Annotated in this window: 59 protein-coding genes, 1 pseudogene and 1 other annotated feature (2 of these 61 running past the window's edge); of the genes and pseudogenes, 53 read left to right on the top strand and 7 right to left on the bottom strand. The window is 43.2% G+C overall.

Going from position 1 to position 57,671, the window contains the following annotated elements; all coding sequences use genetic code 11:
• From AC58U0_RS04670 to AC58U0_RS04570, 21 genes are all read left to right on the top strand, one after another.
• Positions 1-327: the end of a deoxyribonuclease IV gene (locus AC58U0_RS04670; RefSeq protein ID WP_497378245.1), read on the top strand. 501 nt of this gene lie to the left of the window's left edge; 327 of the gene's 828 nt are visible here — the last part of the coding sequence; its start codon lies beyond the left edge, outside the window; its stop codon occupies positions 325-327.
• Positions 328-369: 42 nt separating this feature from the next.
• A complete protein-coding gene (locus AC58U0_RS04665) occupies positions 370-723 on the top strand; it encodes a cyclic-phosphate processing receiver domain-containing protein (RefSeq protein WP_063860249.1) in 354 nt (117 codons plus the stop codon).
• Positions 724-744: 21 nt separating this feature from the next.
• Positions 745-1,518, top strand: a complete 774-nt coding sequence (locus AC58U0_RS04660) for an ABC transporter ATP-binding protein (protein ID WP_057302372.1) — start codon at positions 745-747, stop codon at positions 1,516-1,518.
• 23 nt (positions 1,519-1,541) lie between these two features.
• Complete coding sequence (locus AC58U0_RS04655; protein WP_497377871.1) at positions 1,542-2,579, top strand: SAM-dependent methyltransferase; 1,038 nt, start codon at positions 1,542-1,544, stop codon at positions 2,577-2,579.
• Positions 2,580-2,665: 86 nt separating this feature from the next.
• Positions 2,666-4,306 (top strand): serine/threonine protein kinase, encoded by a 1,641-nt coding sequence (locus AC58U0_RS04650; protein WP_497377870.1) that lies wholly within the window; start codon positions 2,666-2,668, stop codon positions 4,304-4,306.
• 107 nt (positions 4,307-4,413) lie between these two features.
• Entirely contained in the window at positions 4,414-4,926 is a 513-nt protein-coding gene (locus AC58U0_RS04645; RefSeq protein ID WP_497377869.1) for an acyl-CoA thioesterase, read from the top strand.
• Between the two features lie 261 nt (positions 4,927-5,187).
• On the top strand, positions 5,188-6,303 hold the full coding sequence (locus AC58U0_RS04640) for a nucleotide-binding protein (protein WP_497377868.1): 1,116 nt from the start codon (positions 5,188-5,190) through the stop codon (positions 6,301-6,303).
• Entirely contained in the window at positions 6,300-7,562 is a 1,263-nt protein-coding gene (locus AC58U0_RS04635; RefSeq protein ID WP_497377867.1) for a TadA family conjugal transfer-associated ATPase, read from the top strand. Before AC58U0_RS04640 ends, AC58U0_RS04635 begins: the two co-directional genes overlap by 4 nt.
• Positions 7,559-8,431, top strand: a complete 873-nt coding sequence (locus tag AC58U0_RS04630; protein WP_497377866.1) for a type II secretion system F family protein — start codon at positions 7,559-7,561, stop codon at positions 8,429-8,431. The genes AC58U0_RS04635 and AC58U0_RS04630 overlap by 4 nt, the downstream gene beginning before the upstream one ends.
• 1 nt (position 8,432) lies before the next feature.
• A complete protein-coding gene (locus AC58U0_RS04625) occupies positions 8,433-9,302 on the top strand; it encodes a type II secretion system F family protein (RefSeq protein WP_497377865.1) in 870 nt (289 codons plus the stop codon).
• Between the two features lie 15 nt (positions 9,303-9,317).
• The gene (locus AC58U0_RS04620; protein ID WP_057302380.1) at positions 9,318-9,545 is read left to right on the top strand and encodes a Flp1 family type IVb pilin; all 228 of its coding nucleotides are present in this window, start codon (positions 9,318-9,320) and stop codon (positions 9,543-9,545) included.
• Complete coding sequence (locus AC58U0_RS04615; RefSeq protein WP_497377864.1) at positions 9,511-10,539, top strand: TadE family protein; 1,029 nt, start codon at positions 9,511-9,513, stop codon at positions 10,537-10,539. Before AC58U0_RS04620 ends, AC58U0_RS04615 begins: the two co-directional genes overlap by 35 nt.
• A gap of 14 nt (positions 10,540-10,553) precedes the next feature.
• Positions 10,554-12,839, top strand: a complete 2,286-nt coding sequence (locus AC58U0_RS04610) for a TadE/TadG family type IV pilus assembly protein (protein ID WP_497377863.1) — start codon at positions 10,554-10,556, stop codon at positions 12,837-12,839.
• A gap of 17 nt (positions 12,840-12,856) precedes the next feature.
• Positions 12,857-13,522 carry a TadE/TadG family type IV pilus assembly protein gene (locus tag AC58U0_RS04605; RefSeq protein WP_497377862.1) on the top strand — a complete coding sequence of 222 codons (666 nt, stop codon included), beginning with the start codon at positions 12,857-12,859 and terminating at the stop codon, positions 13,520-13,522.
• A 36-nt stretch (positions 13,523-13,558) separates the two neighbouring features.
• On the top strand, positions 13,559-14,068 hold the full coding sequence (locus AC58U0_RS04600; protein WP_497377861.1) for an A24 family peptidase: 510 nt from the start codon (positions 13,559-13,561) through the stop codon (positions 14,066-14,068).
• 13 nt (positions 14,069-14,081) lie between these two features.
• Positions 14,082-15,575: a DUF6382 domain-containing protein gene (locus AC58U0_RS04595; RefSeq protein ID WP_497377860.1), complete on the top strand. Its 1,494-nt coding sequence runs from the start codon at positions 14,082-14,084 to the stop codon at positions 15,573-15,575.
• Positions 15,576-15,775: 200 nt separating this feature from the next.
• The gene (locus tag AC58U0_RS04590) at positions 15,776-17,332 is read left to right on the top strand and encodes an ABC-F family ATP-binding cassette domain-containing protein (RefSeq protein ID WP_497377859.1); all 1,557 of its coding nucleotides are present in this window, start codon (positions 15,776-15,778) and stop codon (positions 17,330-17,332) included.
• A gap of 13 nt (positions 17,333-17,345) precedes the next feature.
• Positions 17,346-17,636 carry a Dabb family protein gene (locus AC58U0_RS04585; protein ID WP_261300954.1) on the top strand — a complete coding sequence of 97 codons (291 nt, stop codon included), beginning with the start codon at positions 17,346-17,348 and terminating at the stop codon, positions 17,634-17,636.
• A 491-nt stretch (positions 17,637-18,127) separates the two neighbouring features.
• Positions 18,128-19,177 (top strand): M42 family metallopeptidase, encoded by a 1,050-nt coding sequence (locus tag AC58U0_RS04580; protein ID WP_497377858.1) that lies wholly within the window; start codon positions 18,128-18,130, stop codon positions 19,175-19,177.
• Entirely contained in the window at positions 19,174-21,147 is a 1,974-nt protein-coding gene (locus AC58U0_RS04575; protein WP_497377857.1) for an ABC-F family ATP-binding cassette domain-containing protein, read from the top strand. The genes AC58U0_RS04580 and AC58U0_RS04575 overlap by 4 nt, the downstream gene beginning before the upstream one ends.
• Before the next feature lie 187 nt (positions 21,148-21,334).
• The gene (locus AC58U0_RS04570) at positions 21,335-22,948 is read left to right on the top strand and encodes an ABC-F family ATP-binding cassette domain-containing protein (protein ID WP_497377856.1); all 1,614 of its coding nucleotides are present in this window, start codon (positions 21,335-21,337) and stop codon (positions 22,946-22,948) included.
• Positions 22,949-23,011: 63 nt separating this feature from the next.
• On the opposite strand, the gene AC58U0_RS04565 is transcribed toward AC58U0_RS04570, so the two are convergent.
• Positions 23,012-23,224 (bottom strand): hypothetical protein, encoded by a 213-nt coding sequence (locus tag AC58U0_RS04565; protein ID WP_051253490.1) that lies wholly within the window; start codon positions 23,222-23,224, stop codon positions 23,012-23,014.
• Between the two features lie 72 nt (positions 23,225-23,296).
• On the opposite strand from AC58U0_RS04565, the gene AC58U0_RS04560 reads away from it, so the two are divergent.
• The 3 genes from AC58U0_RS04560 to kapB are packed head-to-tail and all read left to right on the top strand — an operon-like array spanning position 23,297 to position 24,554.
• On the top strand, positions 23,297-23,815 hold the full coding sequence (locus AC58U0_RS04560; protein WP_497377855.1) for a hypothetical protein: 519 nt from the start codon (positions 23,297-23,299) through the stop codon (positions 23,813-23,815).
• A gap of 1 nt (position 23,816) precedes the next feature.
• Positions 23,817-24,137 carry a thioredoxin family protein gene (locus AC58U0_RS04555; protein WP_497377854.1) on the top strand — a complete coding sequence of 107 codons (321 nt, stop codon included), beginning with the start codon at positions 23,817-23,819 and terminating at the stop codon, positions 24,135-24,137.
• Between the two features lie 27 nt (positions 24,138-24,164).
• Positions 24,165-24,554 carry a kinase-associated lipoprotein KapB gene (gene kapB / locus AC58U0_RS04550; RefSeq protein ID WP_497377853.1) on the top strand — a complete coding sequence of 130 codons (390 nt, stop codon included), beginning with the start codon at positions 24,165-24,167 and terminating at the stop codon, positions 24,552-24,554.
• Here the strand turns inward: kapB and AC58U0_RS04545 are convergent.
• A complete protein-coding gene (locus AC58U0_RS04545; protein ID WP_497319963.1) occupies positions 24,551-24,772 on the bottom strand; it encodes a hypothetical protein in 222 nt (73 codons plus the stop codon). The genes kapB and AC58U0_RS04545 overlap by 4 nt on opposite strands.
• Positions 24,773-25,086: 314 nt before the next feature.
• Here AC58U0_RS04545 and AC58U0_RS04540 point away from each other — a divergent pair, with 314 nt between their 5' ends.
• The 17 genes and pseudogenes from AC58U0_RS04540 (at position 25,087) to AC58U0_RS04460 (ending at position 40,471) form a co-directional block, all read left to right on the top strand.
• The gene (locus AC58U0_RS04540) at positions 25,087-26,163 is read left to right on the top strand and encodes a Gfo/Idh/MocA family protein (protein ID WP_057302394.1); all 1,077 of its coding nucleotides are present in this window, start codon (positions 25,087-25,089) and stop codon (positions 26,161-26,163) included.
• Positions 26,164-26,179: 16 nt separating this feature from the next.
• Positions 26,180-26,815, top strand: coding sequence for a trimeric intracellular cation channel family protein (locus AC58U0_RS04535; protein WP_497377852.1), 636 nt, complete (start codon positions 26,180-26,182; stop codon positions 26,813-26,815).
• A 38-nt stretch (positions 26,816-26,853) separates the two neighbouring features.
• Entirely contained in the window at positions 26,854-27,333 is a 480-nt protein-coding gene (locus AC58U0_RS04530) for a hypothetical protein (RefSeq protein WP_497377851.1), read from the top strand.
• Between the two features lie 753 nt (positions 27,334-28,086).
• Positions 28,087-28,242: a hypothetical protein gene (locus tag AC58U0_RS04525; RefSeq protein WP_156389908.1), complete on the top strand. Its 156-nt coding sequence runs from the start codon at positions 28,087-28,089 to the stop codon at positions 28,240-28,242.
• Between the two features lie 28 nt (positions 28,243-28,270).
• Positions 28,271-28,975, top strand: a complete 705-nt coding sequence (locus tag AC58U0_RS04520; protein ID WP_497377850.1) for a hypothetical protein — start codon at positions 28,271-28,273, stop codon at positions 28,973-28,975.
• Positions 28,976-29,445: 470 nt separating this feature from the next.
• Positions 29,446-30,333, top strand: coding sequence for an ATP-binding protein (locus tag AC58U0_RS04515; RefSeq protein WP_497377849.1), 888 nt, complete (start codon positions 29,446-29,448; stop codon positions 30,331-30,333).
• Positions 30,334-30,382: 49 nt separating this feature from the next.
• Positions 30,383-32,260 (top strand): nitric oxide reductase activation protein NorD, encoded by a 1,878-nt coding sequence (locus AC58U0_RS04510; protein ID WP_497377848.1) that lies wholly within the window; start codon positions 30,383-30,385, stop codon positions 32,258-32,260.
• Positions 32,261-32,408: 148 nt separating this feature from the next.
• Positions 32,409-33,587 (top strand): formate-dependent phosphoribosylglycinamide formyltransferase, encoded by a 1,179-nt coding sequence (purT, locus tag AC58U0_RS04505; protein ID WP_497377847.1) that lies wholly within the window; start codon positions 32,409-32,411, stop codon positions 33,585-33,587.
• A 45-nt stretch (positions 33,588-33,632) separates the two neighbouring features.
• Positions 33,633-34,115 carry an acyl-CoA thioesterase gene (locus tag AC58U0_RS04500; protein WP_029195928.1) on the top strand — a complete coding sequence of 161 codons (483 nt, stop codon included), beginning with the start codon at positions 33,633-33,635 and terminating at the stop codon, positions 34,113-34,115.
• A 152-nt stretch (positions 34,116-34,267) separates the two neighbouring features.
• Positions 34,268-34,756 (top strand): DinB family protein, encoded by a 489-nt coding sequence (locus AC58U0_RS04495; RefSeq protein ID WP_497377846.1) that lies wholly within the window; start codon positions 34,268-34,270, stop codon positions 34,754-34,756.
• Between the two features lie 256 nt (positions 34,757-35,012).
• Positions 35,013-35,688 (top strand): annotated as a pseudogene (locus AC58U0_RS04490) (class I SAM-dependent methyltransferase).
• Between the two features lie 7 nt (positions 35,689-35,695).
• On the top strand, positions 35,696-36,142 hold the full coding sequence (locus AC58U0_RS04485; protein ID WP_497377845.1) for an NUDIX hydrolase: 447 nt from the start codon (positions 35,696-35,698) through the stop codon (positions 36,140-36,142).
• Positions 36,143-36,230: 88 nt separating this feature from the next.
• Complete coding sequence (locus AC58U0_RS04480) at positions 36,231-36,677, top strand: GNAT family N-acetyltransferase (protein ID WP_497378243.1); 447 nt, start codon at positions 36,231-36,233, stop codon at positions 36,675-36,677.
• Between the two features lie 211 nt (positions 36,678-36,888).
• Complete coding sequence (locus AC58U0_RS04475) at positions 36,889-37,767, top strand: methyltransferase domain-containing protein (RefSeq protein ID WP_497377844.1); 879 nt, start codon at positions 36,889-36,891, stop codon at positions 37,765-37,767.
• A gap of 43 nt (positions 37,768-37,810) precedes the next feature.
• Positions 37,811-38,671 (top strand): aminoglycoside phosphotransferase family protein, encoded by an 861-nt coding sequence (locus tag AC58U0_RS04470; protein WP_497377843.1) that lies wholly within the window; start codon positions 37,811-37,813, stop codon positions 38,669-38,671.
• Positions 38,672-39,106: 435 nt separating this feature from the next.
• Entirely contained in the window at positions 39,107-39,658 is a 552-nt protein-coding gene (locus AC58U0_RS04465) for an HAD family hydrolase (RefSeq protein ID WP_497377842.1), read from the top strand.
• 282 nt (positions 39,659-39,940) lie between these two features.
• Positions 39,941-40,471, top strand: a complete 531-nt coding sequence (locus AC58U0_RS04460) for a hypothetical protein (RefSeq protein WP_497377841.1) — start codon at positions 39,941-39,943, stop codon at positions 40,469-40,471.
• A 482-nt stretch (positions 40,472-40,953) separates the two neighbouring features.
• Here the strand turns inward: AC58U0_RS04460 and AC58U0_RS04455 are convergent, their stop codons facing one another.
• Positions 40,954-41,916, bottom strand: a complete 963-nt coding sequence (locus AC58U0_RS04455; protein ID WP_497377840.1) for an L-lactate dehydrogenase — start codon at positions 41,914-41,916, stop codon at positions 40,954-40,956.
• 294 nt (positions 41,917-42,210) lie between these two features.
• Between AC58U0_RS04455 and AC58U0_RS04450 the strand changes: the two genes are divergently transcribed.
• From AC58U0_RS04450 to AC58U0_RS04425, 6 genes are all read left to right on the top strand, one after another.
• Complete coding sequence (locus AC58U0_RS04450) at positions 42,211-42,660, top strand: YdcF family protein (protein WP_497377839.1); 450 nt, start codon at positions 42,211-42,213, stop codon at positions 42,658-42,660.
• A 769-nt stretch (positions 42,661-43,429) separates the two neighbouring features.
• Complete coding sequence (locus AC58U0_RS04445; protein WP_497377838.1) at positions 43,430-44,716, top strand: IS110 family RNA-guided transposase; 1,287 nt, start codon at positions 43,430-43,432, stop codon at positions 44,714-44,716.
• Between the two features lie 486 nt (positions 44,717-45,202).
• Positions 45,203-45,461 (top strand) — a binding site (T-box leader).
• Positions 45,462-45,618: 157 nt separating this feature from the next.
• Complete coding sequence (locus AC58U0_RS04440; protein ID WP_497377837.1) at positions 45,619-45,984, top strand: DUF5662 family protein; 366 nt, start codon at positions 45,619-45,621, stop codon at positions 45,982-45,984.
• A 464-nt stretch (positions 45,985-46,448) separates the two neighbouring features.
• On the top strand, positions 46,449-46,760 hold the full coding sequence (locus AC58U0_RS04435; protein ID WP_497377836.1) for an NUDIX hydrolase: 312 nt from the start codon (positions 46,449-46,451) through the stop codon (positions 46,758-46,760).
• A 70-nt stretch (positions 46,761-46,830) separates the two neighbouring features.
• Positions 46,831-47,613 (top strand): sugar phosphate isomerase/epimerase family protein, encoded by a 783-nt coding sequence (locus tag AC58U0_RS04430; RefSeq protein WP_497377835.1) that lies wholly within the window; start codon positions 46,831-46,833, stop codon positions 47,611-47,613.
• 108 nt (positions 47,614-47,721) lie between these two features.
• Positions 47,722-48,516 (top strand): TIGR00266 family protein, encoded by a 795-nt coding sequence (locus AC58U0_RS04425; RefSeq protein WP_497377834.1) that lies wholly within the window; start codon positions 47,722-47,724, stop codon positions 48,514-48,516.
• Positions 48,517-48,594: 78 nt separating this feature from the next.
• Here AC58U0_RS04425 and AC58U0_RS04420 read toward each other — a convergent pair whose 3' ends face one another.
• From AC58U0_RS04420 to cysT, 4 genes are read right to left on the bottom strand one after another with little or no spacing between them, the layout of a single operon-like run.
• Positions 48,595-49,707 (bottom strand): sulfate ABC transporter substrate-binding protein, encoded by a 1,113-nt coding sequence (locus AC58U0_RS04420; protein ID WP_497377833.1) that lies wholly within the window; start codon positions 49,705-49,707, stop codon positions 48,595-48,597.
• Positions 49,708-49,742: 35 nt separating this feature from the next.
• Positions 49,743-50,828 (bottom strand): ABC transporter ATP-binding protein, encoded by a 1,086-nt coding sequence (locus AC58U0_RS04415; protein WP_497377832.1) that lies wholly within the window; start codon positions 50,826-50,828, stop codon positions 49,743-49,745.
• Between the two features lie 14 nt (positions 50,829-50,842).
• On the bottom strand, positions 50,843-51,649 hold the full coding sequence (locus AC58U0_RS04410; protein ID WP_497377831.1) for a sulfate ABC transporter permease subunit: 807 nt from the start codon (positions 51,647-51,649) through the stop codon (positions 50,843-50,845).
• The gene (cysT, locus tag AC58U0_RS04405; protein WP_497377830.1) at positions 51,646-52,452 is read right to left on the bottom strand and encodes a sulfate ABC transporter permease subunit CysT; all 807 of its coding nucleotides are present in this window, start codon (positions 52,450-52,452) and stop codon (positions 51,646-51,648) included. Before cysT ends, AC58U0_RS04410 begins: the two co-directional genes overlap by 4 nt.
• A 503-nt stretch (positions 52,453-52,955) precedes the next feature.
• Between cysT and AC58U0_RS04400 the strand changes: the two genes are divergently transcribed.
• The 6 genes in view from AC58U0_RS04400 to AC58U0_RS04375 are tightly spaced (at most 46 nt apart) and all read left to right on the top strand, a layout consistent with a single transcriptional unit that may run on beyond the window.
• On the top strand, positions 52,956-53,747 hold the full coding sequence (locus AC58U0_RS04400) for an ABC transporter permease subunit (protein ID WP_497377829.1): 792 nt from the start codon (positions 52,956-52,958) through the stop codon (positions 53,745-53,747).
• Between the two features lie 16 nt (positions 53,748-53,763).
• Positions 53,764-54,534 carry an ATP-binding cassette domain-containing protein gene (locus tag AC58U0_RS04395; protein WP_497377828.1) on the top strand — a complete coding sequence of 257 codons (771 nt, stop codon included), beginning with the start codon at positions 53,764-53,766 and terminating at the stop codon, positions 54,532-54,534.
• Between the two features lie 36 nt (positions 54,535-54,570).
• On the top strand, positions 54,571-56,181 hold the full coding sequence (locus AC58U0_RS04390) for an FAD-dependent oxidoreductase (RefSeq protein WP_497377827.1): 1,611 nt from the start codon (positions 54,571-54,573) through the stop codon (positions 56,179-56,181).
• Complete coding sequence (locus AC58U0_RS04385) at positions 56,181-56,519, top strand: 4Fe-4S binding protein (protein WP_497377826.1); 339 nt, start codon at positions 56,181-56,183, stop codon at positions 56,517-56,519. Before AC58U0_RS04390 ends, AC58U0_RS04385 begins: the two co-directional genes overlap by 1 nt.
• Before the next feature lie 46 nt (positions 56,520-56,565).
• Complete coding sequence (locus AC58U0_RS04380) at positions 56,566-57,588, top strand: ABC transporter substrate-binding protein (RefSeq protein WP_497377825.1); 1,023 nt, start codon at positions 56,566-56,568, stop codon at positions 57,586-57,588.
• 22 nt (positions 57,589-57,610) lie between these two features.
• A protein-coding gene (locus tag AC58U0_RS04375) for a DUF4395 domain-containing protein (protein ID WP_497377824.1) crosses the window boundary here: on the top strand, positions 57,611-57,671 show its 5' portion. It continues 347 nt past the right edge of the window; the window shows 61 of its 408 coding nt (coding positions 1-61); the start codon lies at positions 57,611-57,613; its stop codon lies beyond the right edge, outside the window.

Here is a 57,671-nt window from a genome sequence, read left to right as displayed (position 1 = left end):
AAGATTGGATTTTGCTTGGATACGTGTCATGCATTTGCAAGTGGTTTATGGCAGGGGCATAATTGGTTAGAGCTTGAGACCAAGGGGAGACAGCTTGACTATTTTCCGCATCTGAAGGCCGTTCATTTGAATGACTCAGTCCATCCATATGGTTCACGCCGAGACCGCCATGCAAATATTGGGGCTGGTTATATTGGCCGAGAGAATTTACAGCAGATGCTAAGCTCTTCCTTTTTGAAGCAAATTCCTATCGTTCTTGAAACAGGTTCAGGTAGTGACGGTACACATGCTCAGGAAATTGCACTGGTGAAATCTTTGGTTTACTAGTCCTTCATTCATTCCATCATGAATAGGAAAGGAAATCCGATCATGATTCATGTATACTTAGATGACTTGCGCCCTTGTCCCCAAGGATTTACTTTAGCCAAAGATGTCAAAGAATGCATTTTACTTCTCCAGGAATTTGATGTTGATATTTTGTCGTTAGATCATGATTTGGGTTGGTCTACGATGGAGACTGGCATGGACGTCGTCATTTGGTTGACGCAACAGCGTAAATTTCCCAAAACAATTTATATTCATACTTCCAGTCCCTCGGCTTGCACGGCCATGTATCAAACGCTCTACACGGCCAAACCCGAAGGGATGAGTCTATACCCTCACCGAATTCCTGACGATTTGCTCATGCAGATTGCACAAGGGACTTATAAGAGTGAGCCGTAGTCAGAAAGGAATCGACCGCAAATGATCCATTTATCCGGTATTCATTTTATTAGAGAAGAACGTCATATTTTACAGGATGTGAATGTACACATTCAGCCAGGTGAACACTGGGTATTGTTAGGCCGTAATGGTTCAGGTAAGACAACATTGCTTGAAATGATGAATGGATACGAGTTCCCGAGTCGGGGAACGGTAGACGTGCTGGGCAATCGATATGGTCAATGTGATGTGAGGGAAGTTCGCAAAAAAATCGGCTATATTTCACAGTCTTTATTCGAAAAATTGAATCTGAGTGACCCTGTCCTCGAGGTTGTCGCTACGGGTGAATATGCCTATTTACGGTTTTATCAGGAAATACCCCAAGAGGTGAAAGATCGTGCTCTAGTCATGTTGGAGCGTGTTCGCATTCCTCATTTGGCTCATCAGCCTTTAGGAAGTCTTTCGCAAGGAGAACGTAAAAAAGTCATGCTTGCCAGATCGCTGATGATGAAGCCTTCCATTCTCATTATGGACGAACCAGCGGCTGGTCTAGATTTATACGAGAGAGAACGTTTTCTAACAGATGTCAATGACCTCAGCAAGCAAAACATTACGGTCGTATATGTGACGCATCATATCGAAGAAATAATCCCTTTATTTACACATGTTGCTATCATTGAACAAGGTGAAATCATTGCTGCAGGGCGCAAAGAAGAGGTACTGACTCCGGAACATATTCATCGAGCTTTTGGGATCGAAATCACGTTGGAATGGTTCCAAGAACGTCCATGGATTAAGGTTATTGAATCAAGATAGTAGATTACATAAAGGATGCGGCTATGACACACTTAACGACATACATTGGTACCTCGAATCACGGGTTCGCTCAATATGCACAAGATGAAATTCGTAAGTTATTTCCCTTAACTAAGTTTACTTTGTTGGTGCCGACAGAGGTGTTTATATTCGAAGTGCCCGAGGGTACAGATGATATGATCACAACGCTTAAAGAGCAGGAGCCTATGTTTCTTAGGCATGTTCAGCCTGTGAGTCAAGACTGGGACTTGAGCCGTACGGATGCGGATATCGAACATCTCAAGGCTTGGCTAAGAGATGCCATTTCTTCAGGGCTTATTGGTTCAGGCGAGAAAATAGCCACCCAAGTGCGCAAAGAAGAGCGGGCGGATGTACCTTACGCGCCTTTCACCGTCAAGGCAGCTTTAGATGAAATATTGGTTTCGGAGATTCAGGCTGAACCCGTAGTTCGATATGCGGATCAAATCATTTCCGTGTATATTAGCGCTAAGAAGTTATTCGTGGGGCTATCTAAGCCTGCCGACAATTTGTCAGATTGGTCAGGCGGTGCGATCCGGTTCATGAAGGAAGAGGATCAAATCTCGCGTGCTAAATTCAAGCTTTTGGAAGCGGAACAGCGATTCGGTATTGATTTCGGCGTCGCTCGTACGGCACTAGATATTGGTGCGGCCCCTGGTGGATGGACATCGTTACTTTTGGAGCGCGGCTTGCGTGTTACGGCTATTGACCCTGCTTCCATGAGTCCCAGACTTCAAGGCAACCGACTTCTCACGATTCTTAAGAAAAATGCGGGTGAAGTAAAGCTGAGGGAAAATGAGTTTGATTTGCTCGTCTGCGATATGAGCTGGGACCCACGTCAAATGGGTCGTTTAGTCGCTGATTTACTCTATTCCTTACAAAGTGGGGGAACGGCAATCATTACGGTCAAACTCATGCATAAAAAACCGTTTCAAACGGTTCGTGATGTTTTGAAGATTTTGGAGCCGTCTCTCTTCCTGCTTAAAGCCAAGCAATTGTTTCACAATCGGGAAGAATTGACACTTTATTTGCAAAAGACGTAGAATGTGGAAAAAAATGTAGATTTTTAAAGAAGGCCCTCTTATAATCAAGGTAAATCTTACCTGATAAGGGGGCCATTTATTTATTGATGAATAAACAAAGTTGGATCGGAACATGTATTGGGGGAAGATATCGAATTGAAGCCTTGCTCGGTCAAGGTGGTATGAGTCACGTTTATTTAGCAGAAGATTTGAAGCTGAAAGGGAAGAAATGGGCAGTGAAAGAATGTTTGCCTTTTGAAGCCGATGATATGACATTCTTTCTAGAAGAAGCGGAAATGCTCGCTAGGCTCCAACACCCGCAGCTGCCGCAGTTAGTTGATTATTTTACAACTGAAGATGGAAAAGGCTTCTTGGTTATGGATTATATTCAAGGGCCAACCTTACAAGATTTATTCGAAGAAAAGGGTCGCGAGTTACCCGTTGCGAAAATTATTCATATGGCCTTTCAGCTGTGCGATTTACTTCACTATTTGCACACGTTTCAGCCTCGTCCGATTATTTACCGCGATCTCAAGCCTTCCAATGTGATGTTAAATGAGCAGAACCAAGTCCGATTAATCGATTTTGGCGTTGCCCGACACTTCAAAAACGGTAAACCATCCGACACCATCCAAATGGGTACGATTGGCTTTGCTGCTCCCGAACAATTCCTAGGCTTACAAACGGATGCGCGATCTGATTTATTTACACTCGGCGCTATGCTGTATTATTTATTATCAGGCGGCCAGTATGCGTATATAACCCAAAAATCGTTGGAACTGATACGTCCAGATTTACCTGAAGCTTTAACCTCCACCGTGCGATTACTCCTGCAAGAGCACCCGCAAAAAAGATGTCAATCTGCCATGGAAGTAAAAATGAGACTTCGTTCCATCTATTCCGAATCAACTATGACCCCAGAAACGTTGACTCAACACACACCAATCATCCCTTCAACACCAGATAAATTAATTGTTATTGGCGGTTTATTTGCTGGTGTAGGTGCAACATTCATGGCAATTACATTGGCAAGAATTCTTCACGCTATGCACATTCCGAACGCACTTGTTGAGCAGCCAACAATTGAACCTGATTTGTATATGCTCCTTTACGGCGATAACAAGGCCCCTAAGGATTACACATTCGCGTCTAATCTCATTAGTGAACAAACGTCAGCAGCGATTTCATCATGGATCAACGGTTTTACGACATGGGTACCTCTTCATCCTGAAGGGTTTCAAAGCACATGGCATCCTGAGGATTCCTTCAAACTTCTACATACGATAAAAAAGCCAATCGTCATTTGGGACGTATCCACGCATTGGGAGGATCCTTCTGTTCAAGAACTTTGTCATAGTGCGGATGAGATCATTGTAGTTGTAGACGCCTCTCCTGGAAAGTGTAATCGCCCAAGTTCACGAGCGCATTTCAATCAATTTGATAGGTATCAGAAGCGTGGTAAAAAGGTGCATTTTGTGGCGAACGGCACGATGCCGGGACTTTTGCGGAGTGAATGGGTAGATTCGCTGCCAGCCGCACCGTTATGCACCTTACCTGAAATTCCGCGTACTGAAGTCATGCGTGCTGTTTGGAAAGGGGAATGTATTCAAGATCAGACCGAGGTTTTGGAGAAGTTGAAAGATGCTCTGACCCCTTTACTTAGAGAAATTCTGCCGACAGATACGGTTAAAAAAAACAGTTTGAAGGGGAGTAAATCGTTATTCTCACGATTCAAAAAACCTAGTTAACCCCTTTAATAAATTTGTAAATTGATTCTCAAGTTATAACCAAACGACCATAATTGTGTTATGATGAGTCATATTTCATTTAGATGCAGATAGAGGGGGCCATACATATGGAACAAAGATATGCTAGAGAATCCAGATGCTTTAAGACGTCACGAATTTTTCCTACGGATGTAAATAACCACAACACGCTGTTTGGTGGAAAATTGATGTCCTATATTGATGATATTGCATCGATTGCGGCACATAAACATTGCCGGAGGTCTGTTGTGACAGCCTCAACGGATTCTGTTGACTTTTTGTCGCCCATACATACGTCAGACTCGGTTTGCTTGGAGTCATTCGTGACATGGACTGGCAAAAGCTCGATGGAGGTCTTCGTCAAAGTCGTAACCGAAGATTTGAAAACTGGGGCAAGAAAAATTGCCGCAACCTCTTTCCTGACATTCGTAGCACTCGATGACAATAAAGTTCCGGTTGAAGTTCCAGATGTGGTTCCAGAAACGGAAGAAGAGAAGAAGCTGCATGAATCGGCGCCACACCGAGCAGAAATGAGACGTTTACGAAGAGTTGAAAGTAAGAAGCTGGCGAGCTTCTTCACGATGAAATACCCTTGGGAATAAAAGGGATTGATTTTCCGGTAGAATGTGGTACAATTTGGATAAATTAAATCGGACAAGCGGAAGCACCGCTGATCGTGGAGATCATATCTCCTCAATCGGCGCGTGCTTTTTTTGTTTTCTCCGAATCGCGAAGGAGGCTGATGATGAAGGTTGAGACGACCATTCGCATTGCCATTGTGCTGACGGTTATTAGCTTTGTTTTAATCGCCAGTGGCGTGTATGCCAATGTTTCATGAATGAAATAAGAAAAGGGAGGTAGGAATGAATAAAATTCAACTTTACGTCTTAGATGATGACATCGTTTACGCAGAGAGACTTGCTGCCTTCATACGATCTTCTGAGATCGCTGAGAGAATACAAGTGAGGCTTTTTTCCAAAATAGAATTGGTTTTCGAGGTGCTTGAAAATCAGCAACTAGAAGGGGTTTTATTACTGTCCGAGGTATATTACCCCTTAATGATGAATCGGAGTACATCGTTATGCAAAATGATTTTGAGTGAAACGATTGCAAATTCCAAAGAAGCGGAGACGAAGATTCCGTTCTTATATCGTTTTCAAGCCCTGCACCAATTAATATCGCGCCTTCAGGCTTTTTATACGGAAAAGCATAGATTTGATGCGGGTCCTGGGACGAAAAGAACTAAAGTTCTATCAGTCTACAGCAGCAGCGGGAATAGTGGGAAAACGATGACCGCCGTTCATTTGGCGAAGCAGTTGTCTTTTCGCGGGGAACAGGTTTTTTATCTCAGCCTGGAGTCGGTCAGTACAGCCTCTCAGTGGCTTCAGGGGGATATAGGACGATTTTCACAGCTTCTATATTACATGAAAAGCACGCCTGAGTTATTGGGACCTAAGCTGCGGCTGCTCAAATCTAACGATTCTAGGCTGCGTATTGATTATCTTACTCCCAAAGATCAAATCAGGGAGATGCAGGAAATGAGCGGCGATCATGTCCGTCTTCTTATTGAATCATTGATCTCGTTGAACCAATATGACTTCATTATTGTTGATTTAGAAGCCACAGTGCATCCGAGAATTGTAAAAAGTTTGGATGTCAGTGATCATATCGTCTGGATTGTACGGGACGATTTAAATGATTTATATAAAACTGAGGCACTACAGAAGCAAATGAGTTCCATGCAAAATGTACATTTCGTAATCAATAAATATACGGGCAAGGAAACGAATGATTTCTCAGATTTGGGTAAGGAAATAACGTTTAAGCTTCCGTATATCCCCGAGTGGAAAGTTTTAAGCACTCCAGAACAGATCTGGCAATCTGGCTTGTTTTCAGAACAGACGTATGAGATGTTTACTGCTATTCAAATAGAAAAAGGGCATTCTTCTTCGGTTAGAGAAGGGGCTGCTGTTTCATGAATCATGATTTGTTTCTCACATTGAAGCAGCAGATAAAGGAGAAGATTGATCTTTCCAGTACGGTCAGCGATGTCACATTAATTGAACTTATTGAGGAGTCCGTTTTCAGCGCAGCAGGAGAGCACGGTTGGACTTCAAGCGAGATGCAGGCTCTAGTAAAGCGAATTTTTGATTCTTTTCGTGGGTTGGATATCCTTCAACCGCTGATCGATGACCCATCCGTGACAGAGATCATGGTCAATGGGCACGAGTGCATCTTTTTCGAAAGGAAAGGCGCCGTTGAGCGATATCCGTATCCTTTGGAAAGTGTAGAGAAACTCGAGGACCTCATTCAGATGATTGTTTCTAAGGTGAACCGGATTGTGAATCAAGCAACGCCAATAGTCGATGCGCGTCTGCCTGACGGGTCAAGGGTAAACATTGTTCTTCCGCCGGCCTCTTTGAGTGGTCCAACTTTAACGATTCGTAAGTTTCCGGAAAAGCCCCTGCAAATGGCAGATTTGATTCGTATGGGAAGTATCTCGGAAGAGGCAGCAGAAGTTTTACAAGTAATGGTTGAATCGGGCTTTAATATCTTTATTGGTGGCGGAACAGGTTCAGGGAAGACGACATTTCTAAATGCATTAAGTGCTTGGATTCCCCCGCACGAACGTATCATTACGATCGAAGATTCTGCTGAGCTTCAGATACAGACTGTACCTAATTTGGTACGAATGGAAACCAGAAATGCCAATACCGAAGGGAAAGGAGAGATCACGATTCGAGAGCTTATTCGTTCTTCGCTGCGCATGCGTCCCAATCGAATTATTGTTGGGGAGGTTCGCGGAGCGGAGGCACTGGATATGCTAGCTGCGATGAATACGGGGCATGATGGAAGTTTAAGCACAGGGCATGCAAACACATCTGTGGACATGCTCAGTCGGCTTGAAACGATGGTACTCAGCGGTGCACCACTTCCTGTAGAGGTTATTCGTAAGCAAATTGCCTCAGCTTTGGATGTTATGGTCCATGTGAGTAGAATTCGTGATCGTACCCGTAGAGTCACAGAAATTCATGAGGTTTTAGGTGTAAAGGATGGTGAGGTCCAGCTGCACCCGCTTTTCTTATTTAATGAAAAAGGGGAAACCGTGGATCGCAAGGTAATTGGTGAGCTCGTATATACCGGAAACAGGCTGCACCACATGCACAAAATTCGAATGGCTGGAAAGAAGCTGCCAGAGTGGTTTGCACAGGTTCAGAGAGAGCGTGATGCAGGATGAAGATTTTGATACTTCTCCTCATTTGTGGAGCTTTCAGCTGGTTTTTTCTATTGTATTTGGAACGAAGAAAAGGATCAACTAAGAGAGCTGAATCTCAGCCCATCCAGCACTCAGCTCCAATGAACCATCTGATTGACTATAACCACTATCAGCTAACTTCCAAGGAAAAAGTAAGTGCTATCCTGATGCTTGCCTTACCAGCGTTCATTGTAGGCTACATTTTCTACAAAAGCTTCGTTCTTGCTGCAGCATTGGCAGCGGTAGGCTTTGCATTTCCCCGAATACGTAAGCAGCAGTTAATTCAAATTCGTAAAAACAAACTGTATGTACAGTTTAAACAAGCATTAAGCTGCCTATCTTCTTCCATGACGGTTGGTAAGTCGATTGAAACAGCGTTTAGAGAGGCATTAGAAGATCTGAAAATGCTGTATCCAGATCCCGCTTGCCTGATTGTCTTGGAATTTAGTATTATCTGCCGAAAAGTAGAGAACGGGGAACCCATTGAAGCTGCTCTGAAAAATTTAGCGGATCGCAGTCATTTAGAAGATGTAAGAAGCTTCACAGACGTTTTCTTGACTTGTAAGCGGACTGGTGGCAATTTGGTGGAGGTCATGAAACGAACGGCTACGGTGATTGGCGAAAAGCTTGAAATTTCTCAGGATATTTCCGTGATGATTGCACAGAAACGTTTTGAATCGAGGGTGCTGCTCTTTGCTCCGATCGTCATTGTTGCCGTGCTAGCGTTCTCTTCTCCGGAATACATGGTTCCTCTTTATACGGGCAGCGGTGTACTTATCATGTCAGCGAGCTTGGTGCTGCTTGGTGCTTGCTATATACTCACTCAAAAAATCATGAATATCAAGGTGTAGCATGTGGATCACGATTGTATTTATTACTCAGATTGCCGTTTGTATCCTATTATTCCTATGGGGGCGAGTGCAATATGCTGAGATTATCAAGGCTCACCCTTATCCGTTCCAAATGAAGCTGCTGTTACCTTACAGCTACTTGCTTATCGACAAGCTTAATTTGATGGAAAAATCACCCGATTTTACGGCAAAAGTACATCATAAATTAATTACACTGCATGGGAGAAGCTTCGCTGCACATGGCAGTAAATGGTTTCTTGCAGAGCTTATCTCGGCTTCGACTTTATGCTTAGTAATTCTAACTCTGCTATCCATTCTTGCTGGAGGAGATAGTTCTCTGTTTGGATTTGGATTGCTGGCTACTGCGATTATTCCCCTGATCATGGTACGTGATTTAGATGCGAAAATCCGCAAGAAACAGCAGCTGATGATCCTTGAATTGCCTGAAATATTGAGTACAATCGTGCTGCTCGTAAACGCAGGAGAGACCGTAAATCGGGCATGGATACGCTGTGTAGAGGCACGACCGCATAAAGCGCAAACACCGCTTTATAAAGAACTGGCACAAGCCGTTCATGAGCTGGAGATGAATGTATCTTTTGCAAAAGTAATGGAGGATTTCAGCAAACGCTGCGCCCTTCATGAAGTGTCCTTATTTACTTCTACTCTTCTGTTGAATTATAAGCGAGGTGGTAATGATTTTGTTGTAGCGCTTCACGCACTTTCGTTGGACCTTTGGCAAAGAAGGAAGTCGGTTTCACGAACACTAGGTGAAGAGGCTTCATCGAAGCTTGTATTTCCCATGGTGCTCATTTTCGTTGTCGTGATGGTCATTGTTGCGGCGCCAGCTTTACTTATGATGAAACAGTAATGGAGGTATGTAGAGATGAAAACAGCGTTAAATTGGTTAAAACAGTTTTGGGAAGATGAAGAAGGATTAGGCACTTTGGAGATTTTATTGATCGTTGCCGTGCTTGTCGCAATAGCTATTATTTTCAGAAAGTGGATCGTCTCGTGGTTCCAGAAGTTAATTGGAGATGCCAACTCTGATTTGAAAGACAACAGCGCGGTTGTTCCTTGTGCGCCTAGTCCAACAACTAGCTGTGCGCCATAGGCGTCAACTTAGTCTCCGCGTTAGTGAGGAAGGAAGCTTTACATTAGAAGCTTCTCTTGTATTTCCGCTGATTCTACTTTGTACGGTTACGCTTCTCTTTGTGGGCATGTATGCGTATCAGAACGTATTTGTTCAGCAGCTTGCGAGGACGGCGGCTGAGCGTCTTGCCTTTACGTGGAACAACAGCCATAAAGATTTAGTGACAGGAAATTATAATCCAAGTGAAACAGATGGCCTTTATTGGAGACTAACACATGATAGTGTGACAGATTTATTCGGAATGCTGAGTGGTAGTGGCACAACAGAAGTCATTATTCCCTCGGGCAGTGCTAGTGGTCACGTGGAGAAAAAACTTGCCAAATCCTCTACATTACTACCTCAGGGAGTGACGGGAACCGCAAAATACGCTAACTATCTTTTTGACCATCAGGTTGAGGTGAAATTGACAAAGTCGTTTCTTATGCCGAAGCAGCTAAAGAGATGGTTGGATTCTGAGCACACAACTGGCAGGGCTGTTTCACATGTTGTAGAAACTGTTGAACTTATTCGATTAACGGATATTACACGTACTTATTTCAAAGCGATCAAAGGCCGAATTTCCCCTCAAAAGGCGAGAGAGGCACTCGTAGAACCTATTCAGGATAACTTGTCTGGCCCTAGTGTGTCGATCCAATCAGAGCGTCAAGCCGCGGCCTATTTGAAATCACTGGTTGGGGGTACAGAGGTCATTTTGACGACAACATCAGGAAAAAGCAGAACGATCGATGCGCTGGATGCTCGAGGTATTGGTCATCAGGCTTTTTACAATATGACGGAATTTCAGCTTCGTACCGAGCAGCTGCCTAAGGATATTGAGCTGCTGGATGAAAAAGCGCAAGTGAGGGGCATCGTCTGGCACTTTTTCAAAAAAGATGCCAGCGGCAAAGGAATGCCGTCTAATTCATTTCGTAAGGAGCTGGAGCGTAAAGGGATTGTTGTTGTCATTCACAATTAGAAAGGGGGGAGTTTTTGAGGAAATTCGTTCGTTCAGAGAGTGGTGCAGTTTCTGTCTATCTGATTCTCATTATTGTGCCGATTTTCTTATTTCAAGCTGTGCTCATTGATTTCGCAAGAATTAAGCTGGCTGAAAAAGAGACAGAATCAGCGGTCAAAGCTGCAGCGCGATCGGTTATGTCAGCTTACGATACAGAGCTGCAAGCGATGGGACTCTATGGTCTTGGCATATCGCAGGATAAGACGGAGGCGTTATTCCGCCAGGTTTTTGCAAGTAATTTATCAGGTCAAGTATCGACTGGAGCATTTCATTATGTGGATACACGGCCTGTAGAGAATGGCATGCGTGTTACTCCGGTGTACACATTAGCCAGTCATACGATTTTTGAACGGCAGGTGCTGGAGGATATGAAGATCAAGGCTCCTATCGAGTATACACTTGAGATTACCGATAAGTTTCGGAACAGCGGGACGAAAGCCCCCTTTCAACTTGGGTCTCAGTTTTCTAAAGAAGCGGCGGAGCTTGAAAAACTCATTGATCAGAGAGAAAGCGCACTAGATGAAGCTTGGCAGAGCAGCGAAGAGCTGACTGGAAAAATATCGAAGTATCATACTTATTATCAAAAGCGCATCATCGAATTAGACGAATTAGCTGCACAAATCGGCATTCATACTGCTGATGAAGTGAGAAGCGAAATCGTAGAAGTGAAAAATCAGCTGAGATCCATTCAAGATTCCATACATGATCTGGATATGTCAATTGCAGCGCTAAGCCAAGCTGGACCCGTGGCCGGCATACAATCCCTCGCAGCTTCTAAACAAATATTAGGGTCTCAGGCACAGGTCTTCGCCCAGAAGTTAAATGATCTAGAAGCGTTGTTGCAACTGATCATTAAATACGCAGCAGTCCTAGCTGCTACGAAGCTGGAGGTGCCGGCTAACGGAAGAGAAATCCAGCTATTACAGCAAACTATTGAACCTGCTCTACGATTAGCAAAGCAGCGAAATGACGAAATACGTACGAAGTTAAATGGGATAGCTCAAAGTTCGGGAATTGGAACACAAGGTGGAACCACAGGGGTCTATGAAGTGTTTCAAAATGTTCCTGTTATGGGTGATGATTATTTCTACAGATATCAGACAGCCATAGCCAGCATAACTGCGTTATTTACTGCGTTCCAAGAAGTTATTAATTCTGTATATCTATATACATCTGACAATACAAGCAGAGCAAACCAAGCGAATAATGCTTATTTTTCTGAATCTAGTGAATTTTATAGACTGCAAAGTGCTTTGGAAAAGACAAGAATGGACAAAAATGAGGCAACGGCAACGAATAAGCGTCAGCAAAAAAACAAGATACAAGTCATTTTGGATCAAGCTAAACAATCAATCGGTTCTTGCAGTATGCCGAATACTCAGAGTAGTGACACTGAACTATACAACCGTCTTCAGGGGGATGCCGGACAAGCAGCGGGTGAGAAAAATTTGTACCAAAAGTATCGAGAAGCTAATGCTCAAGATACGATGATAGGCAGCGAGATTGCTTATGATTTAGAGAAACCAGAACCTGTAAGTTTAAAAGCGATGGGAATGCTCGAGGCGTTTAATAACGCGGCGGAATCGATGAGAAATGAGCTTTATGTGAATGAATTTGCCCTTACGAAATTTAATTACCGCACATATGGATTGGAAAAAGACCCTGCAGGCCAACCCAAATTGTCCAATGAACTGGTGAATCCAGGTTCGCATAAGTTGGCAAATCAAGAGGCGGAGTATCTGTTATATGGATTTTCTTCCTGTGTTGGCAATATTTCGTCCGCATATGCGGAAATGTTTGCATTCCGGATGGCGATCCGTACAGTAGAGGCGCTCCTTGATCCGAAAAAAGAGCTGCTCGGAATAGGCTCCCCCTTACTTGTGCTCTTGGCTGCTGCCGCGGAAGGCGCGCTAGAAGCTTTTCAAGACATGAATAAACTAACAAAAGGTGAAGCTGTAGAGTTATCTGCGAAAATCACTACATCAGCTTTGAGTTTAACGTACAAAGATTATTTACGCATTTTTCTGCTTTTACACAGTAATAATACGAAACTTATGGCTAGAATGCAGGCACTTATCGAACTGGAAACGGGTAAGGATTTGGTTCAAGAAACGACGTATATTCAGGGAAATGGATCAAGCGAAGTGAGGTTGTGGTTTGTACCGCAAATCATGAAGCTGCTAGATGGAACTGGGTTATTAGGGTGTAAAGTGCAAGGGAATCGGTGCCGGTTCAACAGTACTTCAGCTGTAGCTTATTGAAGAAAAGGGGGCTGTTTATGCTTCGAAAGTTTCACCATGAGCAAAAAGGCGGCATGGTGCTGGAGGCTTCTTTGGTGCTGCCCTTCTTTTTAGCTTTTGTGATTGGTCTGATCATATGTATTCAGATTGCCATATTAGAAATGGAGCTGCAAGCCGGGGTATCGGAGGCAACAAAGTCGGTTGCCGGTCAATTATACCCTGTACGGCTTCTTGTCCAAGAAGCCAAATCGAAATTCGGTCATAGCCGTGCTGCTGAAATGTTGAGTTCAGTTGTAGATCGTGTACAAACAGCTCGAGATCAAGTGAAGAACACGGAGAATCTGGCAGATGAATATGCCGCATACATTCCGAATTCACTCCTGGAGCTTGTTAAATGGGAAAAAGAAAAGCGTGTGTTTGGAGAGGGAAAGGCTCAAGCAGAACTGGACGAGCTTTACGAGAGTCAAGTTAAGCCTCGCATTCATGCGGCTTTCACGCCGATTGTTTATGCATTTTGCAATCAAACAATTATGAAGAAAGAGAAATTTAAGGTCATTTCAGTGACCCTCCCGAGTATGGAAAGTCGTGGTAATGCGTTTTTTGGTATAGAAGCTCAAATAACTTACAAGCTTCCGCTGCCGTTTATAAGTCACACGATAATATTAAAGAAAAAGGCTGTTGAGCGGGCATGGGTAGGCGCCTAAGAATCTTTAGAAAACTTTAGGAGGGACCTTTTTCCTTTGATTCATTTGATCTTATTTATACTAATAGCTATTGCATTAGTGATTGACGCACGTAAATCACTGATCCCAAACAAGGTTACTTTCTGTGGAACAATGATTGGCTTCGTATACCACGCATTTATGGAGGGTTGGAGCGGTGTTTTTTTTGCTGGGATTGGTGCAATTACTGGGTTTACAGCTCTACTTTTACTTTATTTTTTTGGTGCTCTAGGTGCAGGTGATGTAAAGCTTTTTGCTGCAATTGGGGCGATAATGGGATTTGCATTCGTACTTCAATCGATGCTGTATGCCATTCTATGTGCAGGATTTATAGGACTTATCTTGCTCTTTATCCGTAAACAGATGATAAATACAGGTCATAAACTTGCTGCGTGGCTAGTTTCTATTGTTGTTATACAAGATATGGGCAGTCTGCTAGGAATGAAACATCAAAAAAACATGAAATTTCCGTTTATGTATGCAGTTGTACCGGGCGTTGCATTGACTTGGTATTATTCGTTTTTATGAGAGAGGTGAATCCATGACGCAAGAAGTTTTTGGGCTTCGTTATGAATTTGTATATCGACATGGTCATTATATGGTGTTGTATAAGGAGGATGGTTTGGATTCTAAGACTCTTTCGCCTCTGCAGGTCAGGATGCTTGAAGCTAACGATGTGCCAAACCTTCTACCGTTAGAAATACAAGAGGTGGATTTCCGCATAAGTTTACTTTATAACTTGTCGGCTAAACGAATGCTGGCCCATGTTCTGAAGGTGGAGGGGTTGTCTAAACAGCATTTTGCAAAGCTCATGTATGCTATTGTTTGTGCAGTTGGAGAAAGTAAAAATTACATGCTTTTTGAATCAGGATACGTTTTGAAAGATAATTTCATTTTCATTGGCAGTGATTGGTCGGATGTTTATCTGACTTATGTGCCGCTTGAACCAATAAATGATGAAGATTCCGTCTTCAAGTCGCTTGAGTCTCTGATGAAACAACTCTCACAGAAATTGAACAATGATGATAGGGTCGTGGTGGTTACGAGGATGGAGACATTATCACGGAATCAGAGCTTGCAAGGATTTAAGGAGAATCTGCTAGCTCTGATGGACGAACAACCACCCGTGCAAGATGATTTTCAGATATCTAATCATGTTGATGAACATGCAACAGAAACACCTCTCAACATGCAATTGTCACCTGCAAAAGAAAATAGGTTGCCTAAGCCGTTTTGGAAGCGGGACGAAGTCCAGCAGCAAGTTCGGATAAACACCTCCATAGAGGAGTTACTGCAGCCCAATAATGTTCCGAAAATGAATAAAGAACAGGGGAATCCGGTATCTTTTATAGCTTTATCGGGACGGTCACGAACGATAGTCCTTGCTGTTGTTATTTTGCTAACCGCGTTTCTATGGCAGAATTATTTTACATACCCATCTACAGGTACTCTGCAAATAACCGCAGGAATTTCGACTTTACTCATGAATGTATGGTTTATTATTCAATTTTTGGGATTACCTCGCTTTCAACGGCATACAAAAGGAAGCACTGGTGTTAACCTGCCTATCTTCCCGGTTTCAGAGAAGCAGCTAGACCTAAACCTAGCAACACCAATACCTGAACCGATAAATATCCAAAATTATTATGAGAATTTACACATGCATACGACCTTGCTCAATCACAAAAAGCCAAACGCTACAGTTTTCCTTGGCAGGCTAATAAATCAACCGTTAGGAGCCAGGCTTGAATGGCAAATTGAAGGCACTACTAAAACTGTTCCTCTGAATAAAGATCATTTTATAATGGGCAGAGGAGATGCCAGTTTGAAGGTTGATTATGTTTTGGAAGAAGCGGGAGCTTCCAGAATACATGCTGAAATAATTAAGAATGAAGAGGGTTATATGATTAAAGATACAGGATCAACGAATGGGACCTATTTAAATGGCGAACCATTGGTTACCTATCAATCCTACCCGTTGAAGGATGGAGACGAGATACGAATTGTACGGCAGGAGATTAAATTTTATTTGTGAGATTTAGACAATATCAGATCATTTGGCACTAATTGCAGCGTCCCAAGGGGGACGTTTTTCTGTATGGTTTTGTATAAAAGAGAATGAATACGCTTCCCAGATGAATTTACCTATTCCTGTCTTGCATGAGCAGTGTTATAATAAGAAGTCGCGAGTATGTGCGATTATCTTCGAAATAGACAGGAGTTTGGAATTACGAGATGAGTCTTTTGACAATTGAAGATTTAAGCCATAGCTTTGGAGATCGTACGTTATTTAAAAATGTATCCTTCCGTCTGCTCGCTGGCGAGCGCGTCGGTATTGTTGGAGCTAATGGCGTGGGTAAATCCACGTTAATGAATATATTAACCGGAAAAGTTCTTAAAGATACAGGTAAGGTTGAATGGACGCCGCGCGTTCATTACGGATATTTGGACCAGCATTCCGTGTTAGAACCGGGCAAAACCATTCGCGATATTCTGCGTGATGCTTTTCTTCCTCTCTTTGAAGCGGAGAAGGAGATGATGGCGATAACCGAGAAAATGGGTGATGCCACACCGGAAGAGCTTGAGGTTCTTCTGGAACAAATGGGCGAAATTCAAGAGCGTTTGGATATCGGCGGTTTCTATATGCTGGATGTGAAAATCGAGGAAATGGGTAACGGTCTTGGGCTTAATGCCATTGGTTTAGACCGTGATGTTACTTCCCTTAGCGGTGGTCAACGGACGAAAGTTCTTTTGGCTAAACTCCTTTTGGAGAAACCGACTGTTCTTCTCTTAGATGAGCCAACCAACTATCTGGACGTTGAACATATTGAATGGTTGAAAATGTACCTCAAAGATTATCCGTTTGCCTTTATGTTGATTTCACATGATACTGAATTCATGAATGAAGTCGTAAACGTGGTATACCATTTGGAATTCACGAAGCTAACTCGCTATACGGCGAATTACGAGAAATTCCTGGATATGGCTGAAATGAACAAAACACAACATATTGACGCTTATGAAAAGCAGCAAGAGTACATTAAAAAACAAGAAGATTTCATCGCGCGTAATAAAGCGCGGGCGTCAACTTCAACCCGCGCCAAGAGCCGGGAAAAACAACTTGATAAGATTGATCGAATTGAGCGTCCGGAGACGGCAATGAAGCCGACTTTTGTGTTCAAGGAATCACGTTCAAGCAGCAGAGTTGTTTTTGAGGCGGAAAACTTGGAAATCGGTTATGATCGTCCTCTATTACCGAAGATGAATGTAACGATTGAGCGCGGCGAGAAAATCGCTATTGTCGGATGTAATGGTGTAGGTAAATCTACCCTTCTCAAAACGATTCTTGGAAAGCTTGAGCCTTTCAACGGCAAAACGTACCGTGGAGACTATTTGAGTCCTGCCTACTTTGAACAAGAGGTTAAAGCACCGAGCATGACACCGATCGATGATGTATGGAACGAGTTCTCTTCGATGACTCAAAATGAGGTCAGAGGGGCACTTGCCCGAGTCGGGCTCAAAAATGAGCACATCACACGTGCTATGGGTAAGCTTAGCGGTGGTGAACAAGCGAAAGTAAGACTTTGTAAACTGCTAATGAGAGAAAGTAACTGGTTGTTATTCGATGAGCCTACGAACCATTTGGACGTTGTTGCCAAAGAAGAGCTTCAGAGGGCTTTGAAAGAATATAAAGGTACTGTACTGCTCGTTTGTCACGAACCTGAATTTTATGAAGGTTGGGTAACAAGAGTGTGGGATGTTGAAGAATGGTCTGCAAAAGTAACCAATTAGGGGGAAATCATTCATGTTAACTCACGTTGTGTTTTTTAAGCTCAAAGATCGCAGTCCGGAAGCAGTTGAAGTAACAAAGGCTGTACTTACGAACATGGAAGGTAAAATCCCGGTCCTGCGGCATATTGAGGTTGGAACCGACATTTTGCATCTGGAACGTTCGTATGATATTGCTTTGATTACCAAATTTGATTCCTTAGAGGATCTCAAGGCATATGACACGCATCCCGTTCATGAAGAAGTGAAGGCCCATATGAAAACAGTCCTTGATGGAACGTCCATTTGCGTTGATTTTGTAAGCTAATCTAGTTTGAAAAACATAGGGGAACAGTGTAGTATCACTAGAAGAGACTTGTTTATGACTTATGTCATGGGCTTGCTTATGAATCCTAGGCTGCACTGTTTTTTTACCATCTAAGAAAGTATAAGTTTTCGGATCACGAAAACCGCTTTCTTATTGGCGATAAAACCTAATATAGGGATCTTTGGTCGTAGACCAAAGTCTCACTGCTTATAGGGATCTTTGGTCGTAGACCAAAGTCTCTCTGCTTATAGGGATCTTTGGTCGTAGACCAAAGTCTCTCTGCTTATAGGGATCTTTGGTCGTAGACCAAAGTCTCACTGCTTATAGGGATCTTTGGTCGTAGACCAAAGTCTCACTGCTTATAGGGATCTTTGGTCGTAGACCAAAGTCTCTCCTCGTTAAACGCGGTCGCTCATCTTTGAATGGCCGAGGGTAGAGGTTTTCTCATGTCTTAAAGGAAATCTAATAAATAGAAAAGGGAGGAATCCCGAGTGAAAACGAACTTAAATAAAGCTTATATGACAGAAATTCTAGAGCTGCTGCTGCGGACTCCAAGCCCAACAGGCTACACGCATCACATTATGCAAAAAGTTGAACAAGAAGTGATTAAGCTCGGATTTGAGCTTACATATACGAATAAGGGCTGCGGCATTGTAACGATTCCTGGTACCCGCCAAGACCGAGTCATTGGCATTTCTGCTCATGTGGATACACTTGGCGCAATGGTGCGTTCGATCAAAGATAATGGCACTTTGAAAATCACTTCATTGGGCGGCTTTATGATGGGCGCAATTGAAAATGAATACGTTCAAATTCATACGCGTGATGAACGCGTTTATGATGGGACTATTCTGACGTCGAGGCCATCTGTTCATGTCTATGAAGATGCCAGAGAGTATAAACGGGATGAAGCCAACATGGAAGTGCGTATTGATGAGCTTGTGAAGACCAAGAAAGAGGTACAAGATCTTGGCATTCGAGTGGGAGATTATATTTCGTTTGATCCACGCGTACAAGTGAAGGAAAATGGCTTCGTGAAGTCGCGTCATTTGGATGATAAAGCGAGTGTTGCTTCCTTATTTGGGCTCTTAAAGCTGATCAAAGATGAGGGCTTGAAGCCTGAATTTACGATCAAGCTGTTCTTCTCCAATTATGAAGAGGTTGGTCATGGTTCTTCCTTTATCCCTGACGATATTACAGATTTTATTGCTGTAGATATGGGTGCCCTTGGTGATGATTTGAGTGGTAGCGAGCTTGATGTATCGATTTGCGCGAAGGATTCCTCAGGTCCTTATGATTATCAAATGACTTCGAAAATGATTGAGCTGGCCGAGAAGCTGGAAATCGGCTATGCGGTTGATATTTATCCGCGATACGGTTCAGATGCATCTGCCGCGCTTAGAGGTGGACGCGATATTCGTGCAGCGTTGGTGGGACCAGGTGTTCATGCGTCACATAGCATGGAAAGAACGCATATGGATGCTGTAGTGAACACAGCAGCTCTTCTTGCGGCCTATATCATGGAGCCGGCCCACGCATGAATATACTTAGTGCAGTCAATATAACCAAAACATTCGGCGACAAGGTGCTGTTCGATGATATCTCGTTCACGGTGAACGAGAAGCAGCGCATCGGTCTCATTGGCGTGAACGGAACAGGCAAGTCCACGCTGCTGAAGCTGCTGGCGGGGCTGGAAACAGCGGATCGCGGCAAGCTGGTGCACGCGAACCATTTCCGCGTGGAATACTTGCCGCAGAACCCGGAGTTCGATCCGAACTCTACGGTTCTAGAGCAAGTATTTCACGGCGATACGCCGCTCATGAAGACGCTGCGCGACTATGAGCTGGCTCTTGCTGAGTTGGAGTTGGACGCCTCCAACGAAAAGAAACAAACGCGACTGTTCAGCGCCCAGTCGCGCATGGATGAGCAAGGTGCCTGGGAAGCCAGCACCTTGGCCAAAACCGTGCTGATGAAGCTAGGCATCAGCGAGTTCGACAAGCCCGTCGGCCAGCTGTCCGGCGGTCAGCGCAAACGCGTTGCCATGGCGCGCGTTCTCATTCAGCCCGCCGATCTGCTCATCTTAGATGAGCCGACGAACCATATTGATAACGAGACGGCCATCTGGCTCGAGGAGTTCCTGAGCAAATGGCGCGGAGCCTTGCTGCTCGTTACCCATGACCGGTACTTCCTAGAGCGGGTAACCACCCGCATTCTGGAGCTGGACCGGGGCAAGATCTACAGCTACGAGGGGAACTATGAGTGGTTCCTCGAGAAGAAGTCGGAGCGGATGGAGTCCGAAGCATCCAGCGAAGATAAGCGGCAGAATCTGTTGCGCCGCGAGCTGGCTTGGCTCCGTCGCGGCGCGAAGGCGCGCACGACGAAACAGAAGGCGCGCATTGGGCGCGCCGAGGAATTACGGGACCGCAAGGTTGATGGTCCCGGGGAGAAGCTTGACATGGCGCTGGCTGGCAGCCGTCTTGGCAAGAAGGTGATGGAGCTGGAAGACGTCACCAAAGCTTTCGAGAGCGGGAAGCCGCTGCTGAGCGGCTTCAGCTACATCGTGATGCCGAGGGATCGCCTCGGCATCATCGGTCCGAACGGCAGCGGCAAGTCGACGCTGCTGAACATGCTCGCCGGGCGTATTCAGCCCGACAGCGGGACGATCGAGACCGGCACGACCGTGAAGCTTGCCTACTACACGCAAGAGAATGTCGAGATGGATGAGAAGATGCGCGTCATCGAGTACATCAAGGAGGCTGCGGAGCAGATCCGCACAGCTGATGGAGAGACCATTTCGGCGTCGCAAATGCTCGAACGCTTTCTCTTTTCGCCAACCCTGCAGTGGTCGCCGATCGGAAAGCTCTCCGGCGGTGAACGGCGCAGACTTTATTTGCTCCGCACGCTTATGGGAGAACCCAACGTACTGCTTCTGGATGAGCCGACCAACGACTTGGATATCCAAACTTTGACCATACTGGAAGATTATCTGGATCAATTTCCTGGAGCCGTTATTACGGTTTCTCATGATCGTTACTTTTTGGATCGTACGGTTTCGCATCTATTTGCATTTGACGGTAAAGGCCAGATCGAGCCATACATTGGCAACTACTCCGATTACTTGGAAGAGAAGCAGGAGCAGGCAGAAGCTGATCAGACTCGGAAAGAGTTGATACGTAATGCAAGCACTGCCAAGTCTAATGGTGGTTCCAACACAGCTACAGCAGCCGTTAGTAGCAGTCCTGCAGCAGCAGGGGGCACATCCAATGTGAACCGTCCTAAGAAGCTAACGTTCAAGGAACAGAAGGAATGGGACGAAATTGAGAGTACGATAGCTTCTCTGGAAGACAAAGCGGCTAGCTTGAAAAAGCAAATTGAAGCGGCAGGCAGCGACTTTGACCGTGTTCGCGAGTTGTATGAGCAAGAGCAGCAAACGGCAGTGGATTTGGAAGCAGCGATGGAAAGATGGACTTATTTATCCGAGTTGCTAGAGGAAATAGAACGAAACAAGTAGGAGAGACTTTATCTTCGATAAGGGATCCTAAAAGGAGAGATTTCGCTCTTTGATTAGGGATCCCAAAAAGGAGAGACTGCGCTCTTCGATAAGGGATCCCAAAAAGGAGAGACTTTAATCTTCGATTAAAGGTCCATATATATGATATGATAGAACAAACTACTATAAAGGCAGGTATGTACTAAACATGATTAATGTTAATAACGTGACGCTTCGTTACGGCAAGAGAGCCCTATTCGAGGACGCCAATATCAAATTTACACCGGGTAACTGCTACGGACTAATCGGAGCAAATGGTGCCGGTAAATCAACTTTTCTAAAAATTCTTTCCGGTGAGATTGAACCTAACACAGGCGAAGTCAACATAACACCTGGCGAGAGAATGGCAGTTTTGAAACAAAACCATTACGAGTTTGACGAAATCGAAGTTTTGAAAACTGTCATGATGGGTCATGCTCGCTTGTTTAAAATTATGGAAGAGAAAGATGCTTTGTATGCCAAAGCTGATTTTACCGAAGAAGATGGCATGAAAGCGGCTGATCTTGAAGGCGAATTCCAGGATCTAGATGGCTGGCAGGCGGAATCGGATGCAGCTGAGCTTCTCATCGGTCTCGGTATCCCGACTTCCATGCATGATACGAAAATGAAAGACCTTGATGGCAATGAGAAAGTGCGTGTCCTCTTAGCGCAAGCCTTGTTCGGCAATCCGAATATTTTGCTGCTGGATGAGCCTACCAACCATTTGAACTTAGAGTCCATTCGTTGGCTGGAGAATTTCCTTTCCCGCTTTGAAGGCACTGTTATCGTTGTATCCCATGATCGTCACTTCCTGAACCAAGTATGTACGCATATTGCGGATATTGATTTTGGTAAAATTCAAATGTACGTTGGTAACTACGACTGGTGGTATGAGTCCAGCCAACTGGCTCTTCGTTTGACAAGAGACGCGAACAAGAAAACCGAAGAAAAACGTAAAGAGTTGGAAGCTTTTATCGCACGCTTTAGCGCGAATGCCTCCAAATCGAAGCAAGCTACATCCCGTAAAAAACAACTCGAGAAGCTTACTCTTGAAGATATCAGACCATCCAGCCGTAAATATCCGTTCATTCACTTCAAAGGTGAGCGTGAAGCAGGTAAGCAGCTGCTGGCTGTTGAGAAATTGTCCAAAACGATTGATGGCGTAAAAGTGTTAGACAACATCTCGTTTACCATCAATAAAGGGGATAAAGTTGCCTTTGTTGGTCCGGACGGCATCGCCAAAACGACGCTCTTCAAAATCCTGATGGGTGAAATGGAAGCGGATGAGGGTACGTACACATGGGGGATTACAACTTCCCAAGCTTACTTCCCTAAAGACAGCCAAGATTATTTCAACTCTGATTTAACTTTGGTGGATTGGCTTCGTCAATACTCCAAAGATCAAGATGAATCCTTCTTGCGCGGCTTCCTGGGCCGTATGTTGTTCTCAGGCGAAGAAGCATTGAAGAAAGCAAATGTTCTTTCGGGTGGAGAGAAAGTACGCTGCATGTTCTCCAAAATGATGCTAAGCGGAGCCAATGTCCTCATTCTTGATGAGCCTACGAACCATTTGGATTTGGAGTCCATTACTGCACTTAACAATGGTCTTGTTGATTTCGACGGAACGATTCTTTTCGTCTCCCATGACCATCAGTTCATCCAAACGATTGCTACACGTATTATGGAAATCACGCCTAAAGGACTCATCGATAAAATGTTCACTTATGATGAATACCTTGAAAGCGAAGATGTACAAAAACAACGCGAAGCGCAATACGCGTAATGATAAATGAAAAGCGCCCTGACGTATTACTCTCAGGGCGCTTTTGCCTACGCAAAGCGACGTTTAGCTGCCCCCGGTACGACGGCGTTGATTGTTTACTTTTTTGGTCATTTGACTTTTTCCGCTTTGATTATTGTTTCCAGCTTGTTTCGGGTTTGCGCGTGCAGCGGCTTGATCCGCTTTCTTTTGGGCTAGTTTCTGCTTAATGGCATCAGCTAAACTCACTTTTTTTGGGCCTTGTTGTTCACCCAGCTGATCTTCAGGCTTGTCTGACATAGGAACACCTTCTTTACGTGGTATGCTTTTAGTATAATCGAATCTAACAAAAGATGAAAGAAGGTGTAGGGGATGTTTGATCCAACGATCTATGACAATATTAAGGTTGTGCTTGAGGGAGCCGTCTATGACTTGGATTTGGACGGCAAAATTATCATTACGCGGCGGCAAGATCAAGTTGATCTATCCTCAATGTCACGCACATATGCCATTGAATTTGCCCGTAAGATGGATAAACCAAGCAAAGCCGAAATTAACCTGCATGTTCATTTGAGTGATTTAGCAGCTGAAATTTTAGAAAATCCATCAGCCAAGCCAGGCTGTACATTGACCATTAAGCTTTTTACCAAAGTTAAAAACCCAGAAATTGAGTGCCCTTATATCGAAGAGCAATTAGGTGTCATTTGGGAGCAACGTCCCCAAGTCATTCAGCTGCTTTCTTATGAATATGGTCTACATCCAATTTCCTATCATAATCAAATCACATTATCCTTCGGACGCAAAGTAGATGAAAGTCAAATTGATGATTTCCCGCATCTCATCGCGTATGCCGTAGATAGTTTAGCTTGGTTGGATGAAAGAGGGAGCTAGTATGCAGGAATTAACGGAGCAGGTACTGCTAGAGCGGGTAAGCAGAATGCAAGAAGGTTCGTTTGCTGTTTTTCTTTATACACCTTTTTGCGGTACATGCAAAGTGACGGAACGGATGTTAGACATCATAATGACAATGCTGCCTGCCTTACCGCTTGTAAAGGGCAATATTAACTTTCTTCCGCAAATTACTCGTGAATGGCAAATTAGCAGTGTACCGTGTATAGTCATCTTAGAACAGGGAAAAGAGAAAGAATTTATGTACCGCATGCAATCGGTGGATGAGCTGTATCGTAAACTGCTGCCACTTAATCGCATGTGAATTAGAAACGACTGGAGTTGTTGACGAATGAGTAGTTTTCAAATAGGAGATCGCGTAACGGCTGAGTATAAAACAGGTGCTTATTTCGGTGAGGTTGTGGAGATAAGCAGTTCGATGAAAGCGGCAGTCCGCATTCTGGCTGTAAAGGAGCACCCGACACAAGGGGATTTACATAACCCAATGGATCCGAGTGTAGCTTTTTTTCATCAACGACGGGCGTTGTCTTATCAAGAAATTGCCTTAATGCCTATATCCACCATTCGTCCTTATGCAGGTCAGATTCCGGATTACCAAGATTCTCTGAAGAGAGCGCTACTCGCGCAAATTAGTAAGCTGTCGGAAATGGAAGCGTGGGCCCGACGCTCTCTGCAGGAGCTTGATCAGTTACAGAAAGAATATTTCGGGGCGAAAGATTAAGAAACTTCCAGATACAATTTCGTGCCGTCGTTATATTTGAAAATGGCAACATCACCAATGATCTCGATCATCGAGATCATTTTTAATTTCTTGCGAAACTCAAAATTCAGTTCAAGTTCCTTTAGTTTACTCGATAACAATTCCATATGAGAACGTTTATGTGTGAAATTAAGCACGGGGATGGATTTGCTTTTGAATCTAATGGTTAATGCTTGCATGTTAAGCCCTCCTTCGAGTCTTCCTTTGGAAAAACTAACTTCTTACTTCTTACTTCTTACTTCTTACTTCTTACTTCTTACTTCTTACCCATTTCTTACTCTGGTCTACACATTAAGGATACATTTCAAATGTTAGATATGTTAGGGTCAAACTATTAAAAAAGTTTTAGCAATTTATTATATGTAAAGAATAGCTCTAGAGGGCCAGTTCCTCAAAGATTAATTTGAGCATAAAGATTGGCTGTTGCGAGGAAGGATAACCACATTTATAATAAGAAAGATTGAAATCTAAACACGTTCTGGAGGATATAGAAATGACAGCAGGAAAACCAATTCGTATAGGTATTATAGGTTCCGGAAATATCGGAAATGTACATATGGAAGTGCTGAAGAAAGTGCCGGAGGCCGAAATCACCGCCGTCACGGATGTATATTTGCCACTTGCTGAAGCTAGAGCTAAAGAACATAACATTGAACGTGTTTATGAGAGTACGGACAAGCTGCTATCGGACCCATCTATAGATGCCGTAATTATTGCTGTGTCCAATGAATGGCATGCGCCTATCGCGGTACAAGCTCTAGAGGCCGGTAAGCATGTGATGCTCGAGAAGCCTATGGCATTAAATCTTGCTTCTGCTAAACAAATTGTTGAAGCAGAGCGCAAAGCGGGTAAAGTCTTGATGATCCCGCACCAACTTCGATGGGATGCCTTGTCACTAGCTGTGAAACAACAGGTTGAGAAAGGTGCGCTTGGCCACATTTATCACGCAAAAGCAGGTTGGTTAAGACGCAAAGGGATTCCGGGCTGGGGAACTTGGTTTACCCAAATGGGGAAATCCGGCGGCGGTCCTTTGATTGATCTTGGTGTGCATATGTTGGATTTATCTTTATATTTGATGGGGAATCCGAAACCTGTATCGGTCTATGGAGCGACCTACGCTGAATTCGGACCACGTAAAAAAGGGATTGGATCCTGGGGGGCACCCAACTGGGATGGTCAATATGATGTGGAGGATTTGGCAACGGCTCTGATTAAATTTGACAATGGCGCTACTTTATCTCTTGATGTAAGTTGGGCTGCTCTCATTGAAACAGATAACCAACCTTATGTGCAGCTGCTTGGAAGCGAAGGCGGTGCCTCGATTCGTGGAACAAAAGGGAAGCTGTTCGCAGAAATGTTCGATCGCGAAGCTGACATTGACCTCACAGTGCCTGAATTCGATGAAGGACCGCGCGTCCGTATGGCGAGACATTTCTTGTCCTGCATTGAGAGCGGCTTACAGCCGTTGACATCCGTCATGACGGGTTATACGAACAATTTGATCTTGGATGCGATTTACCGTTCGTCGCAAACGGGTAATGAAGTGAAATTGGATTGGGACATCGAGTAGATAGGGGCTGCAGGAAGTGAATTGGGAGTTATTTAGTATTATCGGAACGATTGCATTCGCGGTGAGTGGAGCCATAGTTGCGATGGAAGAAGAATATGATATATTAGGCGTCTATGTACTCGGGCTTGTCACGGCTTTCGGCGGAGGGGTCATTCGAAACTTGTTGATCGGTAAACCAGTCGTTCTTTTATGGGAGCAAGGCTTATATTTTCAAATTGCCTTGTTTGCAATGACACTTGTGTTCTTTATGCCCGTTCGATTCATCCGATTATGGAAAACTTGGGAAGCTTTCTTTGATGCGATTGGTCTGGCTGCTTTTTCTATCCAAGGTGCTCTGTATGCGACGAATATGGGTCATCCGCTCAGTGCCATTATTGTTGCCGCTGTACTGACGGGAATTGGCGGGGGGATGGTCCGGGATGTATTAGCTGGACGTAAGCCGCTCGTGCTCAAGGATGAAATTTATGCTGTCTGGGGCATGTTGGCTGGAGCGCTTGTCGGACTAGGTTGGACGCAAGGCGCTTGGCAGTTAGCTGTGCTATTTTCGCTAATTGTGGTTCTGAGAATGCTATCGGTCTTTTATAAATGGAAACTGCCTAAGCGTTCCTTACGGGGTTCCATAGGTGAGGCAACACGCAGAGCTGACATGTAGCATCGTGTTATCTAAAGCTTGAGAGGAGGATGGTTAACATGGAAACATCATTGTTACAGCAGCAAAAGATTTCGGCAGAGACGATTGCATCGCGGATTATTTCGGTGAAAGAATTGCTGCAAACGGAGCTTGACATGTATGAGGTGTCTAAGGATGTTGAAACAGGTGAACATTATCTCCATTATGCTTACATGCATCGAGATTTTACAAACACCGGTGAGCCGGAATCGTTTCATTATTTGCTGCCCATTGACAGCGATGATGTGCTCGGTTTGATATTTGGGGAGCAGGGTTATGCCTATCCAGAGCATTGGCACAAATCATTCTTGCGAAATGGTCCAGAGGGATTTTATATTTGGTTTGACCCATCACATGAATTGCAGCAATCAGAGGATGATGCTATTGCACAGGATCTGTTAAAAAAGCTGAGAGCTTTTCGTGAAAATGGGAATGTAGACCCGGAAGCGGTCCGTAAGTTACTTGAAGAACTGGATGAAACACGCAATAAAAAGGAATAGCCAGGATGGAATGCCTTAATCATATTTTTTTCCAAGAGCCAGCTTGCCGACGATTCGGCGGCGGGCTTTTTTGTTAGATAAGAAATTATATGTTTTGGGGTAGGGGCTGAGGCAATAGCTTCCCCCTATTTGCGAAATCATTGAATCGATTCATTCATTATGTCTTCTCACCACAGTTAGGTACGACTTAAAAAAGTAATATGGAGTCATACCTCAGTTTTTTGATTGATTTTGGATATTGTGGTTACCAATGTTGCATTTTCTACAACAATTCACAACCCAAAGGGCTATTTCGCAACTTGAAGTTGCCGTTTGTACAACAATTTGAACCCATTTAAATACGAAATGGCCTATATAGAACCAAATTGTTGTACTATATGCAACAACGAAGGGGGAAAGGCGAGATTTAAGGAGAAATTGTTGCACTTTTTACAGCATCAGTCAACCGCGACTATGGATCCATTCATCTAGCAAGCTTAAGTGAGCACATTTGTAGAAGGACTCCGATTTAAGTCATCTCAATATAGAAGGAAATTGGATGTTGAATGAATCGACGATCTCTATTCTACAACCATTTATCCATTTTATAGGATGTAGGGCTACTTTTGGTTAAATTGTTTTCATCAACCTTTTCAAACACTATCGACTAAAGACAGAGTGGACAGAGTAAGCTGGTTTTTTTGTTTAGTAAAAATCAGGATAAATGTCCATATTAACACCAATGGCTTTTGAATAGGAGAGGGGGGAGAAATCATGGATACAGAGTCCTACCGTTTTGCTAACTTTGGCACACGTGAAGATTTGCTGGAAGATCTGCGCAGCCTCGAGTCCCGCATGAAGGATGAGCTGGGGTATGAGGTAGCCCTGATTGCTTACACGCAAGAAGATGATGGGAGTAACAAAAAGTAAAGTTTGAGCTATTAGAAGGGGGGCCTATATGAAAAAAACGATGTTCAAAATCGTGGTAACCGCATTACTCGTCGGCCTGTCAGCAGGCTGTACAGCAGCAAGTCCAAAAAATCAAGCAGGCGCAAGCTCTGCCAACCCGAAAGCTGGCAGCTGGGATACAGCATTAAGAAACAATGAAAATCCTTCAATGGGTGCAAAGAGTGTCAATCAATCACCGCAGCCCACATTGCTTCAACCTACGATTGATAATGTGAAAGCACATATCAACACGCATTTGCAGCTGAATCGGGATTTAGCGGATCAAATTATTCAAGCGGCACACTTAGGATCTACTGCTGTTGCCGTAACTGATAACAATATTTATGTCGCTGTTGATATGGGGGGCATGCAAGCGATGGGCGCCAGTGATGGCGTTAAAATGTTAACAAAAAATAACGACCCGGAAAACGAAGCAGGCTTGTTCGGCTCAGGGGTAGGAGCACAGATGGATTGGCTCTCGGCCAAACCGCTTCCAGCGGAAAGTTCTAATGCCATTCGACATTTGTTAACTCGTATTTATCCGGAAACGAATATTTTCATCTCTTCGAACCCACATTTCGTGAATCGGATGATGTACTATGACACGCAACAGCGAAATAATAAACGAATGGATACGTATTTGAATGAATTTAACACGATGGTCCAATATGCGTTCCCAACTTATTCTTCGGGTCAAAGAAACGTTTTACCTTGAGGATGCTTAAAAAGACAAAGAGCGTAACTATTCCATAGTTGTTCCATAGTTGCTCTCCCTCAGCTGTCTGCTGGGGGTTTTGTCGTATATATTTGCGTTCACATCAAATGAAAGATTTCAAAAAGGAGCTCGACGATGTTACCAGAAGCTGAATTTATGGTGCAAGGTATGTCTGTAAGAAAATATGAGTAATCGGTATAAGGTCCGTGCTTATTGTAGTTCAAGAGAATGTGATTATGTTCATAAGGAGGATGTGATCCAAGCGATTAACTTTGAAACTGCATACGGTTTAGCGCTGTATTATAATGATATTCCTTCCAAACCGAGTTGTCCGAAATGCGGAGAATCGATGGCTTTTTATTCTCACTCGATTATTGATGAACCGTGGCTGCCCTGAAAAGCTTGACAAGCTAAGCTTCCCTGATAAATAGTAAGAGGACAAAAAGGTTCAGGAGAGGACTGCCAAAGTCATGATGACAGACACGTTACCACAAGAAATACGTGAGCATATAGAGCAAAATAAACAGCAAAGACACACCGACTATACCCCAGAAGAACGTAAACTTATTGGAACTGCAGCTTTCGAAGCCCCTCGTGAAGACATTTTAACGGATACCTTGATTGCTCTTTACTTGGGTAAAAATGTCTTGTTGAAGGGTCCGACAGGATCGGGTAAGACGAAGCTGGCTGAGCATGTTTCAGCGTTCTTTGATCTGCCCATGCATGCCGTAAACTGTTCAACGGATCTCGATGCTGAAGCCTTACTAGGATTTAAAACGCTAACGCACGATGAGCAGGGTCGTACTCAGATTGCTTTCATTCCCGGTCCGATCATGAAGGCCATGACGAAGGGACACTTTCTATACATAGACGAAATTAATATGGCTAAGCCGGAAACTTTACCATTGATCAACGGTGTTTTAGATCATCGCAGATCGCTTACAAACCCTTTTACAGGGGATGTCATTACAGCACATCCGGACTTCCGAGTTATTGCGGCGATTAACGAAGGCTATATGGGTACAGTGCCGCTTAATGAAGCGTTGAAAAACCGTTTTGTAACGATTGATGTTCCCTATTTGCAAGGTGAGATACTGTTTCAACTGCTGAAGAGCAAATCTATTTTACGGGATGAAAAGAAGTTAAGAACATTCGTACAGTTATCTGCCGATTTACTATCCCTTATTGAAATGGGGCAGCTGCCGGATGAAGCAGGATCGATTCGAGCTTTACTGGATGCTTGCGATTTGACGACTTATATTCCTCCCATGCGGGCAGTTGCGCGGGCTATTGCTGATAAATTGGAGGATGAAAGGGAGCGTGCAGCCGTGATGAATGCGGCCGAGACGTTATTCTGAGCCTATGTTTGTAGGAAAGCTAAGCTTATTAGAGGATAAAATCGATGCGATGCTGCAAATGCAGCTTGTGGATTTGGCCCGGATGTTCACTAAGCGTAAAGAACTTGAGGTAGAAGCAGCGTTCCACGCTGAATACGAGGAAGCTTCCGCTCGTATAACCGTGAGTCAGTTTTGGCGGGATTATCCTGCGGTCGATAAAACGGCAGGAATGAAGAGTGATGTTTACCTGCGCGGTATCGGTAGTGCGTGGTTCACAGGAGCTGATGCGGTTAAATCATATCTACTCTTTTGTCAAAGTGCAAGTCTCCCTAAGTTGGCTAATTCGCTCTTTGCTTTATGTGAGGATATGCGATTAGAGCGCATTTGTCGAGCTCGCAGACCGGGGACCGCCCGCGTATTCGCACATCGGCATCGCATATTTAGAGTCTATTTTCAACATAAGCTGCGCACACACCTGAGCAAAGGCGAGCTGGCAGATGCTGTTCTTTTATTCGTCTATGGTTGGTTTACTGGCGTGGAATGGCATGCAGGCTTGGTGGATGCTGGTGCTGGACTTTCTCGCCGGTTAGCTCAGCTTTATCCGATTTTGGAGCAGATTGAGGAAGCAGCACATACCGCTGAGGTTGCCGCTTGCTGCGAGTCGATGATGGACTCGCTGTCTTATTGGCTAGACAGAGATGCGACAGCCGCATATTTCTGGATGCAGCCGGGTAGCGGAGTGGCGGAGCCGCTGCCAGCAGGGTATAAGGGCGAGCTGAAGCGTGCGAAGCGGCTCGCGAATGATGACGTGCTCCCTGAGCAAGAGGGAGAGCGTCAACTGCCGGGCCAGGAGCTCATGCCGACCTGGCACCGCGAGAGCAGCGACCGCAGCCCGGGGCTGCTGCGGTTCGAGCTGGAGCGCGGCTCGCGCACAGCCGCGCAGGGGTCTGCGCCCCGCGAGGGCGACGCGGCCGATCAGGCGCTCGCCATCGCCCAAGGGCGCTCGGTGCGCGCGAAGCGCACTGGCGCCGCCTCCGGCGAGCGGCGCGAGGGTGCTGCCGTGCCCGCTGCCGCGGGGCACGGAGAGGGCGCAGTCGCCGCGTATGCGACGGCGACGTGGCTGGCGCCTGAACGGCCGACTGCTGCGCAGGAGGCCGGGTACAGGCGCCTGAGCGAGCGCGCAGCGCCGCTCGCGAAGCCCTTGCAGCGCGCCATTCGGCGCACGCTGGAGCAGAAACGGATCGCCCCGCACGGCGATCGGTTGTTCGGGCGGCTCGACAAGCGGCTAACGCGAGCCGTGACGCAAGAGATGCCGCGCCTCTTCTATAAGAAGCGCGCGCCAGTACCCCAGCTCGACGCGGCGTTTGCGCTGCTCGTCGATTGCTCAGCGTCCATGTATGACAAAATGGACGAAACCAAGCTCGGTCTCGTACTCTTCCACGAGACCCTCCGATCCTTACGAATCCCGCACGAAATCGTGGGATTCTGGGAGGACGCGGACCGTGTCACGGAGCAGGAAGCGCCGAACCTGTTCCAGGTTGCGGTCGACTTCAGCTCCTCCTTAGCGTCCGGAAGCGGCGCGGCTCTGATGCAGCTTGAGCCGCAGCAGGACAACCGCGACGGCTTTGCGATTCGTCGCATGACGGAGCGGCTGCTGCGGCGCACAGAACGGCAGCGCATCCTCTTGGTGTTCTCGGATGGCGAGCCTTCGGCAGCCAACTACAATGATGTTGGTATCCTCGACACCTATGAAGCCGTGCTGCACGCTCGGCGTCAAGGTATTGAGGTCATCAGTATTTTTCTGGCTAGTGGCGTTGTTCACGAAACGGAACGTATTGCTATGCGCAATATGTATGGGCGCAGCAGTATAGTCGTCCCCAATGTGGAAGAGCTCGCCGAGCAGTTGGTGCCCATTTTGCGCAAACTTCTGCTCAAATCTATCTTTTAATGTCGAAATCCTTTACAATAGATCAGGGTATTTTTATCTTCATTGCGGATGAATTGCCCTGCTTATCGCCATTATCTTTTTCTTTACTTACATACATGTTAACCAATTATTAGCTTATTTCGACATAACATAAGGGGGATTTCATTTCATGTACGGAGCACCATTATCGAACAAAGCCAAGAAAATTATGCTGCTTGGATCCGGGGAGCTTGGGAAAGAGGTTGTCATTGAAGCGCAGCGTCTAGGGATTGAAACAATCGCTGTTGACCGTTACGCGAATGCACCAGCTATGCAAGTAGCACATCGCAGTCATGTCATTAATATGCTCGATGGGGAGCAACTTAGAGCCTTGATTGAGCAAGAGCGTCCGGATCTTATCGTACCTGAAATTGAAGCCATCGCTACACCTGTTCTTGTGGAGCTTGAGAAGGAGGGCTACCGTGTCATTCCTACGGCTACCGCTTCCCGTTTGACGATGGACCGCGAGGGGATTCGCCGCCTTGCTTCAGAAACATTAGAGCTGCGGACAGCTAAGTATGCTTTTGCTAATAGCCTAGAAGAATTACATGCTGCTGTTGCGGAGATTGGTACACCATGTGTTATTAAGCCGATCATGAGCTCCTCGGGTAAAGGTCAAAGTGTATGCCGCACACCTGAGAATGTGGAACAATCGTGGAACATCGCTATGGAAGGCGGCCGCGCGAAAAACGCTAGAGTGATTGTAGAAGAATTCATTCATTTTGAATCAGAAATTACGCTGTTGACTGTTCGATCTGTTTCTGGCACAACCTATTGTGAGCCGATTGGTCACATTCAAAAAGATGGTGATTACATCGAATCGTGGCAGCCTCATGCAATGACGGAGCAGCAAATTTTAGACGCCCAGCACATGGCCAAAACCATTACGGATGCTCTCGGAGGCTTCGGACTTTATGGGGTTGAGCTGTTCTTGACCAAGGAAGGCGTTTATTTCAGTGAAGTTTCGCCGCGACCGCATGATACAGGCATGGTTACGATGGCAACGCAGGATTTGAGCGAGTTCGCCCTGCATGCTAGAGCAATCCTGGGGCTGCCTATTACAGGTATTCGTCTTTTGACGCCGGGTGCTAGCTATACCCTTAAAGCGGATCGTGAACAGGTAGAGTATACAATTAGCGGGTTAGAGCAAGCTTTATCCGTACCCAATACACAGGTTCGCGTCTTTGGTAAGCCGGAGACGAAAGTAGGACGCCGCATGGCAGTTGCACTAAGCAGTGCAGATACGGTAGAAGATGCGCGAAGCCTTGCGAAGCAAGCAGCTGGCCTGCTTAAACTAAACTACGAATAAGATTAAATGATCCAAGTCAAAAGTCATCATCAGGAGGAAATCACAATGGAAGCAAAACCAGCAAGACTTTCCCGAACCGTGCTGACAGAAATCATTTTGCCGGCGGACACGAATTATCATAATACCGTGTTTGGCGGCCGTGTAATGCAATATATAGATAAGGTAGCAACGATTGCCTCGATGCGTCATTCGCGCAGAGGTGTCGTAACAGCATCTAGTGATAGCTTGGATTTCTTCGCCCCTGTCAAACTAGGTGAGGCTATTCAATTAGAGGCATTTGTTACGTGGACCCATCGAAGTTCGATGGAGGTATATGTGAAAATCGAGTCGGAGAACCTTCTGACAGGCGAAAAGAAGCGTACTGCGACGGCCTACCTAACCTTCGTGGCGCTAGATGATAATGGACAACCGTGTCCTGTGCCGGAAATCATCCCTGAAACGGATGAAGAAAAACGCTTGTTTGAAACAGCAGAAACTCGATTTGCCGCGCGTAAGCTTCGCAAAGAAGAGCGTAATTTGAACATGTAGTCTTTTTGATTGATAGAACATATGTCCTTGAAGCGTCGGGCAGTTCCTAACAATGGACTGTCCTTTTTGTATGCTAGGAGGAAATAACTTTAACTTCCTTAGCCATCGCTATGTATTGTGGTATAATATGCCATAAACAATGATTTGAAGGAGTGAGGACGATAGAACACTATTTGTTCAAACAGCTGGCTTTCGTGAGGGGCCAAACCTTAAAATTGATGGATGGCGTTACCGAGGAAACGGCCGACCGAATCCCCGATGGCTTTCGAAATACAATCCGTTGGCAGCTGGGGCACATTTATGCTGTGCTTGAAAGGTTCGCATTTCAATATATGGGTCTACCGCTTCGCTTGCCAGAAGGGTTCAAGGAGCTGTTTGAGTATGGTACTTCGCCTTTAAATTGGCCCGATTCCGCTGCTGTTCCGACCTTGCCAGAGTTGGAGAACTTGCTAAAAGATCAGCAAGAGCGGATACCTGATGTGCTTGGTCTTAGCTTGCAGGAGAAGATTGTTCCACCTTATACTACCTCTGCCGGAATGACTTTGGAAACGCCTGAGCAGTTTCTTAGTTTTAATTTGTACCATGAAGGCATGCATATTAGTGTTATTAAACTTTATAAAATTTTATTACGAGATTCATAGTCAAGGTAATAGTAAAGCGCATGTTGCTTAAGTGAACTGCGCTTTTTTGTGCACATTTTTGAGTTAGTAGGATTCATACAGTCAAACTATCGAAGGCATCGGGACAGATACTCTAATGGGGGGCTGCCCCTTTTTGTTTTGACTTCGTAAGAAATGGAGGAATATTTTGGAATTTATTGAATTAATGAAAGGGGGTTATTTCTTCGAACGAAAGAGCTCCTCAGTCTATTAAAAACTTATGAAGGAGAAGATATACATGGATAAAGTGATTAATTATTATAATAGATTTGACGAATGGGGTCGTCTTGATAGAGAGCCTATTGAATTCATTGTTAATTGGCACCATATAAGGAGCTTTCTGCCGCAGAAAGGGCACGTCTTAGATAACGGAGCTGGACCGGGTAAATACTCAGTTGAATTAGCGAAATGTGGTTATGATGTTACATTAACGGATCTTACCCCAAGATTAGTGGAAATAGCTGGTGAGAAGGCAGTTGAATTGAATTTAGAGGAATATTTCAAAGGTTTTCATATTGCTGATGCAAGAAATTTAGACATTAAGGATACGGCATCTAACGACTTCCTTATTATTTCCTCAACATTGGAAACCGAATGATAACATCGAGGATATAAACTCATTTTTAGAAACCGGTATATTTAATCATAAGGACGAAGGAAGATTCACAGGGGCTTATTATTTTAACATAGAGGACATTAATCCTTTCATGGAATCTCATGGATTTGAAAGCCTCAAATTGATTGGGTCATCTAGTATAGCTGGTTCATTCAAGTCAGAACAATTTGAATATTGGCATTCTCGTGGCGAAGATGAATTTCAAGAAGTAATGAATATGATTTACAAAGAATCTGAGAATCCTCACATTTTAGGAGTATCTTCACATTTATTGTATATCGGTCGAAGGAAGGAGTGATATAACAATGGGTTACATTATGGATTTAAGAAAGATCGTTGGAACAAGACCATTAATTATGGCCGGTGCTTGTGTCATTGTTTTTCAAAACAACTCCATTTTATTTGAGAAAAGAACGGATAATGGCATGTGGGGATTGCCAGGAGGATCCTTAGAACCTGGGGAAACAATGGAACAGGTAGCAAGAAGAGAGTTGTTTGAAGAAACCGGTTTGCATGCCAAGAAGCTTGAATTGTTAGATGTATTTTCAGGTCAAGATCTGTTTTACAAATATCCACACGGTGATGAGGTCTATAACGTAGTGGCTGCTTTTATATGTAAAGAATTTGATGGGGTTATCAATAACGACGAGTTAGAAGTAGCGGAAATTAGATTTTTTGCATTAGAAGAGATACCTGACAATATTAGTCCTCCAGATAAACCAATACTACATGCTTTTTTAAAGAGATTGTAAATCTGAATAAGCTATCCTTATTCAATAACACAGTGTTTCCTTAAAGCCAATACATAAGAGAAGGAATGGTGATTAATTGAATACTCCCTTGATTGTTAAACAGGCAACAATTGAAAATCTAGATGAAATAGCGGTATTGTTTAATGAGTACAGGATCTTTTATAAACAAGAGTCCGATTTAGTAGGCGCAAAACATTTTTTGCTTAATCGCTTTGAACATAAAGAGTCTATTATTTTTATAGCAACAGAAAGTGAAACTAATAAAGCAATTGGTTTTACTCAGCTGTATCCTTCATTTTCTTCTGTTTCAATGAAAAGATCTTGGATTTTGAATGACCTATATGTTCATGAGGAATACAGGAAACGTGGTGTCGCTAAGATACTATTAGAAGCAGCTAAAACATATGCAAAACAAACTAAAGCAAAAGGATTAGCACTGTCAACTGCAATTAGTAATGAGAGTGCACAGAGACTTTACGAACAAAATGGATATAAGAAAAGCGAGGATTTTTATCACTACTATCTAAGTATATAAGGGGCATTAGATAACACCGTATTCCTGCTGTGGAGTTGACGCTCTTTAGTCTGCCAGAGGCATTTCTAAGGAGTGGAATCTGCATACAACTTCTGTGAGGATAATTGGCGGTACTGAATCAAGCGCTAAAGCACCTTAACTCTTACGGGGGTTGTGAATACAAGAACGTTAACTGAACTCACCTTAAGTCATATAAAGAAGGAGACTCAGAATGTCCGAATATTACTGGGACCATAAAATTGAATATTTAAGAAATACTCGAGGTTTGTATTACAATGATGATTATTTAGAATTCTTAGTGAAGACTGTTTGGAAGATCTTAAAACCAGTGAACATCATCGATTATGGTTGTGGATTTGGATATTTGGGGCTTAAACTGTTACCGCTTTTACCCGAAGGATCAACCTATACAGGAGTTGACAAGGGGAATGAACTAATTAATATGGCGAGGGAAGTCTTTCAAAATCAGCCTTATCCATCAGAATTTTTCTTGAGTGACATTGAAGAAGTTTCAATAGACAGAAAGTATGACATAGCTATGTGCCATGCTTTTTTATTACATATGTCTGATTCGAAGAAAGTACTTCAGAAGATGATTGATTGTGTTTTAGATGATGGAATGGTCATTTGCTTTGAACCACATTGGATTGCTAACATGTCAAACTACTGCCTTGATGAACTGGAACAGTCTAAAGTGATTAAATTGGGTATTTTGCAAAAATTGTACGAGGGAGATTTTAATCACAAGGGTAAAGACGGGAATATTGGAATCAAATTACCCATCTATCTCAGTCAATTAGGTTTGAAGAACGTTGAGTGTAGAGTAAGTGATAAGGTTAACTTCCTAGATCAGAATATGGACTTGCTAAATAAGCAAAGTCTCTATAACTCTTTGAGGGAGGAAGGTTTAGGTGAGTTACCTGGAGAAAAACAGGAATTTCTTCATAATTTAGTGAATCGGGGTTTAACCTTTAATGAGGCAAAGAATCAATATGAAGCTGAGTTACTATTTTCAAAGGAATTCGATGATAATTCTTATTTAACCTATGCACCCAACATGAAAATTACATTTGGTACTGTGAAGAGATAGCACAACAACTTAATTAGAAATCTCCCGCGAAAGGAAGAGAACCATGGGTCAACCAATTAGAGAGATTAACTGGATGGTAAAAAACAAAGTAATTGATTCACTGGTAGAACAAGATAGTTCATTAACCATTATACCTTTGGATTCTGGACTTGAAGCAGAAGTAATAAAAATTTGTACAGCCGAAACAAGCTTTGTATTAAAAGTATGGAATAGGGATTCAAAGCCAGATGTTGAACGTCAGTATAAGTTGCTAGATGCTCTTTATATCCGAGGGTTATCAGTTTCAATGCCTTTTGGTTGGGGTTTGGATATGAATAAAAATCAGGTTTTACTAACCAGTTTTGACGGGTCGCCTATAAATAAAGTAAATCAGTCTAAACTTACTAAACTTGCTAAGTTATTAACCAATATTCATAGATTTCCTCTAGAAGATTTGGATAGTTTAATACTTCAAAAACATGATTTTGTCAGCTATTTTTACCCGAGAATTGAAGAACATCAGGACATTAGGAATCTATTAATCCGGCTTACTGAAAGTGCGAATCCTAAACAAGATTGTCTTATTCATGGTGATTTTAATTTGGGAAATATTTTGGAAGCGGAAGGAAAGTACACAATAATAGATTGGACGAACGGGCAACTTGGTGACCAAAGATATGATATTGCTTGGTCAATTGTTTTAATTAAGATTTATGTTGGAGAAAGGTATGGTTCCGTTTTTCGTTCTGCTTATAAATCGCAAAATCAGTATACAAATGAAGAACTAGAATTATTTGAGGCAATAGCTTGCCTTAGATGGTTATTACTTAATAGAATTGTTGGTCTGCCTAAAAGCTCTAATACAATTACCAGAGTAAAGAACATATTAAAGAGTAATTTACATTTAAATGGAAATTTACTTTGAAAGCGACATGATGAAGGCGAGACATTTTCGAAACTCTTGAAAAATTCGATAATCAATTCTTATATCCGCCGATTAATCCGCATCCCCGAAATGATTTAGAATAGTGTCATCTGCCAATGGACCCCGATAATTTGTATCCGATGAAGTGGTTCTCGTCAAAGGGAATGATAGCTCGTTTGAGGCTGCGACAATGCAGCCTTTTCTATGGGATTTATGCTTACATTGAACGGCTGCTCGGAGGTTTTTATATGTTTGTTATCCCTGGTTAAAAACAATTTCTAATGTTAACAGTGAATTTACATAAATAGATTAACGGAAACAATATTAAGGAGTTGGCCTCGCGGCAGCTCTTTTTTTGTTCATTCAAGTAACGGGCAGTAGAGCGTGGTATAGTGTTAGAATGGGGAGCAAATATCTTATAGAGGGTTTTCATTCATGGATAAACCTCAGTTGGTGCTTGATTTAGCGGGGGTAGTAATATCAAACTTCTCTCCTCGTTATTGGAAGGAGCTTGCTAAATTCGCACAGACCTCACATGAGGATTTTAAAACTCGATTTAGCATCGAGGTACGCGAAGCATTTTGGACGGGAACATTATCAGAAGATGAATTTTGGTTATGGCTTGTGAAATCTTATCCATCCATAGATGTGACAAGCGTACGTGAGTTAATTAAAGATGATCTCACTTATTTGCCTGCTTTTAATTGCCTTGAGTATTGGTGTAAAATCGCGGATATCCATCTTCTTAGCAACCATCGACTTGAATGGTTCTCAGATTTATTAATACCAATCTATCCGTTTGTTAGAAGCGTGACGATCTCAAGTGAAGTTGGACTCTGCAAGCTAGATCCAAATATCTATAAAAAAGTTGAATCTAACTTTGTAAATTCTTCATGGATACTCTTCGTAGACGATCAAGCGAAAAATCTTGAACCCGCGAAAAAGCTAGGATGGAAAACTCTCCTTGCAGATCGGGAGAATCATTGAATTGAGGAAGTTACATTAAAGTTAGAGACAAGCCAAAAACACTAAGCCTGAATGGATTTGAGCCCACAAGCATTGAACTAACGGGAGAACGATAATTGAATAAAACTAAAAAGGCTGCCGCATGCAGCCTTTTGTGCTAACTGGCAGTATACTTCTACATTTTCACCCATAAGAACAAAAGAGGATAACAATGAACGTTGGGAACTTCTTTCGGATGAAACGAATAAATTTAGGAATCAGGAGTAACACTACATGAAAAAAATATAATGGAGTTCAAATGACATGAAAGAGATAATTCTCTGGTCGTTACTGATATTACCTTGGGCGTCCTTGTTGTTTTTGAAAATGGATACTGTACGCAGATATATGCCTGTCGCTTTGTTTATGACCATCATCGATACCTTGGCTTATCAAGCAGCTTACCATTACGGATGGTGGGAAGAGTCAGGTTCCAGTCTGTTTGGGTGGGATAGAGTCATCCCGGTTCCTTGGGTGTATGGAGCATATTTGTCTATTGTTATTTGGGTATTCCGCTTTACTTTCGGGAAAATATGGCTATATTTGGTTGTCAATGTCCTTTTGGATGGGCTATTTATGTACATCGTTTATCCGATATGGCAACGGATGGGGCTTGTTTCGAGTGAATCGACTTTGCCTACAATAGCTGTTGTTGCTATGATGGTCGGTTTTGCTTTGATCATTTATCTGTATCAAATGTGGCAAGATAAAGTGTTTAAGGAGCAGAAAGCAAAGCACACAAATGACCAAAAGTTGAATTGGCGTCCCCTACATTGGAGGAAGAAAGCGAGGTAATCGAAAACATGAAGTTTTAGATATCCTTTTGAGCAGAAAATATACATCAAAATATAAAGACAAAGCCACTCCCCATAATGGAGTGGCCTATTTATTTAGGAAAAATCATGTATTATTCAAGGTTACTCACGATTAAGCTAATGAAACTGGGGAAATATTCCATGTTTTCCTCTGTTCCCGTATGCCCAAAATATGAACCAACGGTTCTAACCAACATACTATCTGAACGATATTGATTTTCAAGGTGATGAAATCCTGCGAATGAGTGAGTATACGTGAGATAAACTCTTAAAACCGAGGGACGAGAGAACGAGAGTTTAATGAAAGCGAAGGGGAGGCGGAAAATGTTTAGAGATGCACAACATGTATGGAATCCAACTCCAGAAGAAATCACTTTATGCAGTCGGCGTATGTGTTGACACCGGTTTCGAAGTTTTGGACTTGCGGTTGGATTGGATTCCCTTGTTGTTCCGTTGTGGGCATCACAAACTGCCGATAATAGACGCTTGAAGAAGGTGCTTATGAATTACGCTGCAGGAGTAACGAAATTTCTCTTGTTCCATACTATCGAGATGTAGCTCAACTACTTCCTTAACGCCATCTCGAGATATGATGGCCGGAACGCCAACACATACGTTTCTCTCACCGTATTCTCCATCTAAGATCGCGGACACGGCGATAATCTTGTGATCGTCGTTTAATACAGATCGAGTGATGAAAGCCAATGCATTGCCGATACCAAAAGAAGTGGATCCTTTAAGGTTGAATATTTCCCATCCAGCCAGTTTGGTCCGTTGCTCCAATTGGTCAAGGTCGATGAGACCGAATCGATGCGGATGCTGGCTTATGATCTGATGCAGCGGTTTACCGCCAATAGTTACGTGTGACCAAGCCACGAACTGGGATTCACCATGTTCGCCCATTACATACCCTTGTACGCTCTTCGGTTCGACTGGAAAGATTTCGGATAAGATCTTTTTCAGCCGTGAACAATCGATGGAGGTGCCTGTTCCGATCACACGATTTCGTGGAAGACTGGATAGTTTCCATACAGAATATGTAATGATGTCTACAGGATTTGTGGCGACAAGGAAGATTCCGTTAAACCCGCTTTGCATGATCGGTTGAATGATATCCTTCATGATATGAATGGAAGATTCCATAAGATCAAGACGATTTTGATCTTTGTTCATGCTTGCCCCGGGTGTCAGAATCACAACGTCCACATCCCCACATTGTTCGTAATTGCCCGCAAATACTAGGGTGCGAGAGTGAGTGAAGTCCATGCAATGAGACAGGTCTAATGCTTGGGCCAATGCGTATTCTGGTGTGCGATTAATAAGCATTAATTCTTCGCAAACGGATTGATTGATTATGGCGTAAGCACAGTTTGAACCAACTAATCCCATCCCGACAATAGCGACTTTTCTTGGTTTCCAAGCCATAATTACCTTCCTCCTTCAAACAAATAACGCCTGGTATATTATATATGTTGTTTTGCTTGTACCATGTGACTAAACATGACGCAAAACCACGATTTTTGGTTAATAAGCAACGTTTTCTAACATGGACATCCAGTCATTTGTTGGAAAGTAAATTGTAAAACCTCCGAGATCCTGTCAAAGATCAGTAGCATGCTTTTTGGCTGGGTGACGTTAAGTTAAGGGCAGGATAACGCAATGCGATTCAGGTGCTAGGTTTGTGTTACAATAAAAGGAAAAAGTAATAGAGGGATTAAATTGCTGATCTCGCAGTTCGATCCTGAGAACCTTCTTCAAAATCATATTGACTCGATATTATTTAGTAATCTGGTGGATGATGGTTCTAAAGGCGATGTTATTTTTGTGTTTGGAAGCCAAAAATCTTTAATATATCGAGTCCCTGAAGCAATTAAGCTATACAAACAAAAACGTGCTCCAAGAATCTTGTTTTCAGGTGGGATGCAATGGGATGGTCAAAATGATGTTGAGGCAAAAATGATGAGAGAAGAAGCAATAAAACAAGGCATTCCTAAAGAGGATATCTTGATCGAACCATTATCTAAGTATACAAAAGAAAATGTTTTATTTTCTTCAGAAGTATTGGAGAGCAGTATGGGATTAGCTAATGTTCAAAGAATTTTGATTGTTACAACTGCTTATCATATGCGGCGTTGCCATCTAACCATGATGACATTTCTGCCCGATTAAATTTCTAATACTTTTTGTCCAGTCAATGACAAAGATACTAGAAGAGATACTTGGTTTATGAATGAAATAGGAACAGCAAGAGTAAGGGAAGAGTGCAAAAAAATAATTACATACATAAGGAACAACCAATTGATGGATTTTGGTGTTGAGTTGAGCTAACGGATACGTTTGTTCAATGAAACCAGGACGAGGCTTCCGGCATCAATCGGGAGCCTCGTTGAACGGGCAGGATAGTTAAATACCGTTGTTTACGTAGATATTGTATATATAAGAAATATTAAATACTTGGCACCGAATCGGCAGCCAAGTTATATGGTTTTTGCTAAATTTTAGTGAGAACTACCGAAGCGATAAATCCAGTAACTGAAATCCAAAATAGGTATGATTTCAGAAGTTTTTTCACGCGATATTGCTGTGGGTTTGCCATTTTTTGTGTTTAATTTATACACATACAGAAGAAACAAATAATCATGTCATCGAGCTTAATATAAATATTGGGTATCAAGAGGTTCGACGTGGGCCAATTTGGGATGATGTAATCCGAGTAAGCCTGATTAAGCAATTACGCTGAAGAGGAACTTAGTTCAGTCACCAATACGACGGCAGCCGGAACACAAATGGCTGCCGTTGTCCGTTGAAGTAACGGGCAGCATTCCTATTATGTAGAAATACGAGGTTTGAAAAATAAAAAGACTCCTTGGTATGATGTTTATGGATCCCAGTTGCTGGCCAGCGACAGATCCAAAAACTTAACCAAGGAGACTACACCATGCATTCTACTCAAAATGAACGAATTAATCAAATCACTTCTTCTACCTTAATTGTCGGAGTCGACATCGCAAAATTCAAACATGTGGCGAGGGCCCAAGACAACCGCGGAGTCGAGTTCGGAAAGTCCATTACGTTTGAAAACAATCGAGAGGGTTTTGAATTGTTTGTGAGCTGGTTCCAGAAGATTTCAACAGAGCATGGCTTTCAGGAGGTCATCGTTGGCATGGAGCCGACCGGTCACTACTGGCTGAACCTAGCTCATTTTCTACGAGATAAACAAGTTACGTACGGTGTAGTTAATCCACTTCACGTGAAGAAAAGCAAAGAACTAGACGACAATTCTCCAACGAAGAATGACATCAAGGACGCCAAAGTCATTGCACAGCTGGTCAAAGACGGGAGATACGCCATACCAAGCCTTCCGCAGGGCATTTATGCAGAATTACGGGAAGCGATGAAAATTCGCGAACACCTGACGACTGACCAATGTGTTGTGCAAGCACGTGTCCATAACTGGCTAGATCGCTATTTTCCAGAGTTTCTGACGGTGTTTAAGGATTGGGAGTGCAAGTCTGCCATCCAGATGCTGAGCCTTTATTTATTGCCTCACGAGCTGGTTCACGTCTCGGATGAAACCTTACTTCAGCACCTGAGAGAAGCTGCAAAGCGGGGGCTTGGTCTAGGTAGGATTAAGAATCTAAAGGAGGCAGCGAGTCGCTCTGTAGGTATACGAAGTGGTTCGGAGTTAGCTAAGTTGGAGCTGAAGTTACTGCTAACACAGTACGAATGGTTTCAGAGCAAGCTTGAAGAATTGGAGTCTAATTTGGATAAACTGCTTGTACAGATTCCACATGTACAGCAATTGTTAGCCATAAAAGGGATTGGTAGGGACACAATCGCAGGATTTCTTGCAGAGGTAGGCGACATAAGTCAGTACCGTCATCCAAAGCAGATTATGAAACTTGCAGGATTGAATTTGAAAACAAATTCCTCAGGAGAACACATCGGACAAACCAAGATAACCAAGAGAGGCAGGAAACGCCTTCGTGCCTTGCTTTTTAGAGTAATGATGCCGTTGGTTGCTAAAAATACAGCCTTCCGAGCCTTACACGAGTATTACACGAAACGTCTTGTAAATCCATTGAAGAAGATGCAGTCTCTCATTGCGTTATGTAACAAGCTTATACGTATCTTTTTTGGCATATTGAAAAAGGGACATGAGTTTAGTGAAGAAAAGATGATCCAGGATATTCCTCGATTTACAGAGTTACCGCAAGCAGCTTAATGAACGTTTTTAGTGATAAATGACCGAAGTAAAGCAAGATAACAAGAAGCATGGATGAGTCAGAACGACGTTAACATACGGACGAAGATCCTGTCGGGCAGCATATCTGACCTCCACCTCATGGACAGGTTGAATGAAGGAATGTGGGAGCATAGACTCTGTGAGATATGGGAGGGTTCACCACCATGAGCTGGTGTGGAGATCCAAAGGTGCAACCATACTTTGCCGAATTTACCACTTTTTAAAATGAGCGGTTTTAGGTGGAGACTTTTCGCGCCTTCAATATCCCCATAAATTTCTTTATCTACAAATTAGTTCCAGTTGGATGTTTTCTATTTAACAGAACAACCGGTCAAAATCCTAAGAAAACGTGAGCATTTAAGAGAAAAGCGATTCTCCATAGAGGGAGGTTAACGTGGCACGACTTAATGAATCGGCTGATTTAAATTTGCCTTTACAAATTTACGAGCATACTGGTAAAATTACACAAATGCGATGATGAGAAGAGTAAATATCGTATACGTTAACAGAGAACTCCGGTCGCTGAAAAGGAGTAAAGGATACCTTATTGAACCAAGTCTCGGAGCATCACATCGGAACCAGAATTTACGATGGGGATGGTGCGACAGAGCTCCTGTTACAGAGCTAGAGTATAAGTATGCTTTGTTATGCCGTACTCGATGAGGCTAATCTGATGTCAGATTAGTGAACTGGGGTGGCACCACGACGAAATCTCGTCCCCAAGACAACGTTCTTGGAGGTGGGATTTTTTATTTGTAAAGTTATTTTCTTTCTAAGCTATCGGAGGAGTGTTATTCGATAACTCCCAATTAACATTAAGAATCATGAGGCATCTGGTCAAGAGGAATGAAAGTTATTCTTGAGAGGAGATGTAAATTTCAATGATGAAAGCCTATTGGAAGTATTTCTTATACATCATTTATCACAAACTGAATGTTGTGATTGAATGTTGGAAGGAAGGTTTGTACATCCAAGGAATAACACATGATTTGTCGAAGTTTTCGCCAGCTGAGTTCTTTCCGTATGCAAAGAAATTTTACTCCGGAAAACCATTAAACTCAGAAGATGAAATAAAATGGAAATATGCATGGCTCCGTCATCAACATAAAAATAAGCATCATTGGGAATATTGGATCATTAATCCGAATACCCAAGAGGCAATACCCATTGATCGCGGTAGAAATGCATATCTAAATATGTTAAGTACAGTAAAACCTAACTCGGACTATATTGTTGATGGATTATGACCTATTGAAACGATCATTGAATTGATAGTACAAGAAATAATGAATATATAGGTAATTATCAAATTACATTAGACAGAATGAAGTAAGCAAACAAAGGTGCATTATTAAACCCTTGTCCACCATTTTTTAGAGATGAAGAAGTTGGCGATGAGGTAATAGGTTCCCAATATTTTGCGGGACATGCATTCAAGAAAAATCTAATCTTTGTTCAACAAGCTGTTTTGATGTACTGTTTGGGTTTGAAAGTTTAAGAGCATGTATTGCTTGAAGCGCTGAGGTCCTAAAACAACGATTTTGGAATATATCTGAAAGACAAATCGAGACATCAGTAGTTCTATGTGATAGTAAATGGAAATCTATTGAATAAGATGAAGATATTTGCGGGATTTTCGAAGAAGAGGTGGTTTAGAATCTATAGTACATTTGTGATAATAAGCTACCTCATAGAAGAAGGGTGACCGAATTTGATTTCACAAGCTTTGATTATACAAGGCAATAAAGTACTTATGGTAAAGCAATATGTTCAAAGAGGGGATATTGTATGGAATTTCCCTGGAGGCGGTATAGAGGAAAATGAAACATCAGAGCAAGCATGTATAAGAGAAACTAAAGAAGAAACAGGTTTCGATATTAAAATCGAAGGGCATTTATGTACCAATAATAACAAGCACACATTTAGAGCTCAGATCATAGGTGGAGAGATGGATCTTGATAATACAAAAGAATATAATAGTGATCTAATTGATATAGCATGGATAGAACTAAGTGATAATTGAACTACATAATAAGGTTATGGATAATAAGATTATTCTTTAACAAGTTCGAAAGAAAGTGAGGTAGTCCAAAATGAAACTAGGAATGCCAACTTTAATAGAATTTAAAACATTTGAACAGAATGTTGCCCTATGTAAAGAATTAGGTCTTAATTTCATTGAACTAAATATGAATCTTCCGATTTGTTTACCTGAGAATTTAAGCTATCAGGAAATAAGGCATATGAAGAACGAATATGGCATCGAATTTACTGTTCATTTACCAGAAGAAATTGATTTATCATCGTTTCATCCTTCAATAAGACTGGGACATTTACAGAGATGTAAGGAAACAATTGAATGGGCTGGTAAGGCAGGGATACAAACTCTGAATATGCATCTAAATAATGGCATTTACTTTACGCTACCCCATGAGAGAATGTGGATTAATGAACAATACGAATCTGAATTTAATAAATTACTCTTTGATTCCTATTCTCAACTCTACCAGCTTGCTGATTCTTTAGATGTTATTTTGTCAATTGAAAATACATGTAACTTTCATATTCCATTCATCAGTAGGGCTCTTGAGATGCTAAGGAAGTTCGAAAACTTTTATCTCACATGGGATGTAGGACATGATGCTAAAGTTCACTTTAAGGAAGAGACTGTATTCCGCGAATATACGGATCGTATTAAGCATATGCATCTCCATGATTGCGATGATAAATCAGACCATCAGCCCTTATATAGCGGTTATGTCCCGATTAATGATCGACTTCATTTTGCCGAAATTTATGGCTTGTCTGTTGTGATTGAAGTGAAGACTAGTACATCTTTAAGAGAATCAGTAGAACAAATCAAGAAAAATTTTTAGTGAAGAGGTATCCTGAAACCAACCCTCAAATACATCGTATAACATCTAAAATGGCTTAATTTATGTTGTCAATTTCCTTATGGAAAACAAATAGGAGGTAAGTAGGTAATGAACGCACATGAGATTGATTATCGTATTTTAGGAAATGAAATGCAGTATGTGGAAATTGAGTTGGATCCGGGTGAAAGTGTCGTAGCAGAAGCCGGTAGCATGATGATGATGGATCAAAACATCCAGATGGAGACTGTCTTTGGAGATGGCAGCAGTGATAATAAAGGGTTCATGGGCAAGCTGCTTGGTGCTGGTAAACGATTATTAACGGGTGAAAGTTTGTTCATGACGGTTTTTACGAATCACAGTTCACACGGGAAAGAGCAGGTTAATTTTGCTGCACCGTATCCTGGGAAAATCATAGCGATGGATTTACAAGATCTCGGTGGTAAGTTGATTTGTCAAAAGGATTCCTTCCTATGCGCAGCGAAAGGTGTTTCGGTTGGCATTGCTTTTCAGCGTAAGCTAGGGGCTGGTTTCTTTGGTGGCGAGGGCTTTATCATGCAGAAGATTGAAGGCGATGGTTTGGCTTTTGTTCATGCGGGTGGTTCTATCTGTGAACGTGTCCTTCGTCCAGGAGAAATAATTCGAGTGGATACGGGTTGTCTCGTGGCTATGACTCAAGAAGTTGATTATGACATTGAGATGGTCAAAGGCGTTAAAACTGCGTTATTCGGCGGTGAAGGTTTATTTTTCGCAACGTTACGCGGACCTGGGCGCGTCTGGATTCAATCCTTGCCATTCAGCAGGTTGGCCGACCGTATGGCTTCAGCATCAAGAGCGGGAGGAAGGAAAGAAGAGGGAAGCATCTTAGGCGGTCTTGGTAATTTGCTTGATGGAGATGGAAGATAAGGATCGCTCAAACAACGTAAAATAATTAAGAAAGCCCGGAAGCGAATTGTACATTCGCACCGGGCTTTTCCTATGTTCTTACTTGGCTCCACCTTCTGCAAGAATGGTTTCCCAGATTGCTCCTTTGCCATAAAGCTCTTTGTTCACTTTATCCCAACCGCCGAGGTATTCAATGTTGAATAAGCCAGCAGGCGTAGTATAGTTTTTCTCGTATTTCTTAGCAACCTCAGGTAGAACGGAACGGAAGCCCTTTTCTGCGAATACGGTTTGTGCTTCAGGTGTATATAAGAAGTCTAGGAACGCTTGCGCTACTTCACGATTACCATGTTTGTCTACGTATTTATCAATAAGGGCAACTGGATTCTCAATGGATGTTGTGTATTGTGGAATGACTTCAACATACTTTTTACCGGATTGAATACGAGCTAGAAGCTCATTTTCATAAGTTACGATCGCATCGCCAACACCTTTATCGAAGGTAGTAAGGGAATCTGCTCCGCTTTTGTCCAATACTTTGATGTTTTTGTATACTTTACTTACAAGATCTTTGGCTGCGGCTGGGTCTTTTTTGCCTGCAGCTTCGGAAGCTTTCAAGCCTGCGCCGTAGATGGCATTAATATCCCATTTGGCTCCGCCGGAAGTGCTCGGATTAGGAATCAGAACTTCAACACCCGGTTTCGTCAAATCAGCCCAGTCTTTAATTCCTTTAGGATTACCTTCACGAACACCAATTGCTGCAATTGAAGCTGTGATATTACCTTTGTAAGGATTGTTTTTCCAGTCGTGCGTAATTAAACCTTTTTCAGCGATCTTTTGAATATCACCTTCCAAAGACAGTGGAGCGATGTCAGCCTCAAAACCTTGGATAATGGCCGTAGCTTGTGCACCAGAAGCCACATAAGATTCTTGGAATTCAACAGTTTGACCTGTTTTCTTTTTCCATTGATCTTTAAATTTTGGAATAATGAGATCGAAGGATTCTTTGACGACTGAATATGCTCCAAGTGTAATTGTCACTTTGCCACCTTCAGCCTTTGGGGCAGTGCTTGCCGCGGCTGTAGATGCCGCCGTTGCTGCCGCAGATGGAGCAGGTGAGCTTGCAGACTTTGTCCCTGATCCGCAAGCTGTTAGGGCGATACTTGCTGTGAATAGTGTTGCTGTGATTAAGCCAAGCGTTTTGAAGTTTTTCATGGTTTACAACTCCCCTTCTAATGTATACACAATTTTTATATAAAAACAGGCAGCGGATCTTGTTTAGCCTGATTTTCAATCAATTTATTATCTGTTTTCGTAAATACGGAGATATGATGGATGAGGATATTTACCTCATCTCCAGGTTGATAAATCTTTTCCTTCACGGACTGATAAGCAAATAGCTTGATAGCCCCTGTATCAATTTCCAAATACCAGGAATCTCCACGGAAATGAGCATGTGTTACTTTCCCTTTTTCCCCAGCTGTAGCGAGATGAGACACATCATGGGGGCGAACTTCAATGGATTCAGGTCGAATCATCACATTCACATCAGGAAGCCAGTTACCATCATTCTGCAATTCTTCTAAGTAAGGAAACCCGATTAGTGGGGTATATTGCGAAATGATGTTGGATTCTCCAATAAATGAGGCCACAAAAGAGGAAGCGGGCTTCGTGTATATCTCCCAAGGACTTCCTTGCTGCTCAATTTTTCCGCCTTGAACAAGAATGATTTCGTCTGCAACCTCGATGGCTTCATCCTGATCATGAGTGACGAACAGGGTTGTTACTTTAAATTCATCGATGAGGTTTCTGAGCCAAACTCGCAGCTCTTTACGAATTTTAGCATCAATGGCTGCAAAGGGTTCATCAAGCAAGAGCAGTTGAGGTTCGGGTGCTAATGCTCTTGCGAAGGCAACTCGTTGGCGTTGACCGCCAGAGAGCTGATGAGGGTATTTACGCTCACTACCGGCAAGCCCCATCAAACCTAGTAGGTAAGTAACGCGATCTTGAATGAAATCCTTTGGCTTTTTCAGTACCTTTAAGCCGTAGGCGACATTTTCAAATACGGTCATATGCTTGAAGAGGGCATAGCTTTGAAACACGAACCCAATTCCTCTTTCCTGAACCGGAAGATGAGTCGCCAGTTTCCCGTCGAAGTAAATATCGCCAGAGGTGGGGCTTTCTAATCCCGACAACATGCGAAGAATGGACGTTTTACCGCCTCCGCTTGGCCCAATCAGACCTACCAGATGACCTTTCGTAATGCTGAAATTAACGTCCTTGATGGCATGAAACTGCCCGAAATGTTTATTTAAGTTTTTGACTTCGATATGCATACTGGGGCTCCTCCTTAATGGCTTCTCAATTTTTCACTTCTTCTTTTCAACCATTCAAGTGCTAATAAAATAGAAATCGATATGAGACCTAGGACGAAAGCAACGCTGTTCGCTGCCACGAGGTGGAATTGTTCGGCATCTTGATAAACAAGGGTTGTAGCTGTTTGCGTTTGATTAATGATATTGCCAGATACGACTAGGATCGATCCAAACTCACCTAGTGCTCTTGCAATCGTGAGAATGAGTCCGTATAGCACGCCCCAACGGATACCTGGCCATGTAATTTGAAAGAATGTACGCCAGGCGCCAGCTCCTAAAGTAGCAGAAGCTTCTTCCGACTGTGTACCGATCTCTTCAAGTAAAGGCACCACTTCACGTACCATCAGAGGGAACGTAATGAACATCGTTGCTAAGACCATGCCGGGCACAGCATAGACAATTTTCATATTATGATCTTCCATGAAGGTTCCAAACGTCGTATTTGGACCAAAAATCAAAATAACCATTAAACCAACAATGATAGGAGATACAGCAAATGGTAGATCAATAAGTGCATTGATGACAGGCTTTAACCAGCGAGAGATCCAAGAACCTCTGACAATTTCTAAGGAAACGTAAATGCCGACAATGGCATTAAGTATGGTTACAATCACTACAATAATTAAAGAAATTTTCATGGCATGCAGGGCTTCAGGTCGTACAAGAGCATCGAAAAAAGCTTGCGGGCCTTCTTCAAAAGCACCAAAGGTAATACCAAGAAAAGGCAACATAATAAGTAAGAAAATAACGAGAAACGAAATACTGATCAATACTTTTCTCATGCTAGGCGCCCCTTTCCGCGTGTCAGTACATTGATGATCCAGAGAATAAGGACGGACAATGTAAGGAGCACGAGAGAGATAGCGGCTGCGCCTTCGGGATTAAAATTCTGTGTTTCACCATATATATAGACCGATGCCACCATCGTTTTACCGGGCAAATTGCCTGATATAAGGGAGATGGCTCCAAATTCGGCAAGTGATCGAGAAAAGGCGAGCATGCTGCCGGCAATGATACCTGGGAAAATGGCTGGGAACACGATTCTACAGAAGGTGTAAAATCTACCCGCACCAAGCGTAAAGCTGGCTTGTTCTTCTGCTGGATCGATTTGTTCAAGCAAAGGTTGAACCGTTCGAATAACAAAAGGGAAGGTAACAAATACAAGGCCGATCACGATAGCAGTTTGATTGTAGAGTAATTTAATTCCCAAATGGTCGAGCCAGACACCTAGTGGACTTGAAGGTCCTAATAGGGTTAGGAACATTAAACCAGCTACTGAAGTTGGAAGCGAGAAGGGAAGATCTACCATGCTGTTTAAAATGCTTTTGCCGCGGAAGGTATATCGGACAAGGACATAAGCAATGATGGTACCTACAATCGCTTGAATGATGGTTGAGACAACGCTGAGCTTAATGGTTAGCACAATGGACTTCCAGGCTAATGGTCCTGTAACCTCTTTCCAAAATGGATCCCATCCTAAGGAGAATCCTTTCAAATAGATGGAACCTATTGGGATGACAAGAAGTACTAACAAATAGCCGATAAGCACAGATCGAACCGTAGCTTTAAATACCTTATTTCCCACATTACACCACCTAATGTCATTAATCATAGCTTTTTACTCGGAATAATAAATTGACTATACCAACGATCGTTCTAATTTGTCAATACGCCTAACCTCATTTTTATGCAAGAAAGTTGAAATATTTTTCTAATAAGTAAATTCACATGGAAGATGGGATGATTTGTACGACTAAAATACGAGTTTGAACATGATTTTCTGATGTTAAAAGACAAGCTTATTAATGAAGGAATATTTCAGAATGAATAAACGTTGTCTGAAAATAACTTTTTCTTAATGGAATAGTCTTTTAGAGTGTAGAAAAACTCATTGACGAAGCCTAAAACTGGTGATACTATAGGAAACATATTAAAACCAAGTAATCGGGTGTGAATTATTTAATTAAATAAAAGAGTCGACCAGATGACTGGAGACTCCCATTCTTGCTTAGCATTTTGAGGCATGAATCGGGAGTCTTTTCCGTTTTCTAACGCCACTTTACTTTATGCGAAGAAAGAGGGATTCACATGCTAGCTAATCGCACTTCAACATTAAGGGAATCTAAGTTCTGGCAGCCTTGGGTCATCCCGATCCTCATTTTGCTTCTCTGGCAAGTTCTTGGATTATTTGGGTGGTTATCTGAGCGCATTCTGCCTACGCCTTGGGAGGTTTTAACTGCTTTATTCGGTGTAATTAAAGATGGAACTATTTTCGAATACGTAGCAGTGAGTACGAAACGGGCTTTTCTTGGGTTCCTGATTGGCGGGAGCATTGCATTCGTCATTGGTTTGCTAAATGGGGTATTCCCAATAGCCGAACGATATATGGATTCTTCTGTCCAAATGGTTCGAACCATTCCCCACCTAGCGATGATTCCTCTCGTTATTATGTGGTTTGGTATCGGTGAGACATCAAAGCTGTTCCTCGTTTCATTGGGAGTTGCTTTCCCTATATACCTCAATACGTTTCATGGGATTCGATCCGTCGATCCAGGTTTAGTAGAAATGGGCAAAGTGTATGGCCTTAAAGGATTCGCGTTATTTGCAAAAGTGATTTTACCTGGTGCATTAGCGAACATTTTACTTGGCATCCGATTTTCTTTAGGCATCATGTGGCTTAGTTTAATTGTAGCCGAAACGATAGCTGCGGATTCCGGAATTGGTTATATGGCAACGCATGCCAGAGAGTTTATGCAAATGGATGTTGTTGTATTATGTGTAATCTTGTACGCCTTATTAGGGAAATTATCTGATTTAATTGCCAAGTATTTTGAAAATCGTTGGTTGAAGTGGCATCACAATTACTTGAATAAAGCTTAGAGAAGGGGGAAGAGTCATGAGCATGAAAAGTGGAGGCACTCAGCTGCACATTCGGAATGTAAACAAAGCATTTGGTCAAACACATGTGTTATCTGGGATTGATTTATCGATTAAACAGGGAGAATTTGTAGCGATAGTAGGTCGCAGTGGTTGCGGTAAAAGTACGTTACTTCGTTTAATTGCAGGACTTGATGAAGCTTCAAGCGGTGCCATCTTACTAGATGCTCAAGCGATCAATGGTATTCACGAAGATACGAGGGTTCTTTTTCAGGAACACCGTCTGCTGCCGTGGAAAAAAAATATCGATAACGTGCGGATTGGGGTTAAATCCGGAGACAAAGAAGTCGCCTTTCGAGCACTTCAGCAAGTTGGGCTTGAACATAAACGGGATGATTGGCCTGCTGTTCTTTCTGGTGGTCAAAGGCAGCGGGTTGCCTTGGCAAGAGCACTGGCGGGTAATCCGCGTCTGCTGCTTTTAGATGAACCGTTAGGCGCTTTGGATGCTTTAACTCGGATTGAAATGCAGCAGCTTATTGAGCAGCTATGGTTGGAGAAGCAATTCACTGTCCTGTTGGTCACACATGATGTTAGTGAAGCTGTAGCGTTAGCTGACAGGGTTATCATTATCGAAGATGGGAAAATAGGGCTGGACTTAAAGATCTCACTCTCTCGACCTAGGGAGCATGATAGTGGTTTCGCTTATTATGAGAAAACCATTTTGGATAGGCTTCTTGTGAAGCAATCGTATGAGCAGGTAAGAATTGCGGCAGATGCCTTCTCGATTTAACGAATAGAAGAACGAAAATTAAAGGAGGACAGGGGAATGGCTCAATTTGATTTGCAGCTTCAAGCGGATGTACTAATTATTGGCGGGGGACCTTCTGGTGCATGGGCGGCTATCACAGCAGCGAAAGAAGGAGCGAAAGTCATTCTGGTCGATAAAGGATATTGCGGAACGAGCGGTGCTACGGCACCGTCTGGTACAGGCTTATGGTATGTGAATCCCAATGCGGATGAGCGTGAAGAAGCCATGAAGAGCAGGGAAGCGCTAGGCGGTTATTTAGCTGATCGCGGTTGGATGAAGAAAGTCCTAGACCAAACGTATACCAATACGAATCAAATTGCTGCATGGGGATATCCATTCCCGCTCGATGAAACTGGAACTTCACATCGGAAGAGCTTGCAAGGGCCTGAATACATGAAGTTGATGCGCAAGCAAGTGCAGAAAGCAGGAGTTCGCATCCTGGACCACAGTCCAGCGCTTGAATTGCTAGCAGATGAGCATGGTGTTGCAGGGGCAACAGGGGTGAACAACCAAACGAATGATACATGGCGTGTAGATGCGACCTCAGTCGTGATTGCAACGGGCGGATGTGCTTTCCTAAGTAAGGCTTTGGGGACGAATGTTTTGACAGGTGATGGATACTTGCTCGCGGCTGAAGCGGGAGCTAACTTATCAGGCATGGAATTCTCAACCGCGTATTCGTTAGCGCCAGCCTTTTCTCCTGTAACGAAGTCTGCCTTCTATACGTGGGCAACATTTTACTATGAGGATGGCAGCGTAATAGAAGGTGCGGGCTCGCAAAAGGGGCGTTCAGTGATTGCTCGTACGCTGCTGACTCAGCAAGTTTTCGCTAGAATTGATAAGGCTGATGATATCGTCAAAAAAGCTATGCGTCAGGCGCAGCCTAACTTCTTTTTATCGTTCGATCGCCTGGGCATTGACCCGTTCACACAAAAGTTTCCTGTCACTCTGCGGTTTGAAGGGACTGTAAGAGGCACTGGCGGTATCCACATTATTGATGAAACGTGCGCAACAGAAGTTCCTGGTCTTTATGCAGCAGGAGATGCAGCGACAAGAGAGCTCATCTGCGGTGGATTTACCGGCGGTGGAAGCCACAACGCAGCTTGGGCTATGTCCTCGGGCTATTTCTCAGGTGAAGCTTCGGCTAAATATGCGCTGAAACTGGGCGCAGGAGCTTCAAATAGGAAGGCTAAAGGATTGTCCGAGGCTACTGGTGTACCTAAACAGGCAACGACAAGATCTGATGCACCTGATACGCAAGAAATTATCAAAGCGGTTCAAGCCGAAGTGTTTCCGTATGACCGCAATTGGTTCCGCACAGGAGAAGGTTTACAAGATTCGCTGGGACGCTTGAATCATCTCTGGCACGAGCTGAAGCAGGGCATTCAAGCTAGTGATGGGAATGTTGTTCGAGTTCGTGAAGCAGCTGCTATGACGGCAACAGCCAGATGGATGTACACCAGTGGTTTGGAACGAAAAGAAACACGCGGTATGCATCGCCGGGAGGATTTCCCGCGAGTTGATCAAGACCAGCAATATCGCATCATTAGCGGCGGTTTGGATACAACATGGGCAAAGCCTTTGCTTGAGCAATCCTTTTCAAGCGTCAAAAAGGAGGCTGTTGTGTAATGATTGAACTACTCAGTAAGGATCGCTGCATTAGCTGCAATCAGTGTGTATCCGTATGCCCAACGAATGTATTCCAATCCGTAGCGGGAGATATTCCGGTCATCGCCAGACAATCGGACTGCCAAAGCTGCTTCATGTGTGAGTTGTACTGCCCAACGGATGCTCTTTACGTTTCTCCGGTAGCGGAACAAACGATAGCAGTCGACGAAGGGGAGTTAGTTCAAGAAGGTTTATTAGGAAGCTACAAAGAGAACATAGGCTGGGGGAAAGGCAGAGAATCGACAGCCTCCTCAGACGGTTCATATATCATTTTCCAACGTATGCGTGCAACGCATTAATTCGCTCATTATCATTCCACACGACTATCAGGGGGTCCAAAGACATATGACACAGAGATCATTGAAATTGTTCAGTATGGCTCTTATTTTAACTATATTTACTGTATTTTTAGCGGCTTGCGGGACAAAATCGACGAAAACAACGGCTCCAGCAACAACGACAGCAGCAGCAGCAGAAGCAAAAATTACACTGCCTGAAACACTTCGTATCGGTTTTATTTCGGCGAATAATAATAAGACCATTACAGGACCGGAAGGCTGGGCGCAATCCAAAGGTTACTTGGAAAGCGAACTCAAAAAATACGGCGTTAAGGAGTTCAAATATTTCAACTTCCCGAATGGTCCTAACTTGAACGAGGCGATTACCGCGGGAACGCTGGATGTTGGAATTTATGGGGATACTCCCGCAATTAATGGGAAAGCTGCAGGTCTGAAGACGCGTTTGATTAACCAAACGCAAATCAATATGAATGCTTGGCTGGTAGCTAAAGCAGACGGTCCGAAGACGTTAGCTGATCTCAAAGGTAAAAAGGTCGCTACTTCCCAGGGCTCCTATATGAGCCGATATTTAACTAGCTTGCTTAAGGAGCAAGGGCTTGATAAAGACGTGAAGATCCTGCATTTATTGCCTGCTGATGGCGAAGCTGCGCTATCCCGCGGTGACATTGCAGCCTATGCCTATCCAACTGGATTCGGGCCATTACTTCTGAAAAAAGGATATGTTGCTATTGATGAAGCGGCGAAACATCCGGTTCTACAAGGTTCAAGTCTAACGGTAGTTACGGAAGACTATCTGGCTAAGAACCCTCAATTTCCTAAACTTTGGAATGATCTTCGTACGAGAGCAGTGAAAGAAATTCGTGAAAACAGTGAAGAGTTTTTCAAATTCTATGCGGAAGCATCCGGCTATCCAGTGGATGTTGTGAAAGCATCGTTCAAGATCGAGCAGTGGCCTGTTGAATCAAGCACTACGGATGGTTTGAAACTAACAGAAGAAACGAAGAAATTTCTTGTGGAGCAAGGCTTGGCGAAGAAAGATTTTGTTATAACGGACTGGTTAGCGAAATAGGATTGACCAAGGAGGGATGAGGGTGAAAGAAGTTCCAATTTCCTATGTAAAGGCTAATCAAACGGGTATTGTTGTCTTTGTCC

This window comes from Paenibacillus sp. J31P190 (assembly GCF_059692075.1).
Note: the sequence above shows the minus strand (reverse complement) of the source record. Positions and strands in the feature narration are given on the sequence as shown.

Bases quoted from the DNA above. Each gene is read 5' to 3' on its own strand.
- AC58U0_RS04665 (WP_063860249.1), top strand. From the start codon at position 370: ATGATTCATGTATACTTAGATGACTTGCGCCCTTGTCCCCAAGGATTT.
- AC58U0_RS04660 (WP_057302372.1), top strand. From the start codon at position 745: ATGATCCATTTATCCGGTATTCATTTTATTAGAGAAGAACGTCATATT.
- AC58U0_RS04655 (WP_497377871.1), top strand. From the start codon at position 1,542: ATGACACACTTAACGACATACATTGGTACCTCGAATCACGGGTTCGCT.
- AC58U0_RS04650 (WP_497377870.1), top strand. From the start codon at position 2,666: ATGAATAAACAAAGTTGGATCGGAACATGTATTGGGGGAAGATATCGA.
- AC58U0_RS04645 (WP_497377869.1), top strand. From the start codon at position 4,414: ATGGAACAAAGATATGCTAGAGAATCCAGATGCTTTAAGACGTCACGA.
- AC58U0_RS04640 (WP_497377868.1), top strand. From the start codon at position 5,188: ATGAATAAAATTCAACTTTACGTCTTAGATGATGACATCGTTTACGCA.
- AC58U0_RS04635 (WP_497377867.1), top strand. From the start codon at position 6,300: ATGAATCATGATTTGTTTCTCACATTGAAGCAGCAGATAAAGGAGAAG.
- AC58U0_RS04630 (WP_497377866.1), top strand. From the start codon at position 7,559: ATGAAGATTTTGATACTTCTCCTCATTTGTGGAGCTTTCAGCTGGTTT.
- AC58U0_RS04625 (WP_497377865.1), top strand. From the start codon at position 8,433: ATGTGGATCACGATTGTATTTATTACTCAGATTGCCGTTTGTATCCTA.
- AC58U0_RS04620 (WP_057302380.1), top strand. From the start codon at position 9,318: ATGAAAACAGCGTTAAATTGGTTAAAACAGTTTTGGGAAGATGAAGAA.
- AC58U0_RS04605 (WP_497377862.1), top strand. From the start codon at position 12,857: ATGCTTCGAAAGTTTCACCATGAGCAAAAAGGCGGCATGGTGCTGGAG.
- AC58U0_RS04595 (WP_497377860.1), top strand. From the start codon at position 14,082: ATGACGCAAGAAGTTTTTGGGCTTCGTTATGAATTTGTATATCGACAT.
- AC58U0_RS04590 (WP_497377859.1), top strand. From the start codon at position 15,776: ATGAGTCTTTTGACAATTGAAGATTTAAGCCATAGCTTTGGAGATCGT.
- AC58U0_RS04585 (WP_261300954.1), top strand. From the start codon at position 17,346: ATGTTAACTCACGTTGTGTTTTTTAAGCTCAAAGATCGCAGTCCGGAA.
- AC58U0_RS04575 (WP_497377857.1), top strand. From the start codon at position 19,174: ATGAATATACTTAGTGCAGTCAATATAACCAAAACATTCGGCGACAAG.
- AC58U0_RS04570 (WP_497377856.1), top strand. From the start codon at position 21,335: ATGATTAATGTTAATAACGTGACGCTTCGTTACGGCAAGAGAGCCCTA.
- AC58U0_RS04565 (WP_051253490.1), bottom strand. From the start codon at position 23,224: ATGTCAGACAAGCCTGAAGATCAGCTGGGTGAACAACAAGGCCCAAAA.
- AC58U0_RS04560 (WP_497377855.1), top strand. From the start codon at position 23,297: ATGTTTGATCCAACGATCTATGACAATATTAAGGTTGTGCTTGAGGGA.
- AC58U0_RS04555 (WP_497377854.1), top strand. From the start codon at position 23,817: ATGCAGGAATTAACGGAGCAGGTACTGCTAGAGCGGGTAAGCAGAATG.
- kapB (WP_497377853.1), top strand. From the start codon at position 24,165: ATGAGTAGTTTTCAAATAGGAGATCGCGTAACGGCTGAGTATAAAACA.
- AC58U0_RS04545 (WP_497319963.1), bottom strand. From the start codon at position 24,772: ATGCAAGCATTAACCATTAGATTCAAAAGCAAATCCATCCCCGTGCTT.
- AC58U0_RS04540 (WP_057302394.1), top strand. From the start codon at position 25,087: ATGACAGCAGGAAAACCAATTCGTATAGGTATTATAGGTTCCGGAAAT.
- AC58U0_RS04530 (WP_497377851.1), top strand. From the start codon at position 26,854: ATGGAAACATCATTGTTACAGCAGCAAAAGATTTCGGCAGAGACGATT.
- AC58U0_RS04525 (WP_156389908.1), top strand. From the start codon at position 28,087: ATGGATACAGAGTCCTACCGTTTTGCTAACTTTGGCACACGTGAAGAT.
- AC58U0_RS04520 (WP_497377850.1), top strand. From the start codon at position 28,271: ATGAAAAAAACGATGTTCAAAATCGTGGTAACCGCATTACTCGTCGGC.
- AC58U0_RS04515 (WP_497377849.1), top strand. From the start codon at position 29,446: ATGATGACAGACACGTTACCACAAGAAATACGTGAGCATATAGAGCAA.
- AC58U0_RS04510 (WP_497377848.1), top strand. From the start codon at position 30,383: ATGCTGCAAATGCAGCTTGTGGATTTGGCCCGGATGTTCACTAAGCGT.
- purT (WP_497377847.1), top strand. From the start codon at position 32,409: ATGTACGGAGCACCATTATCGAACAAAGCCAAGAAAATTATGCTGCTT.
- AC58U0_RS04500 (WP_029195928.1), top strand. From the start codon at position 33,633: ATGGAAGCAAAACCAGCAAGACTTTCCCGAACCGTGCTGACAGAAATC.
- AC58U0_RS04485 (WP_497377845.1), top strand. From the start codon at position 35,696: ATGGGTTACATTATGGATTTAAGAAAGATCGTTGGAACAAGACCATTA.
- AC58U0_RS04475 (WP_497377844.1), top strand. From the start codon at position 36,889: ATGTCCGAATATTACTGGGACCATAAAATTGAATATTTAAGAAATACT.
- AC58U0_RS04470 (WP_497377843.1), top strand. From the start codon at position 37,811: ATGGGTCAACCAATTAGAGAGATTAACTGGATGGTAAAAAACAAAGTA.
- AC58U0_RS04465 (WP_497377842.1), top strand. From the start codon at position 39,107: ATGGATAAACCTCAGTTGGTGCTTGATTTAGCGGGGGTAGTAATATCA.
- AC58U0_RS04460 (WP_497377841.1), top strand. From the start codon at position 39,941: ATGAAAGAGATAATTCTCTGGTCGTTACTGATATTACCTTGGGCGTCC.
- AC58U0_RS04455 (WP_497377840.1), bottom strand. From the start codon at position 41,916: ATGGCTTGGAAACCAAGAAAAGTCGCTATTGTCGGGATGGGATTAGTT.
- AC58U0_RS04445 (WP_497377838.1), top strand. From the start codon at position 43,430: ATGCATTCTACTCAAAATGAACGAATTAATCAAATCACTTCTTCTACC.
- AC58U0_RS04440 (WP_497377837.1), top strand. From the start codon at position 45,619: ATGATGAAAGCCTATTGGAAGTATTTCTTATACATCATTTATCACAAA.
- AC58U0_RS04430 (WP_497377835.1), top strand. From the start codon at position 46,831: ATGAAACTAGGAATGCCAACTTTAATAGAATTTAAAACATTTGAACAG.
- AC58U0_RS04425 (WP_497377834.1), top strand. From the start codon at position 47,722: ATGAACGCACATGAGATTGATTATCGTATTTTAGGAAATGAAATGCAG.
- AC58U0_RS04420 (WP_497377833.1), bottom strand. From the start codon at position 49,707: ATGAAAAACTTCAAAACGCTTGGCTTAATCACAGCAACACTATTCACA.
- AC58U0_RS04415 (WP_497377832.1), bottom strand. From the start codon at position 50,828: ATGCATATCGAAGTCAAAAACTTAAATAAACATTTCGGGCAGTTTCAT.
- AC58U0_RS04410 (WP_497377831.1), bottom strand. From the start codon at position 51,649: ATGAGAAAAGTATTGATCAGTATTTCGTTTCTCGTTATTTTCTTACTT.
- AC58U0_RS04400 (WP_497377829.1), top strand. From the start codon at position 52,956: ATGCTAGCTAATCGCACTTCAACATTAAGGGAATCTAAGTTCTGGCAG.
- AC58U0_RS04395 (WP_497377828.1), top strand. From the start codon at position 53,764: ATGAGCATGAAAAGTGGAGGCACTCAGCTGCACATTCGGAATGTAAAC.
- AC58U0_RS04390 (WP_497377827.1), top strand. From the start codon at position 54,571: ATGGCTCAATTTGATTTGCAGCTTCAAGCGGATGTACTAATTATTGGC.
- AC58U0_RS04385 (WP_497377826.1), top strand. From the start codon at position 56,181: ATGATTGAACTACTCAGTAAGGATCGCTGCATTAGCTGCAATCAGTGT.
- AC58U0_RS04380 (WP_497377825.1), top strand. From the start codon at position 56,566: ATGACACAGAGATCATTGAAATTGTTCAGTATGGCTCTTATTTTAACT.